The organism is Bradyrhizobium sp. SUTN9-2 (assembly GCF_003122645.1).
Classification (GTDB): domain Bacteria; phylum Pseudomonadota; class Alphaproteobacteria; order Rhizobiales; family Xanthobacteraceae; genus Bradyrhizobium; species Bradyrhizobium yuanmingense.
Window position 1 is genome coordinate 2,784,110 of record NZ_LAXE01000001.1, and the last position, 56,326, is coordinate 2,840,435.

A 56,326-nucleotide genomic window follows, 5' to 3' on the forward strand; every position below is an offset into this window, starting at 1 on the left:
ATCAACGATGGTCGTTCTCGTGCGTAGTGTCCTTAGCATAGTGGGAATATGGCTGCTGGTGAACGTTCTGTTCGTTGTAGCTGTCCTGCCCTCGCGCAGACCGGCACCTACTCGGCACGCAGCGATTCCATCTCCGGCGACGATCAACACGACGGCCGGTCGCTGGGATGGTCGCGAACCACCACTCCTGCAGCGCGGGATGACTCCAGTTGCAATCAGAGTTCTTTTCGTCGTCCTCCTCCTTCCAGCCCTTCGAGCGTGGAATGCGGTTAGGCGGCACTTCAGAGAGCATCACGACTAGAGTCGGGCCATCGTGCGCTTGAGTTCTCGTCGATGTCTTCACTGCGCCGCGGGCCCCCCGAGCGATTCAGCGAGACCGTCAGCCGGATCGCAAGTGCGGTCGCTACGGCCAATGGCTCCAACCATAGTCATGACCCGCGTTAAAACGATAATGTGAAAATCTCAGATCGGGAAACAGCCGGCGCCAGCATTCCCAACCCAAAATGCCGCAATCGGCGCTCAATTTGTCTGCCGCTTTTGAGCTGAAGCCTGATCGATCAGGAAATCGTCCAAGTCTCGGCCGCTTCGAAGCTGCGGCCGCAGCCATCGCGGCTGCCTGCCACGACCCGACCATGTCTCCGCTGGATTCTTCGGATTGCGATATTTGGGACGGACGGGCGGATATGGACGACGGCGCTTGTAATTGAGCCGTGTGACCTCGCTGGCCAGTCTATTCCTCCAAACGTGCTTTTTGCACCAACATTTTCTGAGTGAGTTTGGCGGCGACCTCTTGGTGAAGGGTCCAGAGCTCGTCAACGGAGAGCGAATTAAAATGCGCGGTGTTCATGGCTCCAATCCGAATCTTGGGCAGAAGGCCCGGGCACACAAGTCGGGAATCAGGGAGCAGGCAAGCCGCCAGTTAAATATTGATCGCGCAATCCACATTTAAATCCGCTAGGTGGCAGGGAGAAAGGCGCGACGATGGCAATATCGCGATGGAGTATTTAATTCGTAGCGGGGGTGTCCACGTATCGCGACATCCACGAACTCATCCCTCGGCAAGTTTTGCTTTGGTGTTCGGGAACGGGCGCAACTATCGCAATCGACCGGGCGGCTACGCCGCGGATCGAGGCCCGGCGCAACTCAGATGACCGATGAATCCATCGGCCTATCCTTGTTGCAGGCATCCCTGGAGTGCTGGACCGGCATATAAATTAGGTGGCCAAGAATACCATTAATTCATCGCGTTGCCCGATTTAAGCCGCATGGGGGCCGTTGTCGCCGCTAAGGCTCAAGCGGGGCGCACCCGGGAGTTTCCGATGTCCGGACATTTGCGATTGTACTTCGCCAGTTTGCTCCTTGTCGGAGGTTTTTCGGCGACGCCTGCGTCTTCCAATCCTCTAACCGACTTCTTCAATACTGCTACGTCCCAACCCACGGTAACCACCCCTCCGCCGCAAGCCGAATGCGCGCCGCGTCCCGGTACCTCGACCAGTGGCGGACAGCATTGGGTCTACCGAACGGACGGTCGTCGCAGATGCTGGTTCCTGGCCGAGGGCATCGCGACGGTGAAGAAACCCATTCGGGCTCCCGCGGCCAAAGACCGTAGCGCCAGTTTCGACGAGAACCGGACCACGCAGACCACGCGGAGCGTGATCGTTGATGCGCGTGCGGAGTTGCTGCGCTCTGCACCGCCCGAGCAATCCCAGACGCCTGTAACGGAAATGCAGGTAGCAGATGCCACTTCCGATCTCGGCACGGGTGCTACCCTGATGTCGGCGGCTCCCGTCGGAGATATTCCCCGCAACCAGCTCAAGCGCGAACACTCCGTGCCGGATCAAGTCAACGTTGGGCAGTTTCTCGCCGCCGCGCCTGCCGACCCATCTCAAGATATGCCGCTGGGCCCGCGCACTGCAGAGGGGCACGACGAAGCGCGCAGCTGGACGGGCTGGCTCGGTGGGCTGCTGATGACGCTTGGTGGCCTCTCGCTCTTAAGCTCGAGCCACACGCTTCGGCACGCAGTGAGACTACGCCACTGAGGTGGCGACATACGAGGTACTGCCGCCGCGCGACCGACGGATTGAACGAGCAGGTATCGCCGAACTGCCACGTACAATGGTTCCGTTGCATCGCACTTAGTTTGGCGCTGCCTTAACCGGACATTCGGGTACGATGATCGTCACCTTTTTGGATCGGACGGCATCATGCGGTATAAGGTTTTCGTGGTGGACGGCAGCCGGCAAGTGATCTGCACTGCAAAGCTCGACTGTATTGACGAGCAGGCGGCGAGACGCCGAGCCGAGCAAATGCATGACGAGCACGACGTTGAGCTTTGGGAAGGCGATCGGCTCGTTGCGGTGTTCCGAAGTGCAACGTCGAGTGAAAGTCGGAGCTAACGCCCGACCCTGAATGGGCGGCCGGTCTCGCCGCCGAGTTCGTTCAAGTGTTGTGAGGCACCCCGGCCTGGCTGGTTGGCGACGCGTCGTAGCGACGTCATCGCCGAGGCTCGCTAGGCGCAGATGAAAGCCGCCCAGTCCTCTTTCAAGGTAGAGGTGGACGCGAGGAACGCGGGCAATCCGTGCATCGAATCGCGCGAGTGAGCCGGGTCATCCTTCGGATCCGGCGGGTCTCTAAACGGCTCTAGCTCTGCCGCTCGCTTTGGTACGCCGCCTTCTGCCGATTGGTTTTGTTTCTAGATGTCGGAGCTTACTTCGAAGTTTCTCCACCTCTCTGAGCTCCTCCAGAAGCGCCTGGTGCCGTTCGCTCAGAACAGCACTAGAGGAAATTTGACGCATACTCATCACATGCCTCAGAAAAGGACTTAACTAGGAAGTCGACGAAAACGGAAGACAAAGAACGCCCGACTGAAGCTCAATGAGCTAAGGCCGCGGCGGCCAGATGCTCCCAGTACTCTGCCTCTGCAAGCAATTTCCAGCTTCGCGCAGGTTGGAGTACGGCAGTCTGACGGCAAAGCAAGGCCATTGCGCGAAAGCGGCGGGCAGCTTCCATTCCAACCTCCCATGTTTTCTTTTCCCCAACATATTTTTTAATTTTGTGATGGAGTCATCATGATTATATACGATAATAAAATAATCGGTTGTTTTGCTTTTCTCCGCACCCCAGGGCAGATGCGCCGGCTACCGAGCCCGTAACAATGATGACGGGTCCTGGCTGCGCGCTACGCTCTAGAGCGTACCACCATCCCGCGATGGTCCGCCTCGCAAGGTGGGGTCCAGGAGCCTCTATGATTGCGGCACACCGGTGCAACTGACGGGAATCATGCGGCTGCAAGGCAGCGATCAGTGCGATCGGAATCTTCGAACGGATCACCTCACCCGTCGTGACAGATGTGCTGCGTCGCGCCTTCGCACGTCGCGAAATTGCTCCATGTGCGCGGGCCAGGGGCGCAGCATCCGGTCGATTATATCGCCCTCACATGATTACCTATTAATCTTATTATAACGCTGCTCATCCGTAATAATCCGGTGATTGCTTACCGACTCCAGCCAGCGCTCTGCCCAGGATCCGATTGTTGGTTCGGCTATCGTATTTGATTTACGGCGCTTTTGTCGATTCTGAGATTGTTGTGACGGCTCGCTTCGCAGTGCGTCGATTTAAAATCGGAATTATATATTAAATGTTGACGCTAATAAGTATTTAATGAATAGTTTGTCGCTGGCGGGGCCGGAGATAAATCCGCAGCCGCTGAAGTTGCCAAGGTGTCTGAAAAATCCATCTTGAAAGAAGGGATTCCTCTATGTTGCATCATTTCATCGAGACCAAGGAAGCGTTGAAGCGTCTGCGGACGGACCAGGACGGCGTGGTGTCATTCGAGTACATCATCGTCGCGGTTTGCATCATCGGCGCAGTGTCAGCTGTGTTCGGCGTTGGGGCCGGCGGTGCGATCGGAACCGCGCTGACAGGCGGGATCACCGCGATCACCACCGCTTTTACTGCGGCAGTCTGATACGGCCGTCCGGCCAGAGGGGGGCATCGGAATGTGTCCCCCTCCGAATGTTATTTCTCTCCATTCTTATTGGTGCTGTGCCTTCCCACCACCCTGAGGCATGCATGAGCTGGGTTTCTTCCATCGTCTCGATACTGGAAATCTCGTTGTTGCTGTATGTCGCAACGCTCGACGTCGCGACCCGCACGATCCGAAATGACGTCTGTCTCTTGCTGGCGCTGCTCGGGATCGCCCGTCAGCTTGCCAGCCCAATGCAACTTGCCGAATCCCTCATCGCCGCGACGCTCCTGTTCCTGCTGCTGCTCGCGCTCTACCAGCGTGGCGGGATTGGCGGGGGCGACGTCAAGTTACTGGTAGCTTTGGCCATTGGCCTGCCGCCGACGGGCTTGATTGAGTTGCTGGCGGTAACCGCGCTGGCCGGGGGCGTTCTTGCCCTGGTGCATCTGGTGATGCGCGTCCTACCATATCCGAAATTGGCGCCGGTCGGTTCGTCGCTCGCACGGCGCGTCTACGCGATCGAGCGCTGGCGCCACGTGCGACACGCGCCCCTGCCTTACGGGGTGGCCATAGCGTGCGGTGGCATCTGGACCATCTCGAGCAGAGGATTTTGACATGTCATCCACGTTGCGCCTCTCGATCATCCTTGTGCTCTTGCTCGCAACCACCGCATTCGGGCTGATCGCCTACAACATGAACCTGCCGAAACAGGTTCCGGTAACGGTTACGGCGCAAGGGCCGGCGCCTCCTTCGACTGTCGGGTATTTTGTCGCGGCACGTCCGCTGTCGAAAGGTACATTGGCCCGCGAAGAAGATTTCGCCGTGCGCTCGGTGTCGCCTGAACGCCTTCCCGCAGGGGCGATCCTGGAAACACCGGACTCGAAGGCCGGACTTCCCGGCTCTCTGGTCCGCAAGTTCGTCGACGCTGGCAGTCCCATCACCTTGCAGGACGTATTGCGACCTCGGGATCGTGGCTTCCTGGCCAGCGTCCTGGCACCGGATAGCCGTGCAATCAGCATCAAGGTGGACGAGGAGTCTGGCGTGTCGGGGCTGATCAGGCCGGGTGATCATGTTGATGTCTTGTTGACCCAGGTGTTCGAGAAGGCAGATCCCGCGCGCCGGGCCCTGAGCGAGACAGTTCTAGGAAACGTTCGAGTCATCGCGATTGACCAGGAAATCATGCAGGGTGGCCGAACCGTAAGCTCGGTAGCCGGCTCGGTGGCCGGCAAGCAAGCGCAGACTGTATCGTTGGAGCTTGCCCCGGACCAGGTCAAGAAGATCACGGTCGCAAGGCAGCTCGGAACGCTTTCCCTGGCGGTGCGGGCCGCAGTCGAGCAGTGGGATACGGCGGACACTGGCGCCATGTCCAGCTGCGATGTGTCGCCGGAAATCGCCCGCCAAAATGCGATTGCCGGCCGGACAGCAGCGGTCGTTGTTCATTCCGGTGGTCAGATAAAACAATACTCCGTCAGGAAACAGGAATCTGCCGACGGCGACGTTCCGATCAACTGCGACGGGTCGGAAGTGTCCCGCCGCGGAGCGACGATGGTGGTTCAGGCAGGCAAGTTGCTGGAGAAACGTTGATGAGCGTTAACATAGCGGCCCTCAGCACTCCTGAAGAAGCGACCTCTGTTGTCGCCCGCAATCGAATCGTCTGCTTCGTCAATGACGAATTGAGTGCCGCGGCTCTGCGCAAGGGCCTTGAAGGCAGCAATATTTCGATCAAGCGGGGCACGATCCGCAATGCCATACGGATGCTCGAAACGGACACCGAACTATTCGCCCTGGTGACGGACATCAGTGGTATCGATGATCCATTTGCCGAACTGGAGCGGCTGGCCGGCGTCTGTCCGCCCGATGTCCGGGTGGCTCTGATCGGTGAAAGCAGGGAGATCACCTTCTATCGCGCGCTTATGGAGCTCGGCCTGACCGAGTACCTGCCGAGACCGATCACGCGGGACATGGTGCTGGACCAGCTGCGCCCAAAGCTGCTGGGCGATCGTGCGCCGGCGCCGACCGACCGAGGCGGGCATGTGATCTCGATCTGCGGCGCGCAGGGCGGTGCCGGCGCAACGAGCATCGCCATCAATCTCGCGCTGCAACTGGCGGAGACCACCAAGGCCAAGGTCGCGCTGCTCGATCTTCATCTTCAAGGCGGCGAAACAGCCGTGATGCTGGGTGTTCAGCCCGGACCAGGCCTGCGCATCGCCCTGGAGAATCCGATGCGGGCGGACACGTTGTTCCTCGAGCGCGCCGCAATCGCAGTCAACGAGCGAGTCAGCCTGATTTCCGCCGATGAGGAACTGGACGCTCAGCTCGACATCACCGAAGCGGGCGTGAGGCACGTCCTTGGCCTGCTCCGCCAACGATTCAACTACATCGTGGTCGATGTCCCGGTCCCGTTTCCGTCATCCATCCATCCGGTGATTTCTCTTTCCCGGCACGTGCTGGTGCTGCTGGAGGCGGAGGTGACCGGACTTCGCAATGCCCACGCACTGCGGGCCGCCGTCACCAACATTGCCGGCAGGGATCGGGTCTTCACCTTGCTGAACCGTGCCAATCGCCCGGGGGGCCTTCCCAGGGCCGCGGTGGTCAAGGCGTTGGGGACAGAGCCTGACATGGTCGTACCCGATCTCGGGAAGGGCATGACCCAGGCGGTCAATCTCGGAATTCCCGCGCTGAAGCACGTATCTGCACTGCGACGCCATCTCGCGCCGATCGTACGGGAGATCACGGGGCTTGGCGCCGAGCAGAAGGGACGGCTGCGGAGGCTGCTGGGGCTATGAGAAAGTTTGGTAGGCGCGACGAGGAAACGCCGGTTCGCTTGCCTGCATCGACGCCGAGCTTGGCTGCAACGACGCCAAGCGTGCCTGCATCAACCTCAAGGCGCGACGAGGCTTCGATTGACCGGCCGGTGATGCCAGCTTCACTGCGCGAACGCGTCATCGAGCAGATTGAGCCATCGGTGGCCGCAACTGTTTCGCGTGACGTCCTTCGGCGCCAGATCGAGGAAATCATCCATGGCATCGCCAATGAGGAACGGCTCGAACTGTCGGGTCGCGAGCAGCTTCAACTGGCGGACGAGATTGCCGACGACATGACCGGCTATGGGCCGCTGCGTCCGCTTCTGCTCGATCAATCGATCAACGACATCATGATTAACGGGCCGAGCAACGTTTATGTCGAACGAGCCGGCAAGCTGGAGCGGATCGCGGTGCGCTTCCGCGACAATGATCACATCGCATCGGTGGCCCAGAAAATTGCCGCGCAAGTTGGACGGCGCATCGACGAATCCAGTCCGATGGTGGATTGCCGCTTGTCCGACGGCAGCCGCGTCAACATCATCTTCCCGCCGCTGGCGATCCACAGCCCCTGCATCTCGATTAGAAAGTTTCCGAGCCGCCGCCTGGATATCGCCGCACTGATCGAAAACGGCTCGATGACCGCAGCCGTCGGACAATTGCTGGAGATTGCCGCCCGGTGTCGGCTCAATGTCCTGGTCTCCGGCGGCACCGGGTCCGGCAAGACGACGCTGCTCAACGCCATGAGCCAGTTCATCGATCACAGCGAACGCGTCGTCACCATCGAGGATGCGGCGGAGTTGCAGCTCCAGCAGCCGCACGTGATCAGCCTGGAGACCCGGCCTCCCAGCCTTGAAGGCACGGGGCAGGTGACACAGCGCGATCTGTTGTGGAATGCGCTGCGCATGCGTCCTGACCGGATCGTCGTGGGCGAGGTGCGCGGCGCCGAAGCGTTTGACATGCTGCAGGCGATGAACACCGGCCATGATGGTTCGATCTCCACGGTCCATGCCAATAGTGCTCGCGACGCCCTGACCCGCATCGAGAACATGGTGCAGATGGGGCAGGTGAATCTGCCGTCGCGAGCCATTCGAACTCAGATCGTCGCTGCACTGGATCTCATCGTGCAAGTCGAACGCATGCGCGATGGGCAACGTCGCATTATCCAGATCAGCGAGGTGATGGGGCTGGAATCGGATGTGATCACCACCAATGACATCGCAACATTCGAATACCAGGAGGAGGACGACAATGGGCGGATCTCGGGCACTTACCGGGCCACCCTTGCAGTCCCGAAATTCAAGAGCCGTCTCGTCTATTTCGGGCTCGATCGCGCCTGGGCCGAGGCAGTGAGGCAGATATGATACCTGAGGCCGTGATCGTCGCTGTTCTGGTGCTCGCGATGTGCGCAGCCGTCGGCTCGTTATGGCTCGACGGCCGGGAGCGACGCATGGACCGCCGGCTGGCGGTCGCTCTACCGGCCTCCCATCCGGCCAGCCTGCCATCCATTCGCCGGGCGGAAACCGGCTCCCGATATCTGCTTCTCCACCGTTTGGCCAATTACAGGCCCGAGATGGTTCACGCCTGGCATCCGGCGTATGTGCTGCTTGCTGCCGCTATCGCCGTAGCAGCGATCTTCTACGCTAATCGCCTGCTGGGATTTTCCGTTTTCTACGTGTCTGTCGCGGCTGCGGTTGCCGCCGTGGTAGTCGTGCGAGGTCTGTTTGGCTGGCAGCAACGTCGGTTCGCCAGTCAACTCTTCCGGCAGCTGCCTGACGCCATTCAGCTGGTGACGAGTACGGTTCGATCGGGTCTGCCTGTGCACGAAGCATTTCGCACCATCGCGCGCGAAATGCCGCAACCGACGTCTGGACAATTTGCAATCGTGTGCAGCGAAATGAATCTGGGAAGACCTCCGGAGGAAGCCGTCGAAGGCGTCTATCGGCGAACGCAAGTGGCAGAGTATGCGATGTTTGCGGTGACACTTGCGGTTCAATTGAAGTCCGGCGGCAGCTTGGCCGAGACCTTGCAGACGCTGGGCGACACGGTGAGTCAGCGTGTTGCGCTCGCTGCTCGCGCCAAGGCGCTGGCGGGAGAAGTGATCTTTTCCTCGCGAGCACTCACGATCTCGCCCCTGATTGCCGGAGCATTGCTATACGCGGCCAATCCGCAGAACGTCGATCTGCTGTTCACTGACCCGACCGGAAACAAGCTTCTGGCTTACGCGGTAGTCTCGGTGCTCATCGGGCATCTGGTGATAAGTTGGATGGTCAGGCGGGAAACAGAACTATGACTTTTGGTCTCGGGCTGGCGGCCCTCGCAGTCGTAGCTGGAACGGCGGCCTTCATGTTGATCATCCGCGAACTACACGTCCGTGCATTGGACACGCGGGTCTCAAACGCCGTGATGGGTATCCCTTACCGTTCAGCCCCCTTCAAAGACCTGACCGGTTGGTTCTCGTGGCTGGGCATGCGCTATCGGCGCTTCTACGCCGAGGAGAATCTGGAGGAGCTACGAACGGTCCTCCACTCATCTGGATTCAATCATCATAGAACCTTGCCGATCTGGATCGGCATCAAGATCGTCAGCATGTTCGCGCTGCCGGTCATTGCGCTGCTTCTGGCGCAACTTTCGGGAAGGAGACCTGCCGACGTGCTGGTCTTCACGCTGATGGGTGTGGTGATCGGAATCTTGGGTCCGCGATTGGCTCTGTCGGTGATGAAGCGGCGCTTTGATGCTGCCATTCGGCTGGGCACGCCGGATATGATCGATTTGCTGATCGTGTGCAGCGAGGCGGGAATGGGCCTGGAAAGCGGGCTGGGGCGTGTCGCCGAAGAAATGAAGTCGACCAATCCTGCCATGGCCTGGGTGCTGCACCGACTCCTTGATGATCTCCGGATACTGCCAAGCCGCGTCGAAGCATTCGAGAATTTGGCGGTCACTTCGGATGGTCTTCGCCGGTTCGGCACGATGATCAGCCAGAGCTTGCAGTACGGAACGCCGTTGGGCCAGGCGCTGCGCAGTATCGCGCTCGACCTGCGGCGGGAACGCATCACCAAGCTGGAAGAAAGGGCGCACAAGTTGGGCGCCAAGCTGACCATTCCGATGGTGCTGTTCCTGCTCCCAGCCATGTTCGTCATCATGGGGGGAAGTCCCGTTCTTCACCTCGTGCGTTCGTTCGCCAGCTTCGGAAAGTAGCCATGAGCACAATTGCCCTCTCCAAGAGCGGATCTTACGACCGGATCATGCGGCTGCTTGGCAGCTTGTGGTTCTTGTTGCTGGCTCTTTGCGTCGCCGTCAGGATTGGGGCGTCGCTGCACGATCCGTGGCCCTCGCTCTTGTCGAGCTTTTGCCTCGGCATCTTCTACATGCTCCTGGCGCTGTTGATCATGACGCGCTCACCGGCAAAGGCGCATGCCGATGGCCTGCTTCCAAGAATAGCTGCCTTCGTCGGCAGCTATCTGCCGTGGTCGATCAGCTTCCTCGGCAAAACCGACGACACGCTGCCCAACCTGGCATCGACGGCTTGCGTGCTGGTCGGCACGATCATGATGCTCGTCACCATCCGACATCTGGGTCGGTCGTTCAGCCTGGTGCCGCAGGCGCGCTCGGTGGTCCAGACCGGACCCTATCGATGGATCAAGCACCCGCTCTATGTCGCCGAAGAAATCGTGGTGCTGGGCGTCGTGCTGCAATACCTGACACCGGTCACGGTGATGGTCCTGGTTCTGCATATAGGCATTCAGGTCTGCCGAATCCTTTACGAAGAAGACCTGCTTCGGCGCAATTGCCCCGAGTATTCGAGTTACGAAGCATCACGTTGGCGAGTGATTCCTTACGTTTGGTGAGCGGCTATGCGTGGCCGGATTGTGGTGGACATGGTTCAGATCGCTGCGGCTCGGGTGACGCGATCGCACGTGGCAAGTCCCCGTGGAGGCAGGCGCGCGTATCGTAAAGGGTCCTTCGTCGCCGATCAGCGCGGCGCCGTCGCGTTTGAGACAGTCATCGTTTACATTTTCATGGTGTCGTTCCTGCTGATGCCGCTTGCCGACGTCGCTGCCGCGGGCTTCCGGTTTATCTCTGCGTGGTCGGCCTTGCGCTCATTCGGACAATACATTCAATACAAGAGTCCGCCCGACCCGGCGGACCCGGGGACTTGGGTGTCGGCGCTACAGACAACGGTCGCCGGGCATACCATCGGCAATATCCAGGTCATGTGCGGAAGCACTGTCTGCAGCTCCGGCACCCTTGGTTCGACTCCCAAGTACTTTACATTTTCGACGACTGTCACTTTGGCCCCGATTGTGTTGACGTCGGTGCTCTGTCCCAACAGTTGCACATACACACTGGCTTATTCAGAACGCTTCCAGTAGGTGTTTTCATGCGCAGTCTGCTCCGTTCCAGACGAGGCTCGGCCGCATTCGCAACAGTCATCGTGCTGATTCCGCTCATCGGCGTGGTCGCACTCGGGGCCGAGGCGGGATCGTGGTACGTCACCAGGCAGCACGCGCAGAATGCCGCCGATGCAGCGGCCTACTCGGGCGCCCTGCGACTTGCATGCGACAATGCTGGTGTGCTCTGCGATACATCAGTGGATTATCAAGCAAAGGAATTCGCGGCACAGAACGGGTTCTGCAACACCGGCGATACGGCCTATCCGGGCACCAACTGTGCGCCAAGCCTTCCAACGGGAATCTCGCGGGCGGTGCAGATCGACATCGGCAGCTATAGTGCGGGTGCGTTCACAACGCCGCCCGCAGGAGGCGGCGGTAACGCCGTTCGCGCCCTCGTCAGTCAGCAACAGCCGGCCTACTTGTCGGCAGTGCTGGGTTTGACGACCGTCAACATCCCCGCCCAAGCCATCGCTCTGGTCGAACTGCCGAGCAAGGTGTGCGCCTTGGCGCTCGGACCTGATCCGAACGGCGGCGGAGGGGCGCTTAAGATTGCCGGTAACGTCAGCAACAACGGCACGGGTTGCCCGATAATGTCGGATGCCAGTGTTCAGTTTGCCAGCACTGCCTCTTTCACCGGTTCGGGATGGGCCGTCTTGGGTGTAACCGGCTGTAGTCCAGCCAGCACCTGCGCCAATCCCGGCGTCACGTACAACTATTTCATGCCGTATGCCAACAATCCACTTAGCAAATTGGACAGCCAATCGTTCAATAGCTTGACCTCGAGCGGGAAGCCAAACGATTTGGCATGCAGTGGTACGTTGACGCCTAATACCCCGCCGAGCAGCACTAACCTGTACCGCAACCTAACGTGCACGACCGGGAACGCGGTAGATTTTAGTCCGGGCACGTACTTTTTCTACAATGGCACGATAAGATTCAATGGCGGAACCATCACTTGCAGTGCCTGCACACCCTGGCCACCGGCTGGCACAGGTTTAGGCGTCACTCTTGTATTACTCGGGGATTCCAGCATTTCCATCTCTGGCGGCGCTGTAGTTAATCTGTCCGCGCCTTACACCAACACTTTCTCTTCTGATCTGAACGGCGTTCTGATTGATGATCAAGCACCGAGCAAGAGCAGTAATCAGGTCACCATCAACGGTGGTTCGGTTAAGCTGGGTGGTGCGATGTATTTCCCGCACGTCGACGTGACCTGGAACGGAGCGACGCAAAGTACCAATACGACCTGTTCACAAGTGATCGCCAAAACTCTCACCATGGGCGGTGGCGGCTTCCTGAGCACGGATGGATGTAATCCGGTCACCGTCCCTTACACCCAAGTTGTCCGCTTGGTGCAGTGATGAGAAAGCTCGATCAGCGGGGCATCGCATCGTTCGAGTTCATCCTCGCCTTTGTGTCCCTTTTCATGTTGATCTTCGCCATCTTCGATCTCGGACGCTATGCGATCACGATGCAGTCCTTGCGGACGCTCGCGAGCGCGGGGGCCCGAGCGGTCATGATCAACTGCTACACGCCTGCCTTGCTTCAAAGCCCGCCTCAGTCGCCGTCAAGCTGCGCGGGCGATCCCATGTCCACAACCGCAAAGCAGACTGCCGCGCCGTTCCTGTATCGCGGCGGTCTCACGCCGACGCTGAGCGTGGCATCCAGCGGCACCAATTTGACAGTGACCGCTTCTCAAGCCGGCTTCACCATGCTGATGCCGATATGGGGTACGACGCTCAATGCACCGAGCGCGTCAACGCAAATTCCCTTCTAGGCAAAATATGGCAACGTGCCTTACCCATCTTGGCCGACATCGCCTCGGGTCGGCGCTCGAGCTGGACAAACCCCTCGGAATCGAACTGCGCCAAAGCAATCTGAGCCTGGCCAAGTGCCGTTTGGAGACGACGAGCCGACGCCGTTCGATCGTGAGCCACGACGGAATCGCGCAAACGTGGTCGTGCTGCAGCAGTTCTGAACGGAGCTGCAGAGAGAAATGATGCGCGCCCGCAACATTGGAAAGTTTTCTTTGCCACTTGAGGCTGTGCGGTAAGCGTCTCTTCTTGCACGCAGGCAGCATCAAGGACGATGATCTTGGAAACGCGAAGTAACGAATTGTAGTCGGACATCTTGTAAGCTCTGCGGCGTGGTGCGCAGAGGGGAACTATTGGGGATATCGAGCACGTAGATTTGCGGGGGAGCCGCGGATCGCAGCTGGGGGGACTCGAATGGGTGGCGGTCGCATTTCGGGTAAGATAAGGAGGCTTCTCGCCTTCAGCGTGATGGGTCTTGGGGCGGCGCTCGCCTCCTTTGCGTCCGCTGACCCCGCGACAGCGGCAGACCGGCGGGGCTCCTCCGGCGGCGGCGTCTTCGTCAGCGAAATGAACGACGTCCAGCGGGTCAAGGTGGTGGTCAACAAGTCACGCACCTTCAAGGTCGATACGGCTTTCGCAACTATCGTGGCCGGCTCGCCCGACATTGTGGACGTGAAGTCGCTCAGCGATCACCTGATCTACGTCCAGGGCAAGCAGACCGGCACCACCAACGTCATCCTGCTCGACTCCTCGATGAAGCAGATCGGCATCCTCGACGTCGAGGTCGTGATCGATACCACCAATCTCCAGCAGAACATCCGCAGCAGCACTGGCGGGCACGGGATCCGCGTCTCGGCTTCCGAGGGCCAGGTGGTGCTTAGCGGAACGGCGGCCGATGCGGTTACGGCCGAGCGGGCCATGGCGATCGCCACGAGCACCGTTGCGAAAGGCGGAGTCGTCGTCAACGCAATGAGTGTCGCGGCGCCGCAGCAGGTGATGCTGGAGGTGCGCTTTCTCGAGGTGAGTCGGGAGGCTGGCCGCAACCTAGGCGTCAATCTGTATGCGGCAAATGCCAATGGCACCAACGTCGGCAATACCGGCCTTGGTTCAACTACAGCCGTCGGGCGGGCGCCGATCGGCGGCATCAATAACATCACCAGAGTGCCCACCACCGGCAGCAACACTAGCGCCCTTACCACCAGCAGCACTCCTGTTGGCGCCAATCCTGCTGGCAGCCTTCCGATACTCGGAACTTTGGGGACGCTCGCCGGTACAGCGGGAGGTATTGCGCCGGCCCCGTTCGGAAGCTTGTTGACCAGCATTATCAGGACCACCAGCGGCGGCTCGGTGGACTTGTTGATCTCGGCGCTGGAAACCAAAGGATTGGCGCGCCGGCTGGCCGAGCCAAACTTGACCACGTTGTCCGGCGATGCCGCGCGCTTCCTCGCCGGCGGCGAGTTTCCGGTACCGATACCGACCCAGACCTCGAATGGCTTTCCCACGATCACGATCGACTACAAGAAGTTCGGTGTCGAACTGGCCTTCGTCCCCACCGTGCTCTCGCGCGGCGTGATCAACCTTCGGGTCGAGCCGTCGGTCAGTGAGCTTGATTTTGCCAATGCGGTGACGATCCAGGGGACGACTGTTCCTGCGCTGACCCGCCGCGACGCGCGCACCACGGTTGAGTTGCGCGATGGCCAGAGCTTTGCGATCGCCGGCCTGCTGCAGACCCGGAATCGCCAAGACGTTTCGCAACTGCCATGGATCGGCTCCGTGCCGGTGATCGGAAGCCTGTTCAGCAGCAAGTCGTACCAGCAGGAGGAAACCGATCTCGTCATCATCGTGACGCCGCGCCTAGTCGCGCCGGCCGCACCCGGTCAGCAATTGGCGTCGCCGCTCGACTCCCGCCTTCCGGCCAACGACGTCGATTTCTTCCTCAATGGCCAGATGGAAGTGCGCAAGCGTTACAATGACTACGTCAACTCCGGCGGCGACGTTAAAGGACCCTATGGTCACATCATCGCTCCCGAGGTCACTGCGACCATTCCGGCACCGGCCGTTGCGAACCAGCCGGTCGTAAAAACGCTCAACTGAGAAGGAAGCGGGAGATGACCATCAGGTATCTGGCTCTGTTCGCACCGCTGCTGCTCGGGGGATGTTACGGGGTGGCCGGTCATGACGAGGTGGACCGCTATTTCCAGCGTTCAGACACCATCACGATGAGTGCCGGCAATGCCAAGGAGGTCAACGCGGTCACCCACACAATCCATCCATGGCCGCGAAACGTCGGTGATCGCAGGATCACGTACGACGCCCGGCGCGTGGGCGCCGCCGTGACTCGCTATGGCAACACGAAACAGCCGGTGGATCAGCTTCCCGACATTGGCGATGCGACGAAACAAATGGGCGTGCGGACTGCCCCAACCCAGAACGTCAACATAGAAGGATTGGGGGCTGGATCGACTGCTGGAGTATCAGTGCCGGTTGGTGGAATAGGCGTAGGCGGCAGGTAACGATTTTTAGTGCGTGGTTTTGGCGATGTTGTTTGCGAACGGCGCAGTGAAGTTGCTGCGACGTGCGGGGGACCGAGGGGTTATGCGACGTATCATCTTCATGCTGACCTGTTGCTGGTTGGGGATCGGCCTTGCGGGGTGTGATCATACGCTGAGGCAGGCTGCCGTCGTCGCTCCCGTCGAGCCGCCTGGGGGGGACCCCGTGCAGGAGCCGACGGACGTCAAATATTATCCCTCGGACGAGCCGGTACGGCTGGGCTTGGAGCATTTCAACCGCGGCAGCTACGGGTTAGCCAATCGCTATTTCAGGGATGCGGTCGAGAAATCGCCGAAGGACGTGACGGCCTGGGTTGGACTCGCGGCGAGCTATGATCGGATACGTCGCTTTGATCTCGCCGATCAGGCCTATGCCCAAGCGATCCGGCTGGGCGGCGAAACCGTGCAGGTCCTGAACGACCAGGGATATTCGTACATGCTGCGCGGCAATCTGAGTGCGGCGCGCCGAAAGTTCGAGAAGGCCTATTCGCTCGATCCAGGCAACCCGGTTATCGCCAATAACCTCGAGCTTCTCAATGGCAGCCGGCGGTTCATTGAAAGACCACCGAACAACCAGCCTTAAGAGGGCGATCGACTACTGCGATCGCGGCCAGTTCTCGTCAATTGGGCCCAATTACAGCATCAGCGTGACGGCTGCCGCTGCGGACGATGACAACAACGCCATTGCGAACGGTAAATCTCGCGCCGAGCAGCTTCCGCACCTTGTCCGTGATCGGAGAGGAAAAGGGAACGGTTTCTCCCACGACGGGATCGCCGACCTTTGTCGTCTCAGTCGCGGGGCCAGCAACTGGTGCAGGCTTGATATAGTCTCGGACAAGCTGAATCTCTTCACGTGACAGGATGAGCGGAGCCTGGTCGCGTTGGATCTCCGACGGCGGTTTGGGTATTCCACGGCTTGCCTTTTCGCGCATCTCGTTCGTGCTTGCGATCTGATCGAGCCTGGCTACGCGTAGCTTGAGTGCGATGATATCACGTTGCAGTGTTGCGATCTCCAATTTGCGCGCGTTGACCTGCATGAAGACAATGATCGCGCAAACGCAACTCACGACGAAGCCGACGCTCAGCAGTGCGATCAACCAGCGCTCGAAGTTTCCCGTCGACCCCCCGGTCGTTCGGGGGAGTTGATCGCGCTGGAGATGGCGCCGCCAGATGCGACGTGCTCGGTCGATCCAATTGGTAGAGCCCGTTACACCGGTCCCTGCCCGGCCCGACCCAAAATGCGCGGGTGACGAGGCGGCTTTCTCTCGGGCCGGTTCAACGGATGACGACGTGTCGACTTGCTCAAGCCCAAGATTGTCGGCGACGCGATCCGCCGTCGTCAGATGCGCGGCAGGGTGGAACGGATCCATCTGCTTATCGAGCCGGCCCATCTCCGCTCTCCATGCAGCCATCTATCAACTTCGCCAGTTCCGCCGACGCGGCGGAATGAGGGTACCCGAGGATTCGATCAATCGGAACGGAAAAGGCTCCAATCCGCCGCGTGAGCCGCTCTAACGGTAGCTTGCAAGAGACACGGCGCCAACCAGGGTCTACCCCGCGGATGCTCCGACCGCGCGGATGTTAGCCGGTGAAATGCAGCACTTTGATCGTGCGACGAACGCCCACTTTCAGTCGGATAAGCCCGGTCGTGCGACCAGCAAGTCATTGATCGTTCTCAACCCAAGGCTGACTCTTAATCAGCGGGTCCCAGGTTCGAGCCCTGGTGCGCCCACCAAGTTCTTCAAGGACTTGCCCTCGCGAACCGTTTGAGACGACCGATTAAAACGGTTTTTCAATCGGTGATTTTGGCGACCAATCGGCGGGGCCACTCTCGGCATTGTGATCTACTTTACCCGCCGAGGCGGAGGCGAAGCCGACTCGAAGGCCGCCCGACAGAACCGCTTTCAACGTTCTGTCTGGATTAGAGCCGGCCGACATAGCCGGCATCTTCCCACTTCGTTTCTTGTCGTCGGCGACGCATGGGGGCAGCTGCGCCGCGCTGCGAGTATGTAGAGAGACCGGCGCATCCTGGCCACGGCAACCCCACCTCACAGTAGGATTGTCGCTGCGAGTGGCACCAGTCATGCCGTCAATGCCGCTCGCGCAACGATTCCTGTCCTCTCGTCAGGCTCGGCGCCGTCGAGAAAGACTTTCACCGCGGTGCGAGCGCGCAAATCGATGTCGGAAAGCGTTGGTACGTCGCCGAGCTGAAGCACGGCCTCCAGATGGACGTTTCCATGGAGCATCCCAAGAAACTGGCGGGCGCCGGCTTCGCAATGTGCTAGATCGATTTCTCCGGCCTGCTTCGCTTTTGCCAGAATTTTCGTAAGGACCGCGATGGCCGGCGTAGGTCCATGTTGCGCGTAGGCCCGTGTCGCATCGGGGTAGCGGTCCGCTTCAAGTATGGCTGTATAACAGACCTCCAGCAACGACGGCGTCATCATCGTTTCGAGGAGAGAGCGCCCAATGATGATGAGCAGTTCCCTGAGTGGCAAGGAAAGCTGGTCGGCACTGACACTCAGCGCGTTGGACGAGTAATGGCTGACGACTTTGGTGAACTGGTCGACGAGAAGTTGCTGCACGTTCTCGCGCCGCGTTGACCTTTCGCGCAGTAGCTGCCGGTAGAGACCGTGCGGCGTCCATGTCCAGCTCGGTCGGCCGAGCAAGAACGCCGAGAGAACCGCGCAGTTCGACCAACCGCGAAGCTGGCTCGCTGTGCCCGGGACCGCTTCGCGGACCCGCAGGATATCGCCCGTCGCACCCCACCGAAGAAATCTGACGGCATCGGCCGGTGGCAGGATCGTCACCATCATGCGCGTCCACCACGGCTCAACGAGCAGCCAACTCCCCGTGCTCGTGGGCCGCATGGCAAAGACATGCTTATGCCTGTGATGGACGAAGCGATGCCACCATTGCCGTCGAAGGCCGGGCACGAAACAGACGATCCAGTCGGCGGGGTCGACTGTCACCAGGGACCCATTATCGTCGATGCTGTTCGCCAGGTCCGCCGGGACGTCGCCGACGACCTTCAGTCTTGAAGGGCTCTCGCTCGGGCCAGACCACCTTGACCGGCCAATATCATTGGCTGCGCTCATCGCTTCATGCTCCTCGTGCTCCCACATCCATGAATGAAGCTTTCGATACTGGCTCTGACGCGGTCGGCGGCTGGGGCTTCCAGGCTCATTGCCGGAGTCAGCATCAGCGCCTGGTAGAGCGGTTCTCTCAATAGTCCCAGCAGTTGCTCGGCGTATAGCTGAGCGTCCGATATCGACAGGATCCCCCGCTCATCTGCTGCGGACAGAAACTCCCGTAGCTTGAGTGTGACAATCGCTTGTCCCGCCTCGTGCACCCGCTTCTTCAGCGCAGGATTGCGTGCACCCTCGGTCATCATCATCCGAACGAAGCCGACCAGGGTGGTCGAGTATTCCTTCCAGGCGACGCGTCCGAACGCGATGAGTGTTTCGCGTGCATCATCTACGGTGCCGGGGCGCGCTCTCCTCACCAATGGCTGCGATATGAGGAAGGCTTTGTGTTCGGCGATCGCGACAATGAGATCGTCGACGCTCTCGAATGCCGATAGAATGTCTTCCGTCGAGTATCCGCTTCGATCCAAGATATTGTCGAGGTCAGCGGGCGCGCCGCTCGGATGGGCGAGGGCCTCGCTGACCGCCAGCACGATCTCGGCGCGAGGGTCTGGCCTCGACACGGCATTGGCTTGGCGGGAGGGTTTCGACGCGGGGTATGTCATGTACGGCTCCTCGGTTCGGGCTAACTGCGCCGCGCGCTTCTTCGCGTGCAGGGCAAACGCGATCTTGATGGTGACCAGAACCGGCGCAGCGATGACGAAAAGAAGAGCGATGGCAGCGAACGCGGTGTCGAAAGCGATCACCGTGGATTGACCGGTGAGGGCTCGACCCAACAGACCCATCGCAGTCCGGCCGGCGGCCACGCTGTCCATTCCTCGTGCTGCGAGCATGGCACTCGTCGTTCCCAGCCGCTCGCTGACCGCGGGAAGGCCTGCGGTGACACTCGCGCCAAGCACCGTGGCATTGGTGGTGACATTGTGGTCGATCATGGTCTGGAGCCCGGCTACCCCCATGAGGCCACCGAGCTGGCGCCCGGCGTTGAAAAGACCGATGCCGGACGCTCGATTGTGGTTGTTGAGGTCGCTGAAAGCGATAAGGGTGATCGACAGGAAAAGGAAGCCAAGTCCAAAGCCGCGAAGCAGGATGGCGGCCATCATGTCGTCGGCGCCACTTTCGCTGGTCGAGCCGGACAGCATCCACATCGCGGCCATGATCATCAGGATTCCGAACGGCACCGTGGCGATAGGGGGAGCGCCCCTGACCTGCATGAGAAAGGCAGCAATGAGGAGCGCGCCGACGAAAAGCGCGCCGCTCGGCAATAGGAGCTGGCCGGCCTCACTTGGCGTGAACGCGAGTACGGACACGGCAAACGACGGGATCAGATACGCGCTGCCGAACAAGGCGGCACCGGCGACGAAACTGACGATGAAGGCGAAGGAGAAATCGCTCGACCGGAACAGGGTGAAATCGAACAGGCCTTGGCTTTTGGCCATCGCTTGTTGGCCGAGAAATGCCAGCAAGGCGGCTGCGCCGATCACGGTCAGCCACGCGATGCGAGGCTCCTCGAACCAGCGCCATCGGCTGCCTTGGTTCATAACATAGGTGAAGCAGAAGAATGTGACTGAGATCAGCAAGAAGCCGACCCAGTCGAACGGAAGGCGCGCAGCCGCAACGGGCCTGGGGCCGTCTGCGATCAGCAGAAGTCCGATAGCGGCGAGGGCTACCGGAACAACGCCGAAGAAGATCCATGCCCACGACTGGCTGTCGATCAACCATCCCTGGAGCGCCGGAGCGATGGTCGCAGGAGCGACCACAGACCCCATCGCAAACAGAGCCTGAAGGATCGGCTGGTAGGATCGCGGATAGGCGAGAAAAATGATCGACTGTCCCGCGACAAGCAAGGTGCCGCCGGAGAAGCCCTGTATGATGCGGAGTGCGACCAGCAGATCTAACCGATACGTGATGGCGGCGATGCCGCAGGCCGTGCCCATGACCAGCGTCGAACCGATGATCAGGCGGCGCGGACTGGTGCGTGTCATGAGCCAGGAGGCGGCCATGAACCCGACTAGCTTTGTTGCGGTGTATCCGATGTCCAGCCAGGCGAACTCGTCGGGAGTCGCATGGGTGTCGCCAATGATGTCGTTGCGTCCGAGCGACAGGACGGTGCTTGCGATTGCCTCCGTCAGAGTGGCGAGCACGATGCCTGCGACAAGAATGCTTCCTGCCGCGCGTCTGTCGTAGCCTGGCGTGGCGTCGGCGATCGCGGTCATGTGCCGCTTCCTCGATCTATTTCGACACGCGCCGACAGGCCAGGCACGACGCGGCCGGGCAATGGATTTCTGTCGAAGCGGATTTTCACAGGCACCCGTTGAACGACACGAATGAAGTTCCCCGTCGCATTGTCAGCGGGGAGCAGGGTGAACGTAGAACCGCTGCCGGGCGCAAAGCTGTCCACCACACCTTCAATCGTCTGGTTCGGATAGCCGTCCACCTTGATGCGGGCGCGCTGACCGGGCCGGATATGTTCGATCTGGCTTTCCTTGAAGTTCGCCACCACCCACACGTCCTTGACCGGAACGATATCGAGCAAGGAGGTGCCCGGCGTGACAAGCCGGCCGACGCGAACCTGGCGGTTGCCGACGACGCCGTCGACCGGCGCATGCACCACGGTGTGGTCGAGATCGATCTGGGCGAGATCGCGTGCGGCGTGCGCTTGCGCCACTGCAGCAAGTGCAGCTTCGCGCTGGCTGGCAAGGACGGCGATGCGTGCCCGCTGGGCCTCCACCGTTGCCGCCGCCGCCGACACCCCCGCCTCGGTTCTCGATAGCGCCGCGTCGCTTTCATCGACCTGCGCCTGGCTGACCGCGTTGGTGCGGATCAGTTCGCGGCGGCGATCGGAGGCCTTTCGCGCCAGATTCAGCTCGGCCACGCTCGCAAGTCTTTGAGCTTCGGCCTGCCGTATCAGGGCATGCTGGAGTTGGATCTCCGCATCGACATTGGTGAGGCGGGCTTGGGCGACTTCGACATTGGCCTCGGCTTGCGCCAGGCGTGCGCGGTAGTCGCGATCGTCGATCCGGAACAGGACGTCGCCTGCACGAACGGTCTGGTTATCCTGAACCTCCACGGCCGTGACGTAGCCTGCAGCCTTCGGCGCGAGCGAGGTCATTTCGCCGCGAATATAGGCGTTATCGGTGAATGTCTCGTTCGAATGGGCATACGCCCAGCCACCAGCCACAAGCACGACAGCGCCGAGGCACAGCACCAAGCCGACCGCCTTCTTGTTAGCATGCACCACAATACCCTCCTGCAACGGTTGTTGTCGCTGACAGCTCTGCCCACTCACTCGCGTTCCGGCCGCCATCGGCGGAGATCGCGGTTCACCGCAATTCGTCGCCAAACCTAGTTGCGCACCGTTATGGCCTTCTTGTATGTCGCGGGGTCATCGAGGATCTTGACCAAATACTCGGCCACGTCCGCGCGGGTGGCTGTTGAGGTGATGTTCCAGCGCAGATCGGTCCCGGCCTTCAGGTTTCCGCGAGCACGCTTGAATGTCAGCGTCGCCGGTCGAACGATCGTCCAATCGCAGTCACTCTCCCGGACAGCTGCCTCCTGCGCCTCCTTGTCTGCCATCACCTCCTTGAGTGCGAGCTTGACCATGAAGCCTGCGCCAAAACTCCCGGTGTGGTAGCTCTCACCGACACTCACCGAGCTCTCAACGATGAGTCGACTCTGGCCTGGAGGCATGGCGGCCAGAATGTTCTTGGTTCCCACCGAGCAAACCGGGACACCGGGCTGGCGTCGACCCAGATCCTCCTTCGCCTGAGGTACCATCCCCAACGTGCAGATCACCGCATCCGCGCCTTGGACCGCAGATGCCACCGAGGCTGCATCCATTGCATCGCCCTTGACGATTCTGAGATTCGGATGCGTCAAGGGCATGCGCTTTGGGTCACGGACAAAGGCGGTGACGACGTGACCCGCGGACAAGGCGGACTCAACGACGAGCCGTCCTGTCGACCCCGTTGAGCCAAAGACAACGACGTTCATCACACTCTCCCATCGCGCGGCTTCGAGGCGCGATCGCCGTGCGGAGGGTCCGTGAAGCCAGCAGCATCTTTGCGCGGACACTCAGGTTGCGCCGGGGTCATCAACGGGAGCGGGCACTCACCGTGGCGGGTGGCTTCCTTGATATACATGTGCATGCAGAAGGCGCAGCCGTTGACCTGCGAGGCGCGCACGGTCTCGTGTTTCATCGAGGTCGAGCTCCAAAAGGATTTTGAGTGAGCGGGCCGCGCTCCGGCGCCGGCAACGCGGCCCTTATCGAATGAAGCGCCTACGAGGCGCCTCTCGATCGAACTGTGCGATCAGTAGTCCCAGAAGACCGGGACCCAACGAAAGGCGTCGCCGTCGACTGCCACATGCCCGACGGACGGGAACGGCAGGTGAGTGGCCACCAGCAGTCCACCGGTCTCAGCCAGTTCCCGCAAAAGACTGATACGAACGCGGGCCGACTCCTCGGGATCGTGTTCGAAGCCGTTGTACCAGTCGGGGTGCTCGAACCCGACCGCGAACACGAGGTCGCCGGCGAACGTCAGCCGGTCGCCGCCGGACGCCACGCGGACCACGCTGTGCCCGGGGGTGTGGCCGCCGGTGCGAGTGACGATCACTCCCGGTGCCACCTCGTACTCCTCCTCGAACGGCCGTAGCTGGCTGCGGTACTCTTTCACGAACCGCTTGGCGGTCGATCGAAGCGCGTCCGGGAAACCCGGCGGCATGGCGACGTGGGAGAAATCGGGCGCCTCCCAGAACTTGACCTCGGCGGCCGCCACGTGGATCCGCAGGTCCGGACGTAGCCGTTCCTTGACCCCTTCGACGAGCAGCCCACCGATGTGGTCCATGTGCATGTGGGTCAGCACCACGTCGGTCACGGACGCAAGATCGATGCCGGCGGCCTCCAGTCGCTTGATCAATTGCCCGGCGCGCGGCAAGTGCAAGTCCGGGTCGAGCCCAAGCCCAGCATCGACGAGTATGGTCCGGTCGCCGCTGCGCACCACGACCACATTCAGCGCCCAATCGTAAGCGTCGGGCGGCAGGAACATGTCTTTCAGCCAGGTCGCCCGGACGGCCGGGTCGATGTTGTGTGCCAGCATCGCGGTTGGGAGCGGTAGCACGCCGTCGCTGACCACCAGCACGTCAATGTCGCCGACCTGAACCGCGTAGCGCGACGGAACCAGTTCGTTGGGCCCCGGTCCGCCGGAGTGTGAGGTGTTGGCTAAGCTCGTGTCGACGTCCATGCTCGATCTCCTGTTTCATGTTCAAGGTACTGGCTGATCTCGGTTGAGTTGGCCGCGCAGCCAGCGAGAGGCGCGGCCCATTTCGCGTGAAGCCTAGAAGAAGCCACTCACGTCAGTCACACGCTCCGGATCGGCAGAGGCCAGCGCGGCGGCACGCTCGGGCTGCGGCGGATAGATCCAGACGGTGTTGATCTCCTGCTTGGTCTTCTTGGCGACCTCGCCGACCATCGCCACCTTGCGTTCCCAGCCAACGGTGAACAGCGCACCGGCTTCGCCGAGGTCGAGGCAGGTGACATAGCCCTTCTGGTGATAGGGCTTGGTCGGAACGCCCAGCAGTTCGGCGGCGGCGTTGTTGCCGGCAAAAGCGCCCATTCGCGTGGCGTGCTGACACGACATCAGCGCGTAATTGCCGATATCGTCGCTTGCGGCCCTGGCGGCGTCACCGGTAGCGAAGACACCTGGCACTGATGGCACGCGCAAATCCCGGTCGACCAGTAGGCGGCCGAAATTGTCGCGCTCGGCCGGGATCTGCTGGGTCAACGGTGCCGCGCGAATACCTGCCGCCCAGATCACGGTCGCGGCCTCGATGTGTTCGCCGTCGGAAAGCGTGACGCCGGATTCGTCCAGCGATGTAATGCCGGCGCCAAGCCGGGTCTCCACGCCGAGCTTGCGCAGGGCCTCTTCGATGACAGGACGGGGGCCTTCGCCCATATCAGGCGCGATCGCCTTGTTGCGGTCGACGATGATGACGCGCGTCTTGGCGTCCTTGCCGAGGATTCCGCGCAGTCGCGACGGCATCTCGGTGGCCGCCTCGATGCCGGTGAAACCGCCGCCGGCAACGACAACCGTGTCACGCCCGTTCGCCGCCGGCCGTTTCGCCAGGCCGTGCAAATGCTTGTCGAGGGCGATTGCATCATCGAGCGAGTCGACGCTAAATCCGTGCTCGCTAAGGCCCGGAATGTTCGGACGGAATAGCCGGCTGCCGGTCGCCACCACCAGCCGGTCGTAGGAAAGGGTCTTCTTCGCACCCTTGGTGGCGACGATGCCCACCGTGCGGGATTTGGCGTCGATGGTTTCGGCGCTGCCTTGCACGTAAGTAACATCGACGGCCTTGAGCACCTCCAGCAGCGGCGCCGTCAGGGTCTCGGGCTTCGGTTCGTACAGCCGCGGCCGCACTACCAGCGTTGGCTCTGGCGCGACCAGCGCGATCTCGAGCTCCTCGGGCGAAACGCCCTGGATATCGCGCAGGCGGGCTGCGGAAAGTGCGGCGTACATGCCAGCGAAGCCGGCTCCTATGATAACAAGTCGCATGTGATCTACTCCTTGGTTTGATTTTCTCGGTAGTGCCCGCCGCTTCTCTTTGGCGGCAAGCATCCTCCGATCGACGTCGACGCGAACAGGCGGACCGAAGACCGGCGGGCCCTATGGTAGGCAGTTCGGTGCCGAAGACATCGGCGTGGGATTTTCACAAGCCGCGCGGCAGCCTCCGAAAGGGGATGCCCAGCCACGGTTAAGGGTCACGGGCAAAGCTGGGCTCGGGCCCCAGTTCTGGTAGGGGAGCTGGGCGCCTACTTTGGACATGATGGAAATCACGGGACTGGTCCGTTGCACGGCCTGCGCTGGAATTTCCACCTCCTCCCCCGCTGCTGAAGTGAAGCGAACTCCCAAAGAAAGTCCGTACACGAGTGCGGTCACGAAGCCTTTTCGGCGTGAAGTGATTGCAAGCCGGTCGACCAAGTTCTTCCTGAGCATGTTGTCTCCGTCTGCTGGGGCGTGGGGCACCCTCATGATCTAGCGGACCGAAGATGCGACTGCGCCAGAGCGATTGCTGTACCTGCAGAGCAATTGCTGCTAACGCACGCGGCGTTGCGCTAGGGCTTTCGCCCAGGCGATCGCTGAACGCCACGGCGAGGGCGTACGAGACCGCGTAGCCGAGCTCCGCCGCCATCGACAAAAAACCATGCGTCGGCGACTTGCAGCATGTTCATGGTGATCGAGCGGTACTGTGGCGCAGCCGAACGGGCGGCGAGATCCCGGTGCTTTCCTTGAAGGCTCGGCAGAAGTGGAAGCTCGACAGGCCCGCCTCGCGAGTGAGACATCGGTATCGATGTCCGCGCAAGTGTTCGCCGGTGCGGCGGCATTGCCATCGGCGACAACGCGTCAATGACCGGCTGGATCGCGGTCCAAGAGATCGCAGGGATGCCGTGCCGGACAACGCGCTCGACTGTTATCTGCGGATTACAACACTCACGTTTCAAGAACCCGGGAATACCCATCGCGAGGTCGAGACCGGTCGATGAGTGTCATCGTGCGAGAACGCGCCGCTCCAAACACCGCCGATTTCCCACTCACCGCTAGAACCGCAGTGATGCCGTGGGGGAAAGCCATGGACGTGGTCGGCCATAAGTGCGGGAAAAGCTTGTTACGGTAGAACGAATGCCGTCAACGCTTGTGACGTCTCCAGTCGCTTGGCGTTTCGCCGGTCAGTTTCTTGAATGCCGCGGCGAAGGCGGTCTGGGAGGAGTAGCCGAGGGCCGCCGCGATCGAGACGACGGATTCATCGCTATCGCGCAGCATGCTCATGGCCTGCTCGAGCCGGTACTGGCGCAGCCAGGCATGAGGCGAAAGCCCGGTGCTTTCCTTGAAGGCACGGCAGAAATGAAAGCGCGATAGACCGGCATCCGAAGCCAGCGCCGCGAGCGAGACGTCCGAATCGCTGTCCGAGCGCAAGCGGTCGGTGGCACGGAGCAGGACCTTCGGCGAAAGCCCGCCCATTGTTGGCTGGATCGTCGTTGGCGAGCCGGTGTGCGCAGCCAGAAGACGCGTGGCCAGGAGGTCTATCAATTGGTGCCTGAACAGCGTATCCAGCGCCTCATTGCTCTCCAGGACATCCGTCGCGCTCAAGATCAATCGGGACGTAATGGGGTCGTGATGCGCCGTTCGCTCCACGAGGTCGATCGGTGTGGCGGTGTTGGCTTCGTCAGCGACGCGCTTGAGCACTGCGTGAGGAAGATAGAGCTGAACGACATCAACAGGTTTCGGAATATCCCATCGTGAGCTTGATCCCTCCGGAATGATTATCAATACACCAGGCCGAAACGTTCCGATCGCAACCGATCTGCCTGTCCGACGCTCCATGCGCTGCATCGAGCCGTTGTAAGCCATGATGACGTGATGGCTCATAGGCTCGACGACGTCGTGCAATGGCTCATGTTTCCAGTGAGCGATCGCGCTCCCAGAGGGGTCCAAAGCCATGCTGAGTGGTTTGGTGTGAAGCACGCGTGCCATCTCAACATCGGCAGGACGGCGGTCGGCAACCTGCAAATAACGCTGCTGCGCGCCGGAAGCGTCTGACTGGTTTTGTTGGTGCGAATGATCGCGCAAGATTGGCTGGCTCATGAACCTGTCCTAGCTTCGAGGAGCATCGTTGAGCGTTCGGCGCGCGTTCTAAGCGGGTACAGGCCCAGCGTCTTTCTCAAAACTCCCGTGCTTTGCCTGATCCTGCTGTAAGCTGATGCTAGGCGCCCGCGCCGCGATTAAAGTCGCAATCAGCGCGGCGGACGGTGGCGGTTAACTGCTGTCGAAATAGGCAATCGACGCCGGGAGCCGTCGTAAGCGGCAGCGAATGGACAAAATCGCTGACGTTCTCGAGCAGACATTGAGCTTTGTGTCACGAAACTGCCACGACGAAACTGGACGACCGTGCGCTAGCGTCGGATAATGGTTCACGAAATCACGTGCGGGCGCTTGTCAGTCCAACTTCGCTGAGAGAGTTATCCTATGACCCAGGCGAGCGCCTTCGGCCGGAAGCTCGGGCGGTTTTTGCATCTGAAGGATGCGCCGCCCTCGCTGATAACGAGTTCGCTGCGCGGGGTGGAGCTCGCGGTCACCGAAACCCGGGATGACAATCCAGTGCCGGGTCTTTCCGGTTCCTTTACCGCGGAGGATGCTTTCGTCGTCAGCCTCAAACTTCACGATTATCCCGACTGCGAACTCTGGGAAAATGGCAAGTGCGTGATGAAAGCGGATGTTCCCGCGGGAGCGACCTATCTGTACGATCTCAAGCGCGATCCGCGCTACGTGATCGACAAGCCGTTCCACTCCCTGTTTTTCTATTTGCCGCGCTCGGCGCTCGACGCTCTCACTGAGCAGCCCCGCATGCCGCGCGTCGGTCAGCTTGCCTGTGAACTCGGCGTAGGCCATGACGACACGGTCGTCCGTCATATCGGCGCGTCATTGCAACAAGCGCTGCGTCGGCCAGACGAGACGAACCAGCTTTTCATCGATCACATGATGCTCGCGCTCACCGCACACGTCGCCCAGGCCTACGGCGGGCTACGTCCCTGCACTGAACCGAATCGCGGCGGTCTTGCGCCGTGGCAGGTCAAGCGCGTCTGCGAAAGGCTGGAATCCGATCTCGGCGGAAAGCTTTCGTTGCAGGAAATCGCGGCCGAGTTCGATCTTTCGATCAGCCACTTTTCGCGCGCGTTTCGTATCTCCACCGGCCTGCCGCCGCACCAGTGGCTGCTGCGCCAGCGTGTGAAGGCGGCCAAGCAACTGATGACGGTTCGCGACCTGTCGCTGTCGGAAATTGCAATATCGGCCGGGTTCGCCAATCAAAGCCACTTCACGAGGGTGTTTTCGTCTGTGGTCGGCGTCAGCCCGGGAACGTGGCGCCGCGAGGCGCAGGGTGCACCGGAAAGCGAGAAGTGATCGGAGCCCCGGCAGAAGCCTTTTCGCTCAGCGACGCGTTGCCTGCGAGATAGCGTAAGCGGCGCGACGCAGCGCAAACATCTCGTCCAACGGATGACCGATTCCTTCGGCCAGAGTTGCCGGATTGAACACGGGTTCGTCGCAGGCATCATTTTCTTCGACACCAGTGATCACGATCGTTCCCAGCCGTACCGCTTCGCGTCCGTCCTCATCGGGCCATCGGACGGTCACGTCCATGACCGGGTCGCCCGGACGGTCCAGCAGCGCCATCACACTGAACCTCATATCGCGAGCCGCGATCCGGGATTCGAGGTCGTGCAGCAGCTCGGTGGGTTTTGCGTTGGCTGCGGCCCTGCGCCTCGCCGCCTGTTCGCCGACTGGCGTGACCTTGAACTTGATGAACCTTGTCTCGCCTCTTGAATTGGTCGCGGGAAACGCGTGCACGCCCCAATAGGTTGTTGAGGCAAAGCTTGCGGCAGGCGGATGCGCGGCGATGTAGCTTGCCTGATGCAGCGTCTCGGGATTGGCAACTGAAAATGTCTCGACCATTTCCAGATCCGGCTTGCCGTCGGGTCCTGGAGTACGTGCTCGAAGGAAAGCCAGCATCTGGTCGGGGGTCCTCGCGAAATGAACCGGGGCACTCTGGGTTAAAATATCCGAGCGCTCGCCATCGCTGCCAAGCCGGAAGCTGAATCCGCGCAATAACAGGTAGTTGGTGTCTGGGCCTTCCGCCACCGAGAAGCGCGCCAGGAGGCGCGAAGGCTTGGTGAAGCTACAGGATTTCGTGATCTCCTTCGCCTGGTCCGATGGGGTATAGGTGCCGCGAACGCATCGGCCATTGGCAAAGCTCGCACGTGACTTTGGCGGAAGGCCGGCAACCGTCTTCATGGCGGCGACTATGGATGCGGAGCCGGCAAGGCCGCGGGGGAACTTGGGCAGGACGGGACCTCGTGATCTAGAGTTGGTAAATCTTGGGCAGGACAACTTGGGCGTCTTTCCCGAATCCTTCCCGCCTTGTCTGTTTCTGCGACAAAGCTTGCCGACGGCAGCATCCCCGATGCGTACCGTTCGCAGGACCTCAGTTCGCTTCTGGTCCGGCGAACTTTGGCCAAGGCTGATGCTTGGCCCGCCATTTCGGGCCAGGACCACGCATGTAGTGCAGCTCGGGCCGGTAGCTATCGCGTAGGTCCAAAAACAGGTTCTGAAGAATGCTGGCGATGTCGGACACGGTCACAGCCGCCTTCGAGAAAAAAACAGACTTTGCGGACCAGCGCGCAGAAGCCGGTGCGATCACACGAGGACTGACAATGTTTTTCCAGATCATCGTTTTTCTCCGTCCGCTTGGATGTCGGCCGATGATTTAGCGGATCGGGTCTGCTGCTGCGCCAGAGCGATTGCCGTACCTACAGAGCGATTGCTGCTAATGCATGCGCCCGGCCAATCGGTCGGGTCTCCGCAGGTTCCGCGAGACCTTCAGGCACACCGTGACCTCGGCCAAGCGGCTCCCGATGAATCTGCTCGATGCCTTGCGAGCGGTCGAACATTCAAGCGTGCTGCGGGATCATCTCGGGGAGTTCGTACCCGCCTATATCAAGCTGAAGCATGAGGAGTGGAACGACTACGCACGCCATCTGACCCAATGGGAGCGAGACAACACTCTGGACTGTTGAGTTGCAACAGGTGTTCAGCACTGGCGCGATGGGAAGCCGGCACGCGCCGTATCACACACAGACGATCTGGAGGACCAGGTACCAAACCATTTGCTCGTCAACGAACCATCATTGTCGGTCCAGGGGATCGGTGGCAATTGCGGCAGGTAGGATGCATATGGCATCACTTTCGCAAGCGTCACCCTGCCCGGGTACCGTGCGAGAAAAGCCTTGTTCATTCCGCCGTCGAATCCGCTGTAGATCGGGGCAACTGGCACGTTGTCTTCAAGCAATTGCGCGTACGCGCGCTCGTCGGCGCGCCGTTTTTCCAGCGCCCTTCGCGCGATTTCCGGATTGACGACAAAGGGAGGGCATTTCTCGATCGGATTGAACACGAGAGGGTGCGGCGAACTCGGGGAAGGTTGCGCATCGAACACATAGCGGCGGTTACACACATCCACTTTGGGTTCGAGTTGTGTCGTCCCGAAATGATCGTTGCCGACCTTGAGCATTTCCCAGAAGGGCAGGTTGGGATTGTTTCGATGGCGCGCCAGATTCACCGGTGTCAGGCGGAACGGATAGGCTTGGACCTGGAACGATGTTCGGCCGCCGCGGAATGAGTCACGCGCCAGCGAATAGATCTCGCTGATCTGTTCGTCCGTCATGGCATAGCAACCGCTCGACCAGCAGTCGCCGTGGATCATGAGGAAGCTGCCGTTTCGCTTGTTTGCCCTGTCGAAGCTGTTCGGATAGCCGAGGTTGATCGAGAGATAGAAATTGGAGTTGGGGTTCATCAACTCAGGCGTAACTGTATAAAAGCCTTCCGGAGCCTGTCGGTCGCCCTCGTACAATTTCGGCCCGAGATCGCCCGACCACCGGCAGATCGGATAGGTCTTCAGCAATTGGAAACGGCCGGCCGTGTCCTGCTTCCAGACTTCGAGCTCTGCCTCGTCCTTGAAAAGACGCACAAGGATGGGGGAATATTTCGGCATCTTCTTCTGTTCGAGCAGCGCGAGCAGCTCGGCCGGCAATTCCTGCGTCGCCTTGGCGGGCAACGGCTTGCTGCTTTCGCCAAAGCATGTGGCAGGTGCTAAGGCAGCGGCAAAAGCCGCCGCCAGCACAATTGCGTGTCGGACCATGGCGCGTATCACTGCTGTACCTCCGGCCCGCCGCGCGCCGCTATTTCTCAAATCCGACGAACATCGTAGCCTCCTCGACCGACTTCCGCTCCGACACCATCGCATTCGCCGGAAAAGTCTATCCATTCTACCCCCGATGTCGCCGAACCACCGGACGCTGTTTCAGCAGTTCGACGCCGCGCCGGCAAGCACGCGAAGGCGCAACACAAGTCGTTCGATTGCAATACTATGGATCAATCGGACGACATCGTCTACGGAGTGAACGACCTCGAGGCAAGGTGCTCTCCGCAAGCCGCGCCGGTTCGGCAGGCTCGGCTGAACTCGACGAGAGGTGATCGCGCTGGTGCACCGTGCCTCGCCGGTACCTCCGGCAGGCGCCAGGCGATCCATCACGGCGCCTGTGCGCTTCAGCACGCGATGACACATCATGGTTCTGCTGCAAGATGGTCCCCGCTCCGGGCGAACGCACGCGCTGGCGCGACCACCATTGCTACAAGATGGCTGTCTCAGCGCGGTTTTCATCTCGACGAACCGGCGTCGTCGCTAGCGACTAGCGCAGCACGACTTCTTGATCTGTCCAGCGAAGATAATGCCGCGGTGCAGCGCCTAGCTCGCGCTTAAACATGGCGGCGAATGCGCTCGGGCTGTCATAGCCCACGTCCAGCGCTACGCATGTGACGGGTTCGCCTGCGCCCAGGCGTGCCAAAGCTTCCAGGAGCCGCACGCGTTGTCGCCACATTGAAAAGCTCTGACCGGTCTCGCGGCGGAACAGCCTCGTCAGCGTTCGGCGGCTGAGGCTGTATTTGTCTGCCCAGTCGTCGAGCGTAAGGTCCGAGGAGGGGTCGCCAAGCACTGCCTTACAGATCGCCGCAAGGCGGGGGTCCGGTGGCACCTGCACGTGAAGCGTCACCTCCGGCATGTGTGAGATCTCGGCGAGCAGGAGTTCGAGAAGCTTGCCGTCGCGTCCGTCCTGGTCGTAGGTCTGCGGCATCCGCACCGCCTCGTCCATCAGGGCTTCGACGAGCGAGGATGCACGAATCAGGCGGCACGTCTCCGACGTTCCTCGTCGGCGATCAGGCGTGACATAGATCGTCTGGGCCTCGACTTCACCCCAGGCGCGCGACTGATGTACAACGCCAGCCGGAATCCATAAACCATGCCCGGGTGGAACCACGAAATGACCGCGCTCGGTCATCATCGCCGTGACGCCGGTGATCTGCAGGATGAACTGGTCGCGCCGATGCGCGTGCCGCGTGCTGGTGCTCTCGTTCGGATAAGTTGCGGTCATCGCGGCGACCGGCCGCGCGATCGTCTGAAGTTGTCCGGCATAGTTGGCGGCCGCTGCGGGGCCCTCCTGTTTGCTGCAGGTGCGCAATTCGCCAGTCACATCTCGCCGCGCTACGACTTTCACGTGTCGTGAACTCCCGATCCAAGTCCTTTTCTGCAAGGCTCTTATGCATCTTCCGGGCCAGATATGGCCCGATCGCGATGGTTCTTGTCCCCGATCAGGTAGCGCGGGACAGGGCGTTTGGCAACAATGCTCGCGCCGGCCAGATTCGTCAAAGCCGAATACGGCGTCTGGCGAGGTCCTTCTCACGCCGATATGCGACACGGAGAGCTCGATGAACAGACGCGAATTCACCCAGGCCATGCTGGCCGCCGGCGCCGCTATCCCCTTCGGCATCACGCGAGCGGCCGGCCAGACCCGCGGTGGAACACTCAACACCATCATCCAGCCCGAGCCGCCGCTGCTGGTCACCGCCTTCAACCAGCAACAGCCGACGCTGACGCTCGGCGGCAAGATCTACGAGAGTCTTCTCAAATATGGCGCTGACCTCAAGCCGATGCCGGGCATGGCGCAGTCCTGGGAGATTTCGCCTGACGGACTGACCTATACGTTCAAGCTGTTTCCCAACATCACCTTCCACGACGGCAAGCCGATGACGTCCGAGGACGTCGTGTTCAGCTGCATGAAGGTGTTGACGGAGACGCATCCGCGCGCGCGGCAGAATTTTGCGCGCGTCGCTTCGGCCGAGGCGCCCGATCCGCTCACCGTCGTGTTCAAGCTGAAGCAGCCCTTTGCGCCGTTCCTCGGCTGCTTTGACTGCACCTCGGCGCCGATCGTGCCAAAGCACATCTATGAAGGCACCGACTACCGCAAGAACCCGCTGAACGACAAGGCGATCGGCACCGGCCCATTCAAGCTGAAGGAATGGGTGCGCGGCTCGCATGTCCATCTGGTGCGCCATGAAGGATACTATCTGAAGGACCAGCCGTACCTGGATGAGATCATCTACCGCATCATCCCGGATTCGGCATCGCGCGCGCTGGCGCTGGAGAACGGCACGGTGCAACTCGCGCAATGGACCGACGTCGAGTTCTTCGACGTGCAGCGCTTCAAGGCGCAGAAGAACCTCGAAGTCACCACCAAGGGCTATGAGTATTTCGCGCCGCACCAGTGGCTCGAGATGAACAACCGTATCGCGCCGATGAACGACAAGCGCTTCCGGCAGGCGGTGATGCACCTGATCGACCGCGATGCGCTCGCTAAGCGGGTCTATTTCGGCAGCGCCAAGGTCGCGACCGGCCCGATCTCGTCCAAGACGAAATTCTACGACGGCAAGGTCAAGCGCTACGACTATTCGATCGACAAGGCCAAGGCGCTGCTCGACGAGATGGGGCTGAAGCCCGACACCAACGGCAAGCGCGCTGAGATCAAATACATCGTGCCGCCTTACGGCGAATCCTATCAGCGCGCCGGCGAGTTCTTCCGCCAGAGTTTTGCCCGCGTCGGCATCGATCTCGTCCTCGTCGGCACCGACATGGCCGGCTGGGCCGAGAAGGTCGGCAACTGGGACTATGAGATGACCCAAAACCTGCTCTACCAGCTCGGCGATCCCGCGCTCGGGGTCTCCCGCACTTACGTGTCGTCGAACATCAAGAAAGGCATCCTGTTCTCGAATACCGAAGGCTATTCCAACCCTGAGGTCGACAGACTGTTCGACGAGGCCGCCGTCACGCTCGACGAGGCCAAGCGACAGGAGCTTTATTCCAAGGTGCAGCAGATCCTGGTCGAGGACGTGCCGGTCGCCTGGACGCTGGAGCTCGAATATCCCATCATCTACGACAAGGCGTTCAAGAACATCGTGTCGACCGGCATCGGCTCGCACGAAACCTTCGGGTCGGTCTACAAATCGTGATCCGTCTCGGCAGCGCGGCGACGATCGGGCTGATGGCACTGAGCCGGATTGCCCAGCTCGTCGCCGTCATCCTCGTCATCGCCACTTTCAACTTCGTGCTGGTGCGGGCCGCCCCTGGCGATCCCGCCCAGGTCTTGGCCGGCCAATCCGGCGCGTCCGATCCGAAGCTGCTGGAAGATCTGCGCAAGGAATATGGGCTCGACAAGCCCTACGCCGTGCAGCTCGCAAGCTATCTCGGCCGCGTCGTCAGGCTCGACCTCGGCTATTCCTACCGCCAGCGCCGCGCGGTGGTCGATCTCATCCTGGAACGGCTGCCGGCGACGCTGCTGTTGACGGTGACGGCCTTCTGCCTCGCGCTGTTGATCGGCACGACCCTCGGCGCGCTCGCGGGGCTGGCGGCGGGCAGCGTGCTCGATACGGTTTTCACCGTGCTGTCGCTGGTGCTTTATGCGACGCCGGTGTTCTGGCTGGGGCTGATGCTGGTGCTGGTCTTCTCCGTGACACTCGGCTGGCTGCCGCCGTTCGGTTACGAGACCATCAACGTCAAGCTCTCGCCGCTGGAGCATGCGCTCGACATCGCCAAGCACATGATCATGCCGGTGACCTCGCTGGCGGCGATCTATCTCGCGATCTATGCCCGGCTGATGCGATCCTCGATCATCGAGGTCGCCCAGCAGGACTTCATCAAGACCGCGCGCGCCAAGGGCCTCTCCGGGCCCAGCATTGTGGTCGGCCACATGCTGCGCAACGCGCTGGTGCCCGTCGTCACCGTGGCCGGCATGCAGGCCGGCGCGCTGGTCGGCGGCGCCGTGGTCATCGAGACGGTGTTCGCCTGGCCGGGCCTCGGCCGGCTGACCTTCGATGCGCTGCTCCAGCGTGATTATCCCGTGCTGCTCGGCATTTTTCTCATTCTGTCGATCGTGGTCATCGTGCTCAATCTGCTGACCGACCTGATCTACAGGCTGATCGATCCCCGCATGACGACAGGAGCTGCGTGATGGATGCGGTTCGCGCCTTCCTGCGTCATCCTAGCGGCATGGTCGGCCTCGTCGTGCTGCTTGTCGTGGTCGTCATCGCGCTCATCGCGCCCATCGTCTTTCCGGTCTCGCCCTGGGAAATGGTCAGCGCGCCGTTCACGCCGCCCGGCGAGGACGGCCTGCTGCTCGGCGGCGACACGCTCGGCCGCGACGTTGCGGCCGGCGTCGCCTATGGTGCCCGCGTGTCGCTCGTCATCGGCATCGCCTCGGCCATGGCGGCTATGGTGATCGGCGTCACGATCGGCGCAATTTCCGGCTATTTCGGCGGCAAGGTCGATCTCGTGCTGATGCGGGTGACCGAGCTGTTCCAGACCATCCCCGCTTTCGTGCTCGCGATCCTCTTGGTCGCGACCTTCAACCCGTCGCTGCTGACGATCATCCTGACCATCGGCGCCGTGAGCTGGCCGCCGCTGGCGCGCCTCACCCGCGCCGAGTTCCTGCGCCTGCGCAATCGTGAGTTCGTCGAAGCCGCGCTGTGCCAGGGCGAGAGCACCTTGCAGATCGTGCTCGGCCATATCCTGCCCAATGCGATCTCGCCGATCCTGGTCGTGACCTCCTTGACGGTCGCCACCGCCATCCTGCTCGAAAGCGCGTTGTCCTTCATGGGCCTTGGCGATCCCAATCTGATGTCCTGGGGTTTCATGATCGGAGCCGGCCGCACCGTCATCCGTAATGCCTGGTGGATGAGCGTGTTTCCGGGGCTCGCGATCCTCATCACCGTGCTTGCCATCAACCTGTTCGGCGAAGGTCTCTCCGATGTGCTCAATCCGCGTGTATCGAGGCGTCGGTCATGAGCGACGCCGTGCAAGCCAAGGCACCCGTTCTGTCGGTCGAGGGGCTCTCGATCGCGCTGCCCGAAGGCGGCGATCGCCCGTTCGCGGTCGAGAACGTCTCCTTCGAGGTCAAGCCCAACGAGGTCGTCTGTCTCGTCGGCGAGTCCGGCTCGGGCAAGTCGATGATCGCCCATGCGGTGCTGTCGCTGCTGCCGAAGAGCGTCAATATTGCCGCGGGCGCCGTGACTGTCGCAGGACAAGATCCGGCAAAGCTCGACCGGCAGGCGCTGCGCCGCCTGCGCGGCGGCGAAGCCGCGATGATCTTTCAGGAGCCGTTATCCTCGCTGAACCCGCTCAAGCGGGTTGGCAGGCAGATCGAGGAGATGATCCTCACCCATCAGAAGCCGATGCCGTCGGCAATTGAGGTGCACGAACGCGTGCAGCAGCTCCTGACGCAGGTCGGGCTGCCAAATCCAAAGCTGCTTGAGAAGAGCTATCCGTTCGAGCTGTCCGGCGGCCAGCGCCAGCGCGTCATGATCGCGATGGCGATGGCCAACCGTCCGGCACTCCTGGTCGCTGACGAGCCGACCACAGCGCTCGACGTCACCACCCAGCGTCAGATCCTGCGCCTGATCGACGATCTCCGACGCGACCGCGGCATGGGCGTGCTGTTGATCACCCATGATTTTGGCGTCGTTGCCGATGTCGCCGACCGCGTCGTGGTGCTTCGTCACGGCAAGGTGGTGGAGCAGGGGACGGTCGAGGAAGTCCTGCGCAGTCCTAAGGCTGACTACACCCGCGAGTTGATCGATGCCGTTCCGAAGGCGCGGCTCGACGAGATCCGCCGCACCGCGGTCCATCCTACACCGCTGCTCGAAGTCATCGGTCTTGAGAAGACATTCCGGGTCAAGCGCGGCCTGTTGCAGCCGCCGCGCGAGGTCGTCGCGGCCGACGGCATCTCGCTGACCTTGTACGAGGGCGAGACGCTCGCCGTCGTCGGCGAATCCGGGTCCGGCAAGTCGACGCTCGGGCGCATGATCATGCGTCTGACCGAGCCGGATGGTGGTGCCATCCGCTTCAACGGCCAGGATCTGCGCCAGCTTCGCGGCGAGGCGCTCCGCCAGGCGCGAAAACAGCTCCAGATCGTGTTCCAGGATCCGTTTGCGAGCCTCGATCCGCGCCAGAAGATCGGCGATGCCATTGCGCGCGGACCAATGGCCTTTGGCACGTCGCGCACGGAAGCGATGGAGCAGGCGAGGAAGCTGCTGGTGCGAGTTGGCCTCAACGCCGTCGCCGCCGATCGTTACCCCCACGAATTCTCTGGGGGCCAGCGCCAGCGCATCTGTATTGCGCGCGCACTGGCACTCAAGCCGCGCGTGCTCATCGCCGACGAAGCCGTGTCGGCGCTCGACGTTTCCGTCCAGGCTCAGGTGCTGGCGCTGCTTGCCGAGCTCCGGCAGGAGATGAAGCTCGCCATGATCTTCATCACCCACGACCTGCGGATCGCCGCCGAGATCGCCGACCGCGTCATCGTGCTCCAGAAGGGGCGCATCGTTGAAGAGGGCGCGACCGCGGACGTTTTCACGGCCCCTCAAGCCGCCTACACACGCGAGCTGCTCGATGCGATCCCGGGCCGCGATTTCTTCGACCAGCCGGGCTTTGCCAGCGTGACCGGCGCACTACCGACAGCGAGGATGAGTTCATGACCGACAGCCGTCCCCTTCCAGCCGGCGCGCGCGAGCGCATCGAGGCCGCTGTGGATGCCGCCTTCGACGAGCAGATCGACACCACGATCGCGTTCACGGCGATCCCGAGCACGCGCGCGGCGGAGGCGCCCTGTCAGGACATGTTCGCAAAGCTGTTGCGCGATCGCGGCTACGAGGTCGATGACTGGGTCATCAACCAGGACGATCTGAAGGCGCTGCCGGGCTACGGGCCGGTCGAGACCGACTTTTCGCGTGCCCGCTCCGTTGTCGGCACCTTCCGGCCGGCCAGGGAAGAGGGCCGCTCACTGATCCTTCAGGGCCATTGCGACGTCGTGCCGGCAGGTCCGCTCGACATGTGGGAGCGGCCACCGTTTCAGCCGGTGGTCGAGAACGGTTGGCTCTATGGTCGCGGCGCCGGCGACATGAAGTCCGGTACAATCTCGGCGCTCTACGCGCTCGATGCGATCAAGGCCGCTGGCTACAGGCCCAAGGGCCGCATCCACCTGCAATCGGTGATCGAGGAGGAGAGCACCGGACTCGGCGCGCTCTCCACACTTCAGCGCGGCTATCGTGCCGATGTCTGCATCCTGCCCGAACCGACCGACGAGAAGCTGATGCGTGCCCAGGTCGGCGTGATCTGGTTCCGCCTGAAAGTGCGCGGGATACCAGTCCATGTCGCACGCGCCGGCACCGGCTCAAATGCGATCAAGGCTGCAATCCACCTGATCCAGAAGCTCGAAGGTCTCGAGGCCGAATGGAACGAGCGCGCGAAGACGCACCCCTCGTTCAAATCGGTCGAGCATCCGCTCAACTTCAATCCTGGAATCATCAAGGGCGGTGACTGGGCCTCCAGTGTGCCCGCCTGGTGCGATGTCGATTGCCGCATTGGTGTGCTGCCCGGCTGGAAGATCGCCGACGCCCAGGCCGAGATCGTGGATTTCGTCGCCAAGGCGGCGCGCTCGCATCCATTCCTCGCCAACAATCCGCCGGAGATCGTCTGGTCCGGCTTCCTGTCGCCGGGCTACGAGGCGACGGAGATTCAGGAAAGCGAGGCGGTTCTCGCTCCGGTCTACGAGCATGTGTTCGGCCGCAAGCTGACCAGCTTCTCGTCAACCGCACTGACCGATGCGCGCTTCTATGGTCTCGATTTCGGCGTGCCTGCGTTTTGCTTCGGCGCCACGATGGAAGGCGCGCACGGCTTCAACGAGCGCGTCGATCTCGCCTCGGTCAAGCGCGTCACCAAGGCGCTTGCGCTGTTCACCGCGAGCTGGTGCGGCATCGAGGCCAATTAGCCGAAAGAAGGAAACTCACCGCAAAAAGGGAGGTTCGCGAATGGACAGCCAGGGTGCAGGCGGCAAGCCGCCGGTCAAGACGCAAGAGGATCTGCGCGCGCATTTCGGGCAGCTCAGCCCGCTCGCCGAGAAGAAGGTTCTCAGCCATCTCGACAGGTTCTGTCGCGACTTCATCGCGCTTTCCCCGTTCCTCGTCCTTGCCACCAGCGACGGCAACGGTCATGCCGATGCAAGCCCGCGCGGCGACGCGCCGGGCTTCGTCGCCGTGCTCGACGACAAGACGCTGTTGATCCCGGACCGGCGCGGCAACAACCGCGTCGACACCTTCGGCAATATCATCGCTTCCCCCGGCATCGGCCTGATCTTCCTGGTGCCGGGGATCAACGAGACCCTGCGCGTCAATGGCCGCGCCGAGATTTCGCAAGATGCCGAGCTGTTGACGCCGCTCGCGGTGCAGAACGTGGTCCCAATCATCGGGCTGAAGATCCATGTCGAGGAGACCTATTTTCATTGTGGCAAGGCGCTGATGCGCTCGAAGCTCTGGAATCCGGCTGCTCAGGTCGAGCGCAACAGTTTCCCGACGCTCGGCCGGATCATCGCCGAGCAGACTGTCGCCATCGCGGTCGAAGAGGCCGAGAAGACGATGGAAGAAGGATACCGTACGAGGCTCTACTGAGAATGACCAATCTGATCTAGCGGTCCGCCCTGCAGAAAGTTTCGACGATACGCTACATGCTCGCAGCCTGGCGCCCGTGAAATGTCTGCGAGGTTGGTAGCGAGCGGCAGCACTGAGCGCACAGACGCGACGAATCCGAACGGAAGCGGCATCGTCACGCTGCGAGGAAGAACCCGATGGCCGATGCCACGCTGTTGCCGCCGGCGCGCATGCCCGGAATGGCAACGAGCACTGCGCCGACGAGCAGAATGAGAACTGCAATGAGTTGCCGCTGGGACGGCACGCGCCGTGCGACAAGCAATCCTAGCAGAATGGTGAAGATCGGCAGCGAGCCGTTGGCGAACGCTCCCCCGTATGCCGCCGACGCCCCCTTCAACCCAAAGTACATCAGAATGCTCTATAGCGCGCCGGGACCACAAATTGACATCGACAGGATTGCGTGCAGCGGCAGGTGGCGCGGCCACCAGGCCTTGGCGAACGGAAGAACCAGGGCGCCGGTGACCAGGAACCGAAGTGCGGTCAAATCGAAGGGTGTCAGGCCGGATTGCATGCCGGCCCTCGAGAAGACCAGAAAGCCGGACCAGATGCAGAACACGCCAGCTGCGCTCAGGAGTCCGAAAATCCGCTCGTTCGATTTGGCTACAGGTGTCAAGTCCGTGTCCGATTGCTTGGTATATCTTAGCGCACTTTAAAACACCTGCGAGTTTCAAGATGCTCTCCGCAACATGGCCCTCCAAGGTGCCGCCATGGTGAGCGATCCTTGGGAGTTTTTCTAGCCGAGAGTTCCGCAAGCCGCTGTAATCGGATCTCTGGGTGCAGCCACGCTGTGCGATGACGGAATCAACGCCAGGAACACTTCCGGCGGCGCTCCGTTAGCGCAGCAAACGCCGGGAGTTGTCCATGACCAATTATCCAAAGCCGCCTTATCCTGCGCAGCAGCAGCCGATGCCGGGCTCGACGCGGGCCATGCAGCCGCGCCCGGATCATGGCGAGGAGAGTTACAAGGGCTCCGGCCGTCTTGCCGGAAAGAAGGCCATCATCACGGGCGGCGACAGCGGCATCGGCCGCGCGGTGGCGATCGCCTATGCGCGTGAAGGCGCGGATATCGTCATCTCCTATTTGAACGAGGACGAGGATGCGGCCGAGGTCAAGGCGCTGGTCGAGCGGGAGGGACGCAAGGCCGTCCTGATCCCGGGCGATATCAGCAATCCCGAACATTGCAGCGCCATCGTGCGTCGCACCGTCGAGGAGCTCGGCGGCATCGACATCCTCGTCAACAACGCTGCCCATCAGGCGACGTTCAAGGACATCGCGGATATCAGCGACGACGAATGGCGGCGGACATTCGAGATCAACATCCACGCCATGTTCTATCTGGCCAAAGCCGCCGTCCCCCACATGCGGCCGGGCTCCGCGATCATCAACACGGCCTCGGTGAACTCCGACATGCCGAATCCGAGCCTGCTGGCCTACGCCACGACCAAGGGTGCGATCCAGAATTTCACTGGCGGGCTTGCGCAGATGCTGGCCGAGAAGGGCATTCGGGTCAATGCGGTGGCCCCGGGGCCGATCTGGACGCCGCTGATTCCCTCGACCATGTCGGAGGAAAGGGTCAAGAACTTCGGCAAGCAGGTGCCGATGCAGCGCGCCGGCCAGCCGGCCGAGCTCGCGACGGCCTATGTCATGCTGGCCGATCCGCTTTCGAGCTACACGTCGGGGGCGACGTTGCCCGTCACCGGCGGCAAGCCGTTCATCTGATCCAGGCGAGCACCGTGGCGGCACCGCACTACCGGCGCCGCCACTCTCAATCAGTCGCTTTCAATCACGCAGCGCTGGACGCCTTGGCGTTGACGCCTTTGCGCAGGGCCACGGTGTTCAGCTTCGTGTTGGCGGCCTTCTCTTCGTTCAGATTGGTGGTGAGGAAGCGCACGATGTCGTCGTGGCCAAGCTCTTCCGCCCAGGCGATCAGCGTGCCGTACCGGCACATTTCATAATGCTCCACCGCCTGTGCGTTGGCGACGATCGCGGCGTCCAGCACGGCCTTGTCCTCGATCTCGCCGGCGGTCTCGTCGGCTTCCTTGATCAGGCCGTCGATGGCCGGGCAATGCGTGCCGCTCGGCTCCTTGCCGAGCTTGGCGAAGACCTTGTCGAGGCGCTCGACCTGCTTGTTGGTCTCTTCCAGATGCGCCTTCAGCCCAGCGACGAGATCCCTGTTGGTGGCCTTGTCGATCATTTTCGGCAGCGCCTTCAGGATCTGCTGTTCCGCGTAATAGATGTCCTGGAGCCCGTGCAGCAGCAGGTCTTCCATCGACTGGATGTCCTTGGTGAAGAATCCCATAAAAGACGTCTCCTTTTCACAATGATGGCAGTGGAACGCGGAGCGGCCGCCGCTGTTCCATTCCCGTGTGCAGATCGGGAGAGCCGAATGAGCGATGGAGTGGATCATTTTGTGGGCCTGCTCGGACGTGCGGCGATGGACGTATGGGGCGACATGCCTCGCGACATCCAGGAGGCACTGTTCGAGACCGCGATGAAGGGCCGCGACACCGAGCGTGAGGAGCTGGCGCGATTGCTGCACGAGCGGCATCCGCGCACGCTGCATCCGGCCCGGCCGGGCTGACGCCGGCGGGCTGGGAACGAACATGCGATCTCCTGATTGGTGAATCGGGTGGCGCCACACGGGCTCCAACGAGGACCGCGCGGGGCGCATCGCCCGAGCCTGTCAACCTGTGAGTCGACCGACGTGACTGAGAATATCGGCAAATGGTACGACCCGATTTCGGAGCGGTGGATCGTGCCTCGCCAACCCCACACCATCGCCGCGTTCGATCGGTCGAGCGCGGAGAACGTGCCGGAGGCGAATAAGAGAGAAGAGACGCAGCGGATCTGGAATCTGCTGGTCGATTGCTGCGCACGTGGATGATGCAGCGTCGGCGCCAAAACGAGCGACATGACGCGCTCGACGACGCTCGGGAGTGTCAACGGCCTTGAGGCTGGCTTTGCGCGGGGCAGGTCAGCGTTCCCGTCAACCCTGATCTCGACGACGTCCGGAGCGGATCGGTATATTACCACCCCTGCCGACGCCGCCGGAACAAGGATCAGAGATGGACGATACGATTGGCTTCCCCGACCCCGGTCTTGACCTGTCGGACGGCTTCAAGCCGCACACCTCCCATTGGGGCGTGTTCTCCGCGCGTCAGGGCGCGGCCGGGCTGGAGGTCAGGGCCTATGCGGGCGATCCCGATCCGAACGGCATCATCGACAATTTTCCCGGCGCGCTCCGCCACCAGGCGCGCATCGCCCAGCCGGCAATCCGCCGCGGCTGGCTCGAGCGCGGGCCGGGCCCGGACGATCGCCGCGGCCGTGACGAGTTCGTCTCCGTCAGCTGGGAGAAGGCACTGGATCTCCTCGGCGACGAGCTTGGCCGCATTCGCGACAACCGCGGACCCGGCGCCGTGTTCGGCGGCTCCTATGGCTGGTCGAGTGCCGGGCGCTTCCATCACGCCCAGAGCCAGGTGCATCGCTTCCTCAATATCGCGTTGGGCGGCTATGTGCGCTCGGTCAACACCTATTCGTCCGGTGCGTCCTCGATGCTGCTGCCGCAGATCCTGGCCGGCTACGAGGACATCACCAAGCGCAACGTCACCTGGGAGCAGATCGCGGCCGAGACCGACATCGTGCTGGCGTTCGGCGGCATGGCGCTGAAGAACTCCATGGTGGCCGGCGGCTCGATCAGCAAGCATGTCGAGCGCGGCGCCATGGCGGCGGCGCGGGCGCGCGGCTGCGAGTTCATCCTGGTCAGCCCGCTGCGCGACGATCTGCCGGTCGAGGCCGGCGCCGAATGGATGAGTTGCGTGCCCGGCACCGACACCGCGCTGATGCTCGGCATCGTCCATACGCTGGTCAGTGAGAAGCTGCACGACCAGGCCTTCCTCGATCGCTACACCGAGGGCTGGGCAATCTTCCTGCGATATCTCAACGGTGAGAGCGACGGGCAAGCCAAGCACGCCGAATGGGCCGCCGCGATCTCAGGCGTCAGTGCGGATGCGATCCGCAAGCTGGCGCGGCGTCTCGCCGGAAAGCGCGCGCTCGTCACCGTCTCCCATTCGCTGCAGCGCGCCGAGCATGGCGAGCAGCCGGTGTGGATGGGCATGGTGCTGGCGGCGGCCCTCGGCCAGATCGGCCTTCCCGGCGGCGGCTATGCCTATTCGCTGGGTGCGATCGGCTATTACGGCCGCCGCGTCAACGACGTGCCGGGACCGACGCTGGGGCAGGGCCGCAACGGCGTTGCCGATTTCATTCCGGTGGCGCGCATCGCCGACATGCTGCTCAATCCCGGCACCACATATCGCTATAACGGCGAGACGCGCACCTATCCGGATATTCGTCTGGTCTACTGGGCGGGCGGCAATCCGTTCCATCACCATCAGGACATCAACCGCCTGCGCAAGGCCTTCGCGAAGGTGGACACGCTGGTCGTGCACGAGCTCGCCTGGACCGCCACCGCCCGCCACGCCGATATCGTGCTGCCCGCGACGATGACGCTGGAGCGCGAGGACATCGGCTATTCCATCAACGATCCCCTGATGGTCGCGATGCACCGGATCGCCGAGCCGTTTGGGCTCGCGCGTGACGATTACGATATCTTCGCCGATCTCGCCGAGCGTCTTGGGGCGCGCGAGCCGTTCACCGAAGGGCGCACGTCGCGGCAATGGCTGGAGCATCTCTACGAGCCGACCCGCGCATCGCTTGCCAAGCGCGGCCTCGAAGCGCCGAGCTTCGAAGAATTCTGGGCGCGCGGCAGCCTGGTCGTGCCGCAGCAGCCCGATGACGGCGGCCGGCTACGCCGCTTTCGCGAGGATCCCATCAATCACGCTTTGCCGACGCCGAGCGGACGCATCGAGATCTACTCGGCCAAGATCGCAGGGCACGGTGATGCGGATTGTCCCGGACATCCGGTCTGGCTCGACAAGAGCGATGTTCCCAAGCCGGGGGCACCGTGCTTCCTCGTCGCCAACCAGCCCGTGACGCGCCTGCACAGCCAGCTCGATTTCGGCGGACATTCGCTGGGCTCGAAGCATCGCGGCCGCGAGGTCGCGCGCATGAACCCGGTCGATGCACAGGCGCGCGGCATCAAGGACGGCGACATCATCCGCCTGTTCAACGAGCGCGGTGCCTGCCTCGCCGCGGTCCGCGTTACCGACGGCATCGTATCAGGCGTGGTTCAGCTGCCGACCGGCGCGTGGTACGATCCGATGGATCCGGAAGACGAGGCGCCGCTCTGCGTTCACGGCAATCCGAACGTGCTGACCCGCGACGTCGGCACCTCGTCCCTGGCGCAGGGCTGCACCGGCCAGTTGACGACCGTCGAGGTGGAGAAGTTCACCGGCAATCTACCGCCGATCCGCGCGTTCGATCCGGTTTAGGCAAACAAGGAGACCTTTAGATGATCCGCAAGGCAACAGCAGTCTGGAAGGGCACTGGTCGCGATGGCACGGGCCATCTGTCGAGCGAATCCGGCGTGCTTGCCGGGACGCCCTATTCGTTCAAGACCCGCTTCGAGAACGAGAAGGGCACCAATCCCGAAGAGTTGATCGCCGCGGCCCATGCCGGCTGTTTCACCATGGCACTCGCCTTCGGCCTGCAGATGGCGGGTTTCACGCCCGACGAGCTCTCGACCGAAGCCGCCGTCACGCTCGAGCCCGAAGGCAAGGGCTTCAAGATCAGCAAATCCGCGCTAACCCTGCGGGCGAAGGTGCCTAATCTCGACGAGGCCGGCTTCGCCCGGCTCGCCGGCGAGGCCGAGAAGAACTGCCCGGTGTCCAAGGTGCTCAACGCCGCCATCACGCTCGACGCCAAGCTGGTCTAGGGCGATGGACTGAGGCTAATCGCTGCAAAGGCGGAGGTGCGCTCCCTCTCCCGCTTGCGGGAGAGGGTTGGGGAGATGGTGTTTCCGCAATGGGATAGTCTCCTGGAGGAGAAAGCCCTCACCCCGCCTACGGCGCGACCTCTCCCGTAAGCGGGAGAGGCTGCACCGAGCCCTAGCGACCGGGTGGGCGTCAACGCGCGGCTTTCGGCCGGGCGGCCGAAAGCCTATATGATGGACAAGCTTTTGAGCGATCATTGGGAGCACATCACATGACGACGGAACGCGCAGTTTTGGCCGGCGGCTGCTTCTGGGGCATGCAGGATCTGATCCGCAAGCAGCCGGGCGTGATCTCCACCCGCGTCGGTTACACCGGTGGGCACGTCAAGAACGCCACCTACCGCAATCACGAAGGCCATGCCGAAGCGATCGAGATCGTGTTCGATCCGGCCAGGACCAGCTTCCGGACCATGCTGGAGTTCTTCTTCCAGATCCATGATCCGACCACGCTCAACCGTCAGGGCAACGATATCGGCACGAGCTACCGGTCGGCGATCTTCTACACCAGCGAGGAGCAGAAGCGGATTGCCGAAGACACCATCGCCGACGTCGAGGCGTCCGGCCTGTGGCCCGGCAAGGTGGTGACCGAGGTCGCGCCCGCGCGCGAGTTCTGGGAGGCCGAGCCCGAGCATCAGGATTATCTCGAACGTTATCCTGACGGCTACACCTGCCACTTCATCCGGCCGGGCTGGAAGCTGCCGCGACGCGCTGCGGCAGTCGGAGGCTAGAGCCTGAAGAAGGTGGCTCGCCGGCTGTGGCGGTCCACCTCCTCATCGGTCAAAGCCGACGCGAGTCCGCTCACGCATCGACATGCAAGGTCCGGCGCTGCTCCGCGGTGACGATCCCCGCCGTCAACGTGACGAGACCCATCAAGGCGGCGAGCAGCCAGAATGCCAGCGGCAGTCCGCCGAGCTGTGCGACGAAGCCGACGCCGGCAGGGCCCAGCAGGACGCCTGCATAGCCGGCCGTCGTGATCGCCGCGACCGCAAGTCCCGTGGGCATCACCTTTTGTTGCGCCGCCCGGCGGAATAGCACGGGCACGAGGTTCGAGGCGCCGAGCCCGATCAGCAGGAATCCGGCGATGGCGACCGCCGCCACGGGCGCGGTGAGCAGCACCACGAAGCCGGCGATCGCGATGAGGCTGCCCCACAGCAATGTCGTGCGGTCTCCGATGCGCGCAACGATGGCGTCGCCGCTAAGCCGGCCGATCGTCATCGCGATCGAGAACACGATGTAGCCGATGCCGCCTTGGGCCTCGCTGACGAGCCCGGCGCCGATCACGAGCAGCGCGCCCCAATCGAGCATCGCGCCTTCGACCAGGAAGGTGATGGCGCCGAGCAGCGCCAGCAGCAGCACCGATCCATGCGGCAGCACGAACAATGGGCCTTCCTGCACCTGCACCGATCGAAGCAGGCGCGGCCAGGTCACGAGCATCGCGATCAGCATCAGCACGGAGCAGATCAACGTCGAGGCGAGCGCGCCGAGCTGCAGAGAGAGCAGCGCCGTCATCAGCGCGGAACCGGCGAAGCCGCCGATGCTGAACAGGGCGTGGAAGCCGGACATCAGCGGGCGTCGCGCGGCGCGCTCCACTTCCACGGCGTGGATATTCATGGCGACGTCGATCGAGCCTAGCGCGGCGCCGAACGCAAGCAGCGCCAGCGCCAGCGACAGCGGCGAGCTTGCGACCGCCAGCAGCGGCAGCACCAGCGTCAGACCGATCCCGCCCGCGACGATGATCGGCCGGCTGCCATAGCGCGCGCTGAGCACGCCGGTCAGCAGCATCGCCACGACCGAGCCGATGCCGAGGCTGAGCAGGAGCAGGCCGAGAACTCCGTCGTCGACGGCGAGCCGCGCCTTCGCGAACGGCACCAGGGGTGCCCAGCACGCGATGCCGAAGCCCGCAACGAGGAAGGCAAGCCGGGTGGCAAGGCGGGTTGCCGGCCGGTCGGCAGAAGACATGGGAACTCCGGGAAGCAGGGGAGGAGACGGTCGACAGGCCCGAGGATTGCCGCGGCTTTATGGCAGAGCCCTGCTCGAATGGTCGTGGCAGGCGCTCAACGGCTGCATGCCTCGACCTAGCCCCCGAGGATCCGCCGGCACGCCTCGACGAACACCTCTGCGCCCGTCACGATATCGGCATCCGCCGTGTTCTCGGTCCAGTGATGGCTGATGCCGCCGATCGACGGCACGAACAGCATGCCGGCGGGCATGACGGTCGCCAGCATCTGCGCATCGTGGCCGGCCCCGCTCGGCATGCGGATGGAACGGCCGCCGGCGACGGCCTTGCTCGCGGCCTCGATCGCGTCCTGAAAGCCCGCGTTCATCATCGCGGGTGCGCCGGTGCGCAGCTTCGTCACGCTGACGGTGCAGGGGCCGTTGGCACTGGCCTCGTCCGCCATGGTCCGCAGCAATTGCTCCAGCCGCGCGATGACAAACGGGTCGTCGTCGCGGATCTGGAACAACATCTCCGCGCCACCGGGAATGATGCTCGGTGCGCCCGGATCGAGCGTGATGCGGCCGGTGGTCCAGACCGTGCGCGGGCCGCAGGCGGCGGGGAAACGTTCGTCGATCGCCACGCAGAACTTGGCCAGCGCCAGGCCCGCATCCTTGCGCACCGCCATGCGCGTGGTGCCGGCATGGTTCTGCTCGCCGACAAAGTTGATCTGGTACTGCCAGATGCCGACGATGGAGGTCACGACGCCGATCGCCAGGCGCCCGCCTTCGAGCGTGTCGCCCTGCTCGATATGCGCCTCGAGATAACCGACGTGCCGTCCCGGCTCGGCGGTGATGCGCGGACGCCCCGCCAGCCCCATGTCGGCAAGGGCATCGCGCATGGTGCGGCCGCTGGTGCGGTCGCGCGCGGCATCGATGTCGGCCTCCGTCACCTGTCCGACATAGGAGCGCGAGCCGAGGAAATGACCAAAATGTCCCTCCTCGTCGCACCAGGCGGCAACTTCCACCGCGCCGTTCACCGAAGCGTCGGCATTGAGCACGCGCGCCGCCTCGAGCGCATAGACGACGCCGAGCGGGCCGTCGAGCCAGCCGGCATAGTTCTGGCTTTCCAGGTGCGAGCCCGCCAGCAGTTTCGGTCCGGACTTCGAGCTCGTCCCGAACACATTGCCGATGCCGTCAATCGTCGCGGAGAGCTCGGCCTCGGGCAGCTTCTGGACGAGCCACTCCAGTGACAGCTTGTGCGGCTCGGAGAAGGTCGGCTTGTGCACGCCGGTCTTGTAGGCGCCAAAGGCGCGCAGTGCGTGGAGGTCGGCAAGAACGCGATGGCCGTCGGCGCGGGGCTGGGTGTCAGGCATGTTCGGCAACCTTGAGCGCCTCGGTCCGGATCTCCTCGACCAGCCGTTCCTTCAACTGGACGAATTCCGGCGTGGTCTTGATCTTGTAGGAGCGCGGATGCGGCAGGTCCACATTGATTTCGGCCTTGATGCGGCCGGGGCGCGCGCTCATGACGATGACGCGGCTGCCGAGGAAGATGGCTTCCTCGATATCGTGGGTCACGAACAGCACGGTCTTCTGGTCGCGTTCCCAGATCCCGAGCAGCATCTCCTGCATCAAGGCGCGGGTCTGGTTGTCGAGCGCGCCGAACGGTTCGTCGAGCAGCAGGATCTTCGGATCGTTGGCGAGCGCGCGTGCGATCGCGGTGCGCTGCTGCATGCCGCCGGAGAGCTGCTTGGGCCAATGGTTTTCGAAGCCGGACAGCCCGACCTGGCGGATGAAGGCATCGGCGATCTTGTGTCGCTCCGCCTCGGACACGCCGCGCTCGCGCAGGCCGAAGGCGATGTTCTCGCGCACCGTCAGCCAGGGAAACAGCGTGTAGGACTGGAACACCATGCCGCGATCGGCGCCCGGGCCGGTCACTTCGCGTCCGTCGAGCGTGACGCGGCCGCCGGTCGGACGGTCGAGGCCGGCGACGATGCGCAGCAGCGTGGACTTGCCGCAGCCGGAGGGACCGAGGATGGTGACGAAGTCGTTGTTGCCGATCGTGAGATCGGTCGGCTCCAGCGCCCTGGTCGGCGCGTTGCCGTGGCGCGCGGGGAAGGTGCGCGAGACCTGTTCAACCTTAAGAATGGTCATGCCAGCTTCCAGGGAAACAGCCAGGCGTTGAACGCCTTGAACAGGAAGTCCGAGATCAGGCCGATCAAGCCGATCACGATGATGCCGAAGATGATCTGGCCGGTGTTGAGCAGCGCCTGGCTGTCGGTGATCATATGACCGATGCCCGAGGACGAGCCGATCAGCTCGGCGACGATGACGTAGGTCCAGGCCCAGCCCAGCACCAGCCGCAGGATCTCTGCGATCTCCGGCGCGGAGGAAGGCAGCAGCACGCGGCGGATGATGCCGCGGTCGCTGGCGCCAAGCGTATAGGCGGCCTCGACCAGATCGCGCCGCGTCGCGCCGACCGTCACCGCGACCATCAGGATGACCTGGAACACCGAGCCGATGAAGATGACGAGCAGCTTTTGCAATTCGCCAATGCCGGCCCACAGGATCAGCAGCGGAATGAAGGCCGAGGCGGGCAAATAGCGTGCAAATGAGACGAAGGGTTCGAGGAAGGCTTCGACCGGCTTGTAGGCGCCCATCAGCACGCCGAGCGGCACCGCAATGACCGCCGCGAGCGCAAAGCCGCCAACGACGCGCCAGATTGTCATGCCGATGTCGAACAGGAAACCGTGCTTGGTGAGCAGCTCGAGGCCTTCCTGCACCATGGTGAGCGGATTGGCGAGGAAAGTCTTCGACACATGCCCGCCAAACGTCGCCCATGACCAGAGGGCGACGAACAGCACGAAGAACGCCAGGCCATATGCCGCACGTTGCTTCGATGTCACGGGATCCAGAGGACGCATCAAACTGTATCCGAATGGTGCGCCGGCTCCGCCTGAGGCGGAACCGGCAGCTTGGAGAACGTTACTTGATGAAGCTCGCGTCGTAGAGGTCCTCGACCTTCGGCACGGCCTTGATGATGCCGATCTCGAGCAGGAGCTCGGCGGCCTCCTTGTTGAAGGTCAGGAACTCGCCCGCGAAGAACTTCTGGTTCGCGGCCTTGTCCTGCCAGCGCAGATATTTCGCCGAGTTGCCGAACTGCTCGGCGGTCTGCTTCACGTCGGCGCCCATGATCTCGTAGGACTTGGCCTGGTCCTTGGCGATCATCTCGATCGCCTCGAAATAGCTGTCAGCGAGAGCCTTGGCGGCCTTCGGATTGTCGGTGAGGAACTTCGGCGTGCAGCCGAACGTGTCCATGACCATCGGATAGTCCAGCGTGGTGGCGATGATCTTGCCCTTGTCCGGCGCGGCACGCACCGTCGACAAGTATGGCTCATAGGTCATCGCCGCATCGTTCTGGCCGGAGACAAAGGCCTGCGCCGCAGCCGCCGGCTCGAGGTTCACCACCGTCACGTCCTTCGTGGTGAGGCCGTTCTTCTTCAGCATCCAGGCCAGCGCGAAGTAGGGCGAGGTGCCCGGCGCGGAGGCGGCGACGGTCTTGCCCTTCAGGTCCTTGATCGCGGCGATGTCGTTGCGCACGGCCATGCCGTCGGCGCCGTAGCTCTTGTCGAGCTGGAAGATCTGCTTGGTGGCGACGCCGTTGGCGTTCCAGGAGATCCAGGTCTCAACGGTGGTCGCCGCACACTGGATGTCGCCGGAGGCGATGGCGAGATGGCGGTCCTTCTGCGGGATCTTCTTGATGGTGACGTCGAGGCCGTTCTTCTTGAAGATGCCGGCCTCCTTCGCCAGCGTCAGCGGCGCGAAGCCGGTCCACCCGGAAATGCCGATGCCGACCTTGACGTCCTGGGCGAGCGCCGGAGTGGAGGCCGCGAGAGCAATGATTGTCGCAAATACTGTCGAACTACGCATGATTATCGTCCTCTTGCCGATCGATGGTTTGACGTCCTGTTGATCTCTGCCGGCCCATATGGGCGGTTCCGCGAAGCGTTGCACGATTTGTGCCGACATATCCTCTCAGCCTCCCTTGAATCGCGCGACAAGGCGGTGAGAGTCACCGGGATAGAGCAGGCGCACGGCGGTGATCGTGCGTGCGCTGCGCCAGGTATAGCGGTCGATCACGAGACAGGGGGCGCCGACGGCGATCGCGAGCGCTTCCGCCGCACGTTCGTCCGCAACGATGGCGCTGATCGTGTGCTCGGCCTCGGTCCATGGGACATGGTGAAGCAGCCAGGAGCCGGGCGGCTCGCGCGAGAAATCCGCGGTCGCGGCGTCAGGAACGGACGAGAGATCGATCAGCCTGTCCTCGACCGCGAACGGGACCTTGTCGGCGCTGTGCCGGCAGGTGATCGCGACCACCTTGTTGGCCTTCTTCACGCCGAGCCGGTCGCGGTCGGCGGCCGTCGCCGCGCGCAGCTTGCGGCCGATCAGCTCGTAGCCGTAAGAGCGCCCGAGCGCCGTGATCTCGGCGCGGATGTCAGCGATCTTGAGCACCGCCGACTGGTGCTGCGGCCGTCGCACGAACGAGCCGGCGCGCCGGCGCCGCTCGATCAGATCGGCCTGCGCCAGCTCAGACAGCGCCTTGTTCACGGTCATGCGCGAGCAGCCGTAGCGCGCGACCAGCTCGTGCTCGAAGGGAATGCGATGGCCGGGCGGCCATTCGCCGGTCAGGATGCGCTGCTCGATGTCGGCGCGGATGCGCTTGTAGAGCGTCGGCCTGTCGGCATCGGTGACGAGGCTCATGCCACGAGCCTCCGGATCGATGCGTTGAAGCGTTCGCGTGCGGCTTGGCGCAATCCATGCTGACCGCGCTCGACCACCTTGTTGCCCCCGGCCCAGACGCAATCGATGGCGGCGCCGCCGGCAGAAAAAATCCAGCCGTCGATGGCCGCATCCTGCGCGCGTCCCGCCAGCGATGGATACGCCGTGTCGAGCGTGACGATATCGGCGCGCGCGCCGGGTGTGAGGCCGACCGTCGGCTGCGCCAGCGCCCGCGCGCCGCCGGCGAGCGCCCCGTCGAACAGCGAGCGTCCCGTAGATCGACCTGCGCCGCCGGAGAGGACGTTGCGCTGGCGGTGCTTGAGCCGCTGGCCGTATTCGAGCTGGCGCAACTCGTCTGCGGCGCCGATCAACACGTTGGAATCGGTACCGACGCCGAAAAGGCCACCGGCGTCGACAAACTCCCGCGCCGAGAAAGTGCCGTCGCCGAGGCTCGCCTCCGTGATCGGGCAAAGGCCGGCGACCGCGCCCGTCTTGGCGAAAGCCGTCACTTCCTCACTCGTCATGTGGGTCGCGTGAATGAGGCACCAGCGCCGATCGACAGGCGCGTGCTCCAGCAGCCATTGCACCGGACGCCGGCCCGACCAGGCGAGGCAATCCTCGACCTCCTTCACCTGCTCGGCGGCATGGATGTGCACCGGCCCGCCCTCGGCGAGCGGAAGGATCGCGGCGAGCTCGTCCGGCGTGACCGCGCGCAAACTGTGCGGAGCGATGCCGATATTGGCGCCGGGCAAGGCGCTGATCGCCTGGCGCGAGGCCGTCATCAATGCGGCGAACTGATCGACCGAGCAGATGAAGCGGCGCTGCCCGGCATGCGGCGCTGCGCCTCCAAACGAGCCATGCGCATAGAAAGTCGGCAACAACGTCAGCGCAATGCCCGAGGCTTCGGCCGCCTGTGCAATCCGCGTGGCCATCTCGGCGGGGTCAGCGTAGGGCGAGCCGTCGCGGTCGTGGTGCAGATAGTGGAATTCGCCGACGCGGGTAAAACCCTGCTCGAGCATCTCGACATAGAGCAGCGTCGCCACAGCCGCGACGTCGTCGGGCGTCATCGCCAGCGCAAAGCGATACATCGTCTCGCGCCAGGTCCAGAACGTGTCGGTGGAATCGCCGCGCAATTCGGCAAGGCCTGCCATGCCGCGCTGGAAGGCGTGGCTGTGCAGGCTCGCAAGTCCGGGAAGCGCGATAGCATGGCGCTCGTCGCCGGCGGACGGCGCCACGCCCGGCGTCACCGCGGCGATCGCGCCGGCGGCGATCACCACCTGCACGTCATTGGCCCAGCCGGAAGGCAGGAGCGCGGAAGCGAAATGCAGTCGGGTCATGATCTACACGCCGGCTGGACAGAACCGTCTTACGATTATATGTCTAGACATATAAGTCAAGCATCCCCAGGGCGAAGGGATACCCGCATGGCAGAGCGCTTCGACCGGATCTGGCACAATGCCCGCCTCGCGACGATGCGGGTCGATCGTGCCGATCTTGGCCAGATCGAGCATGGTGTCATCGCCGCACGCGGCGGTCGCATCGCCTATGCCGGCGCGAAAGCGGATTTTCCCGCCGATGCAGACGCGATCGAGCGGATCGATTGCGAGGGGCGCTGGATTACGCCCGGTCTCGTCGACTGCCATACTCATCTTGTCTATGGCGGCAATCGTGCGCACGAATTCGAGCTGCGCCTGAAGGGGGCAAGCTATGAGGAGATCGCGCGCGCCGGCGGTGGCATCGTCTCGACTGTGGCGGCAACGCGCCAGGCGAGCGAAGCCGAGCTCGTCGCAGGCGCGCTGCCGCGGCTCGACGCGCTGACGGCTGAGGGCGCCACCACGATCGAGATCAAGTCCGGCTACGGCCTCGACACAGAAACCGAGATGCGCCAGCTCGCGGCTGCGCGCAGCCTCGGCCGTGAGCGGCCGGTTACGATCCGCACGTCGTTCTTGGGCGCGCATGCGCTGCCGGTCGAGGCGGGGGGCGACAAGGATGGTTACATCGATCTCGTCTGCAAGGAGATGCTGCCGGCGATCGCAAACGCGGGCCTCGCCGATGCCGTCGATGCCTTCATGGAGGGCATCGCATTCTCCGCCGAACAGACTGCGCGGGTGTTCGAAGCGGCGAGGGGACTTGGACTGCCGATCAAGCTCCATGCCGACCAGCTCTCGAATCTCGGCGGCGCTGCGCTTGCCGCGAAATTCTCGGCACTCTCGGCCGATCATCTCGAGCACACCGACGAAGCCGGTGCCGCCGCCATGGCGAGGGCCGGCACTGTCGCCGTGCTGCTGCCCGGCGCGTTCTACTTCATTCGCGAGACGCAGAAGCCGCCGGTCGAGACGTTCCGCAAGCACAACGTTCCCATGGCGCTGGCGACCGACTGCAATCCCGGCAGCTCGCCACTGACCTCGCTGCTGCTCGCGATGAACATGGGCGCGACATTGTTCCGGATGAATGTGGCCGAGTGCCTCGCCGGCGTTACCCGTGAAGGCGCGCGGGCGCTCGGCCTGCTGAACGAGACCGGCACACTGGAAACCGGCAAATGGTGCGACCTCGCGATCTGGGAGATCGAGCGGCCGGCCGAGCTGGTCTACCGCATCGGCTTCAATCCGCTGCACCAGCGGGTATGGAGGGGGCAGTGACGGAGCAGGAGACAGCGATCGTCGTCAAGCCGGGAACAGTGAGCCTCGACGATCTCTCACGCGTGCTCGAAGGCGCCCCCGTCGTGCTCGATCCTTCGTTCTGGCCACGTGTCGATGCGGCTGCGCTGATCGTTGCGCAGGCCGCGCAGGCCGACGTCCCCGTCTACGGCATCAACACCGGCTTCGGGAAGCTCGCGTCGAAGCGCATTCCGCCGGACCAGACCGCGCTGCTTCAGCGCAACCTGATCGTCTCGCATTGCTGCGGCGTCGGCCAGCCGACGCCGGAGCTCATCGTCCGCCTGATGATGGCGCTGAAGATCGTCTCGCTCGGCCGCGGCGCTTCCGGCGTGCGCCGCGCGGTGATCGAGCAGTTGCAGGACATGCTGGCCCGTGGCGTCTATCCGCTGGTGCCGCAGCAAGGCTCGGTCGGCGCCTCCGGCGATCTGGCACCGCTCGCGCATATGACGGCCGTGATGATTGGCGAAGGGCAGGCGATTGTCGATGGCAAGATCGTGTCCGGCAGCGAGGCACTCGCCGCCGCCGGCCTCAAGCCGCTGACCCTTGGGCCCAAGGAAGGCCTCGCGCTGATCAACGGCACGCAATTCTCGACCGCCTACGCCCTCTCGGGCGTGTTGCGCGCATTTCGCCTCGCCCGCGCCGCGCTCGTGACCGGTGCGCTGTCGGTGGACGCGGCGATGGCGTCGACGGCACCGTTCCGGCCCGAAATCCAGGCGCTGCGTGGCCATGCCGGCCAGATCGCGGCGGCTGCGACGCTGAATGCGTTGCTCGACGGCAGCGACATCCGTATGTCGCATCTCGAGGGTGATGAGCGCGTGCAGGATCCCTATTGCCTGCGCTGCCAGCCACAGGTTGCCGGTGCCGCGCTCGATCTGATCACGCAGGCCGCGCGCACGCTGATCGTGGAGGCCAATGCCGTCACCGATAACCCGCTGGTGCTGGTCG

The 56,326-nt window shown here is 62.7% G+C and carries 54 protein-coding genes and 2 pseudogenes (1 of these 56 only partly in view); 31 read left to right on the forward strand and 25 right to left on the reverse strand.

The window, feature by feature from the left end:
* Positions 1-519: 519 nt before the first annotated feature.
* Positions 520-729 carry an H-NS histone family protein gene (locus tag XF30_RS39940; RefSeq protein WP_349644202.1) on the reverse strand — a complete coding sequence of 70 codons (210 nt, stop codon included), beginning with the start codon at positions 727-729 and terminating at the stop codon, positions 520-522.
* Positions 730-1,319: 590 nt separating this feature from the next.
* Here XF30_RS39940 and XF30_RS12630 point away from each other — a divergent pair.
* From XF30_RS12630 to XF30_RS12690, 12 genes are all read left to right on the forward strand, one after another.
* Positions 1,320-2,039, forward strand: a complete 720-nt coding sequence (locus XF30_RS12630; RefSeq protein WP_109145688.1) for a hypothetical protein — start codon at positions 1,320-1,322, stop codon at positions 2,037-2,039.
* 1,718 nt (positions 2,040-3,757) lie between these two features.
* Positions 3,758-3,967, forward strand: coding sequence for a hypothetical protein (locus tag XF30_RS12640; protein WP_036008144.1), 210 nt, complete (start codon positions 3,758-3,760; stop codon positions 3,965-3,967).
* Between the two features lie 104 nt (positions 3,968-4,071).
* Entirely contained in the window at positions 4,072-4,578 is a 507-nt protein-coding gene (locus XF30_RS12645) for an A24 family peptidase (protein WP_050996277.1), read from the forward strand.
* Position 4,579: 1 nt separating this feature from the next.
* The gene (cpaB, locus tag XF30_RS12650) at positions 4,580-5,548 is read left to right on the forward strand and encodes a Flp pilus assembly protein CpaB (RefSeq protein WP_192893116.1); all 969 of its coding nucleotides are present in this window, start codon (positions 4,580-4,582) and stop codon (positions 5,546-5,548) included.
* Complete coding sequence (locus XF30_RS12655; RefSeq protein ID WP_036031703.1) at positions 5,548-6,750, forward strand: CpaE/TadZ family protein; 1,203 nt, start codon at positions 5,548-5,550, stop codon at positions 6,748-6,750. The genes cpaB and XF30_RS12655 overlap by 1 nt, the downstream gene beginning before the upstream one ends.
* On the forward strand, positions 6,747-8,129 hold the full coding sequence (locus XF30_RS12660) for a TadA family conjugal transfer-associated ATPase (RefSeq protein WP_036008135.1): 1,383 nt from the start codon (positions 6,747-6,749) through the stop codon (positions 8,127-8,129). Before XF30_RS12655 ends, XF30_RS12660 begins: the two co-directional genes overlap by 4 nt.
* Positions 8,126-9,058, forward strand: coding sequence for a type II secretion system F family protein (locus tag XF30_RS12665; RefSeq protein ID WP_192893117.1), 933 nt, complete (start codon positions 8,126-8,128; stop codon positions 9,056-9,058). Before XF30_RS12660 ends, XF30_RS12665 begins: the two co-directional genes overlap by 4 nt.
* Positions 9,055-9,963, forward strand: a complete 909-nt coding sequence (locus tag XF30_RS12670) for a type II secretion system F family protein (RefSeq protein WP_036008129.1) — start codon at positions 9,055-9,057, stop codon at positions 9,961-9,963. Before XF30_RS12665 ends, XF30_RS12670 begins: the two co-directional genes overlap by 4 nt.
* Positions 9,964-9,965: 2 nt before the next feature.
* Positions 9,966-10,613 (forward strand): methyltransferase family protein, encoded by a 648-nt coding sequence (locus XF30_RS12675; protein WP_057026672.1) that lies wholly within the window; start codon positions 9,966-9,968, stop codon positions 10,611-10,613.
* A gap of 30 nt (positions 10,614-10,643) precedes the next feature.
* Positions 10,644-11,138, forward strand: a complete 495-nt coding sequence (locus XF30_RS12680) for a hypothetical protein (protein ID WP_244608941.1) — start codon at positions 10,644-10,646, stop codon at positions 11,136-11,138.
* Between the two features lie 8 nt (positions 11,139-11,146).
* Positions 11,147-12,520 carry a pilus assembly protein TadG-related protein gene (locus XF30_RS12685; RefSeq protein WP_036031695.1) on the forward strand — a complete coding sequence of 458 codons (1,374 nt, stop codon included), beginning with the start codon at positions 11,147-11,149 and terminating at the stop codon, positions 12,518-12,520.
* Positions 12,520-12,936: a TadE family protein gene (locus XF30_RS12690; RefSeq protein WP_225150331.1), complete on the forward strand. Its 417-nt coding sequence runs from the start codon at positions 12,520-12,522 to the stop codon at positions 12,934-12,936. Before XF30_RS12685 ends, XF30_RS12690 begins: the two co-directional genes overlap by 1 nt.
* Here the strand turns inward: XF30_RS12690 and XF30_RS37740 are convergent.
* Entirely contained in the window at positions 12,899-13,288 is a 390-nt protein-coding gene (locus XF30_RS37740) for a hypothetical protein (protein ID WP_146207697.1), read from the reverse strand. The two genes, XF30_RS12690 and XF30_RS37740, sit on opposite strands and share 38 nt — an antisense overlap.
* Positions 13,289-13,387: 99 nt before the next feature.
* Between XF30_RS37740 and XF30_RS12695 the strand changes: the two genes are divergently transcribed.
* From XF30_RS12695 to XF30_RS12705, 3 genes are all read left to right on the forward strand, one after another.
* Entirely contained in the window at positions 13,388-15,067 is a 1,680-nt protein-coding gene (locus XF30_RS12695) for a type II and III secretion system protein family protein (RefSeq protein ID WP_036031691.1), read from the forward strand.
* 14 nt (positions 15,068-15,081) lie between these two features.
* Positions 15,082-15,486, forward strand: coding sequence for a hypothetical protein (locus XF30_RS12700; RefSeq protein ID WP_109142901.1), 405 nt, complete (start codon positions 15,082-15,084; stop codon positions 15,484-15,486).
* 82 nt (positions 15,487-15,568) lie between these two features.
* A complete protein-coding gene (locus XF30_RS12705) occupies positions 15,569-16,105 on the forward strand; it encodes a tetratricopeptide repeat protein (RefSeq protein ID WP_085969012.1) in 537 nt (178 codons plus the stop codon).
* Between the two features lie 37 nt (positions 16,106-16,142).
* Here the strand turns inward: XF30_RS12705 and XF30_RS12710 are convergent, their stop codons facing one another.
* The 9 genes and pseudogenes from XF30_RS12710 to XF30_RS12755 all read right to left on the reverse strand — a co-directional run bounded on the left by XF30_RS12710 (position 16,143) and on the right by XF30_RS12755 (position 27,301).
* Complete coding sequence (locus XF30_RS12710; RefSeq protein ID WP_109145690.1) at positions 16,143-16,913, reverse strand: hypothetical protein; 771 nt, start codon at positions 16,911-16,913, stop codon at positions 16,143-16,145.
* Between the two features lie 690 nt (positions 16,914-17,603).
* Positions 17,604-18,617: a TetR/AcrR family transcriptional regulator C-terminal domain-containing protein gene (locus tag XF30_RS12715; protein WP_109145691.1), complete on the reverse strand. Its 1,014-nt coding sequence runs from the start codon at positions 18,615-18,617 to the stop codon at positions 17,604-17,606.
* On the reverse strand, positions 18,614-19,270 hold the full coding sequence (locus tag XF30_RS39805; protein WP_283811213.1) for a TetR/AcrR family transcriptional regulator C-terminal domain-containing protein: 657 nt from the start codon (positions 19,268-19,270) through the stop codon (positions 18,614-18,616). Before XF30_RS39805 ends, XF30_RS12715 begins: the two co-directional genes overlap by 4 nt.
* A 30-nt stretch (positions 19,271-19,300) precedes the next feature.
* Positions 19,301-20,878: pseudogene (locus XF30_RS12720) on the reverse strand (DHA2 family efflux MFS transporter permease subunit); the annotation flags it as partial.
* A complete protein-coding gene (locus XF30_RS12725) occupies positions 20,875-21,918 on the reverse strand; it encodes an HlyD family secretion protein (RefSeq protein ID WP_244608942.1) in 1,044 nt (347 codons plus the stop codon). The gene XF30_RS12725 and the pseudogene XF30_RS12720, both read right to left, overlap by 4 nt.
* An 89-nt stretch (positions 21,919-22,007) precedes the next feature.
* Positions 22,008-22,655: an NAD(P)-dependent oxidoreductase gene (locus XF30_RS12730; protein ID WP_109142903.1), complete on the reverse strand. Its 648-nt coding sequence runs from the start codon at positions 22,653-22,655 to the stop codon at positions 22,008-22,010.
* Between the two features lie 317 nt (positions 22,656-22,972).
* The gene (locus tag XF30_RS12740; protein ID WP_109142904.1) at positions 22,973-23,902 is read right to left on the reverse strand and encodes an MBL fold metallo-hydrolase; all 930 of its coding nucleotides are present in this window, start codon (positions 23,900-23,902) and stop codon (positions 22,973-22,975) included.
* A 93-nt stretch (positions 23,903-23,995) separates the two neighbouring features.
* Entirely contained in the window at positions 23,996-25,213 is a 1,218-nt protein-coding gene (locus tag XF30_RS12745) for an NAD(P)/FAD-dependent oxidoreductase (protein WP_109142905.1), read from the reverse strand.
* Positions 25,214-26,344: 1,131 nt separating this feature from the next.
* A complete protein-coding gene (locus tag XF30_RS12755) occupies positions 26,345-27,301 on the reverse strand; it encodes a helix-turn-helix transcriptional regulator (RefSeq protein ID WP_057026662.1) in 957 nt (318 codons plus the stop codon).
* Between the two features lie 381 nt (positions 27,302-27,682).
* On the opposite strand from XF30_RS12755, the gene XF30_RS12760 reads away from it, so the two are divergent.
* Positions 27,683-28,615 (forward strand): helix-turn-helix domain-containing protein, encoded by a 933-nt coding sequence (locus tag XF30_RS12760; RefSeq protein ID WP_109142906.1) that lies wholly within the window; start codon positions 27,683-27,685, stop codon positions 28,613-28,615.
* Between the two features lie 27 nt (positions 28,616-28,642).
* On the opposite strand, the gene XF30_RS12765 is transcribed toward XF30_RS12760, so the two are convergent.
* A complete protein-coding gene (locus XF30_RS12765) occupies positions 28,643-29,554 on the reverse strand; it encodes a catalase (protein ID WP_502696165.1) in 912 nt (303 codons plus the stop codon).
* A gap of 139 nt (positions 29,555-29,693) precedes the next feature.
* A complete protein-coding gene (locus XF30_RS12770) occupies positions 29,694-29,939 on the reverse strand; it encodes a hypothetical protein (RefSeq protein WP_109142908.1) in 246 nt (81 codons plus the stop codon).
* Positions 29,940-30,093: 154 nt separating this feature from the next.
* Here XF30_RS12770 and XF30_RS12775 point away from each other — a divergent pair.
* A pseudogene (locus XF30_RS12775) lies at positions 30,094-30,285 on the forward strand (type III glutamate--ammonia ligase); the annotation flags it as partial.
* 14 nt (positions 30,286-30,299) lie between these two features.
* Here XF30_RS12775 and XF30_RS12780 read toward each other — a convergent pair.
* The gene (locus XF30_RS12780; RefSeq protein WP_244608943.1) at positions 30,300-31,415 is read right to left on the reverse strand and encodes a L,D-transpeptidase family protein; all 1,116 of its coding nucleotides are present in this window, start codon (positions 31,413-31,415) and stop codon (positions 30,300-30,302) included.
* A 538-nt stretch (positions 31,416-31,953) separates the two neighbouring features.
* Entirely contained in the window at positions 31,954-32,814 is an 861-nt protein-coding gene (locus XF30_RS12790; RefSeq protein ID WP_109142911.1) for an AraC family transcriptional regulator, read from the reverse strand.
* 211 nt (positions 32,815-33,025) lie between these two features.
* Here XF30_RS12790 and XF30_RS12795 point away from each other — a divergent pair, with 211 nt between their 5' ends.
* Genes XF30_RS12795 through XF30_RS12820 form a run of 6 tightly spaced genes read left to right on the forward strand, consistent with a single transcriptional unit; the run spans position 33,026 to position 40,087 of the window.
* The gene (locus XF30_RS12795) at positions 33,026-34,603 is read left to right on the forward strand and encodes an ABC transporter substrate-binding protein (RefSeq protein WP_109142912.1); all 1,578 of its coding nucleotides are present in this window, start codon (positions 33,026-33,028) and stop codon (positions 34,601-34,603) included.
* Positions 34,600-35,601, forward strand: coding sequence for an ABC transporter permease (locus tag XF30_RS12800; RefSeq protein ID WP_109142913.1), 1,002 nt, complete (start codon positions 34,600-34,602; stop codon positions 35,599-35,601). Before XF30_RS12795 ends, XF30_RS12800 begins: the two co-directional genes overlap by 4 nt.
* Entirely contained in the window at positions 35,601-36,434 is an 834-nt protein-coding gene (locus XF30_RS12805; RefSeq protein ID WP_109142914.1) for an ABC transporter permease, read from the forward strand. Before XF30_RS12800 ends, XF30_RS12805 begins: the two co-directional genes overlap by 1 nt.
* Positions 36,431-38,119, forward strand: coding sequence for a dipeptide ABC transporter ATP-binding protein (locus XF30_RS12810; protein ID WP_109142915.1), 1,689 nt, complete (start codon positions 36,431-36,433; stop codon positions 38,117-38,119). The genes XF30_RS12805 and XF30_RS12810 overlap by 4 nt, the downstream gene beginning before the upstream one ends.
* Positions 38,116-39,411, forward strand: a complete 1,296-nt coding sequence (locus tag XF30_RS12815; RefSeq protein WP_109142916.1) for an ArgE/DapE family deacylase — start codon at positions 38,116-38,118, stop codon at positions 39,409-39,411. Before XF30_RS12810 ends, XF30_RS12815 begins: the two co-directional genes overlap by 4 nt.
* A 40-nt stretch (positions 39,412-39,451) precedes the next feature.
* The gene (locus XF30_RS12820) at positions 39,452-40,087 is read left to right on the forward strand and encodes a pyridoxamine 5'-phosphate oxidase family protein (RefSeq protein ID WP_109142917.1); all 636 of its coding nucleotides are present in this window, start codon (positions 39,452-39,454) and stop codon (positions 40,085-40,087) included.
* A 154-nt stretch (positions 40,088-40,241) separates the two neighbouring features.
* On the opposite strand, the gene XF30_RS12825 is transcribed toward XF30_RS12820, so the two are convergent.
* Together XF30_RS12825 and XF30_RS12830 are read right to left on the reverse strand one after the other, a co-directional pair.
* Positions 40,242-40,475 (reverse strand): hypothetical protein, encoded by a 234-nt coding sequence (locus XF30_RS12825; RefSeq protein ID WP_036008072.1) that lies wholly within the window; start codon positions 40,473-40,475, stop codon positions 40,242-40,244.
* 9 nt (positions 40,476-40,484) lie between these two features.
* Entirely contained in the window at positions 40,485-40,739 is a 255-nt protein-coding gene (locus tag XF30_RS12830) for an EamA family transporter (RefSeq protein ID WP_146207698.1), read from the reverse strand.
* A gap of 248 nt (positions 40,740-40,987) precedes the next feature.
* Between XF30_RS12830 and XF30_RS12835 the strand changes: the two genes are divergently transcribed.
* Entirely contained in the window at positions 40,988-41,845 is an 858-nt protein-coding gene (locus tag XF30_RS12835) for an SDR family oxidoreductase (protein ID WP_036029308.1), read from the forward strand.
* Between the two features lie 64 nt (positions 41,846-41,909).
* On the opposite strand, the gene XF30_RS12840 is transcribed toward XF30_RS12835, so the two are convergent.
* Positions 41,910-42,425, reverse strand: coding sequence for a YciE/YciF ferroxidase family protein (locus XF30_RS12840; RefSeq protein WP_109142919.1), 516 nt, complete (start codon positions 42,423-42,425; stop codon positions 41,910-41,912).
* Positions 42,426-42,512: 87 nt separating this feature from the next.
* Between XF30_RS12840 and XF30_RS12845 the strand changes: the two genes are divergently transcribed.
* From XF30_RS12845 to msrA, 5 genes are all read left to right on the forward strand, one after another.
* On the forward strand, positions 42,513-42,707 hold the full coding sequence (locus XF30_RS12845; protein ID WP_036029310.1) for a hypothetical protein: 195 nt from the start codon (positions 42,513-42,515) through the stop codon (positions 42,705-42,707).
* Between the two features lie 123 nt (positions 42,708-42,830).
* Complete coding sequence (locus XF30_RS12850) at positions 42,831-43,010, forward strand: hypothetical protein (protein ID WP_036008060.1); 180 nt, start codon at positions 42,831-42,833, stop codon at positions 43,008-43,010.
* A 181-nt stretch (positions 43,011-43,191) separates the two neighbouring features.
* Positions 43,192-45,513, forward strand: coding sequence for a molybdopterin guanine dinucleotide-containing S/N-oxide reductase (locus tag XF30_RS12855; protein WP_109142920.1), 2,322 nt, complete (start codon positions 43,192-43,194; stop codon positions 45,511-45,513).
* Between the two features lie 20 nt (positions 45,514-45,533).
* Positions 45,534-45,956, forward strand: coding sequence for an OsmC family protein (locus XF30_RS12860; RefSeq protein WP_109142921.1), 423 nt, complete (start codon positions 45,534-45,536; stop codon positions 45,954-45,956).
* Positions 45,957-46,225: 269 nt separating this feature from the next.
* Positions 46,226-46,741 carry a peptide-methionine (S)-S-oxide reductase MsrA gene (gene msrA, locus XF30_RS12870; RefSeq protein WP_036008049.1) on the forward strand — a complete coding sequence of 172 codons (516 nt, stop codon included), beginning with the start codon at positions 46,226-46,228 and terminating at the stop codon, positions 46,739-46,741.
* 70 nt (positions 46,742-46,811) lie between these two features.
* Here the strand turns inward: msrA and XF30_RS12875 are convergent, their stop codons facing one another.
* The 7 genes from XF30_RS12875 to XF30_RS12905 all read right to left on the reverse strand — a co-directional run bounded on the left by XF30_RS12875 (position 46,812) and on the right by XF30_RS12905 (position 54,061).
* Entirely contained in the window at positions 46,812-47,972 is a 1,161-nt protein-coding gene (locus tag XF30_RS12875; RefSeq protein WP_109142922.1) for an MFS transporter, read from the reverse strand.
* A gap of 116 nt (positions 47,973-48,088) precedes the next feature.
* Complete coding sequence (locus tag XF30_RS12880; RefSeq protein ID WP_109142923.1) at positions 48,089-49,321, reverse strand: Zn-dependent hydrolase; 1,233 nt, start codon at positions 49,319-49,321, stop codon at positions 48,089-48,091.
* Positions 49,314-50,099 (reverse strand): ABC transporter ATP-binding protein, encoded by a 786-nt coding sequence (locus XF30_RS12885; RefSeq protein ID WP_192893118.1) that lies wholly within the window; start codon positions 50,097-50,099, stop codon positions 49,314-49,316. Before XF30_RS12885 ends, XF30_RS12880 begins: the two co-directional genes overlap by 8 nt.
* Complete coding sequence (locus tag XF30_RS12890) at positions 50,096-50,869, reverse strand: ABC transporter permease (protein WP_036008029.1); 774 nt, start codon at positions 50,867-50,869, stop codon at positions 50,096-50,098. The genes XF30_RS12885 and XF30_RS12890 overlap by 4 nt, the downstream gene beginning before the upstream one ends.
* A 61-nt stretch (positions 50,870-50,930) precedes the next feature.
* Entirely contained in the window at positions 50,931-51,875 is a 945-nt protein-coding gene (locus XF30_RS12895; RefSeq protein ID WP_109142924.1) for an ABC transporter substrate-binding protein, read from the reverse strand.
* 105 nt (positions 51,876-51,980) lie between these two features.
* Entirely contained in the window at positions 51,981-52,706 is a 726-nt protein-coding gene (hutC, locus tag XF30_RS12900) for a histidine utilization transcriptional repressor HutC (protein WP_109142925.1), read from the reverse strand.
* The gene (locus XF30_RS12905; protein WP_109142926.1) at positions 52,703-54,061 is read right to left on the reverse strand and encodes a formimidoylglutamate deiminase; all 1,359 of its coding nucleotides are present in this window, start codon (positions 54,059-54,061) and stop codon (positions 52,703-52,705) included. Before XF30_RS12905 ends, hutC begins: the two co-directional genes overlap by 4 nt.
* Before the next feature lie 87 nt (positions 54,062-54,148).
* Between XF30_RS12905 and hutI the strand changes: the two genes are divergently transcribed.
* Both hutI and hutH read left to right on the forward strand, forming a co-directional pair.
* Positions 54,149-55,363, forward strand: coding sequence for an imidazolonepropionase (gene hutI, locus XF30_RS12910; RefSeq protein ID WP_109142927.1), 1,215 nt, complete (start codon positions 54,149-54,151; stop codon positions 55,361-55,363).
* Positions 55,360-56,326, forward strand: partial view of a histidine ammonia-lyase gene (gene hutH, locus XF30_RS12915; protein ID WP_109145694.1) — the 5' portion only. It continues 593 nt past the right edge of the window; only the first 967 of its 1,560 coding nucleotides appear in the window; its start codon is at positions 55,360-55,362; its stop codon lies beyond the right edge, outside the window. The genes hutI and hutH overlap by 4 nt, the downstream gene beginning before the upstream one ends.

What these genes read in the sequence shown, in the direction of transcription:
- XF30_RS12660 (WP_036008135.1), top strand. Translation starts at nt 6,747, where the DNA reads ATGAGAAAGTTTGGTAGGCGCGACGAGGAAACGCCGGTTCGCTTGCCT.
- XF30_RS12670 (WP_036008129.1), top strand. Translation starts at nt 9,055, where the DNA reads ATGACTTTTGGTCTCGGGCTGGCGGCCCTCGCAGTCGTAGCTGGAACG.
- XF30_RS12890 (WP_036008029.1), bottom strand. Translation starts at nt 50,869, where the DNA reads ATGCGTCCTCTGGATCCCGTGACATCGAAGCAACGTGCGGCATATGGC.
- XF30_RS12675 (WP_057026672.1), top strand. Translation starts at nt 9,966, where the DNA reads ATGAGCACAATTGCCCTCTCCAAGAGCGGATCTTACGACCGGATCATG.
- XF30_RS12860 (WP_109142921.1), top strand. Translation starts at nt 45,534, where the DNA reads ATGATCCGCAAGGCAACAGCAGTCTGGAAGGGCACTGGTCGCGATGGC.
- XF30_RS12770 (WP_109142908.1), bottom strand. Translation starts at nt 29,939, where the DNA reads ATGATCTGGAAAAACATTGTCAGTCCTCGTGTGATCGCACCGGCTTCT.
- XF30_RS12760 (WP_109142906.1), top strand. Translation starts at nt 27,683, where the DNA reads ATGACCCAGGCGAGCGCCTTCGGCCGGAAGCTCGGGCGGTTTTTGCAT.
- XF30_RS12805 (WP_109142914.1), top strand. Translation starts at nt 35,601, where the DNA reads ATGGATGCGGTTCGCGCCTTCCTGCGTCATCCTAGCGGCATGGTCGGC.
- XF30_RS12810 (WP_109142915.1), top strand. Translation starts at nt 36,431, where the DNA reads ATGAGCGACGCCGTGCAAGCCAAGGCACCCGTTCTGTCGGTCGAGGGG.
- XF30_RS12845 (WP_036029310.1), top strand. Translation starts at nt 42,513, where the DNA reads ATGAGCGATGGAGTGGATCATTTTGTGGGCCTGCTCGGACGTGCGGCG.
- XF30_RS39805 (WP_283811213.1), bottom strand. Translation starts at nt 19,270, where the DNA reads ATGACATACCCCGCGTCGAAACCCTCCCGCCAAGCCAATGCCGTGTCG.
- XF30_RS12700 (WP_109142901.1), top strand. Translation starts at nt 15,082, where the DNA reads ATGACCATCAGGTATCTGGCTCTGTTCGCACCGCTGCTGCTCGGGGGA.
- XF30_RS12640 (WP_036008144.1), top strand. Translation starts at nt 3,758, where the DNA reads ATGTTGCATCATTTCATCGAGACCAAGGAAGCGTTGAAGCGTCTGCGG.
- XF30_RS12690 (WP_225150331.1), top strand. Translation starts at nt 12,520, where the DNA reads ATGAGAAAGCTCGATCAGCGGGGCATCGCATCGTTCGAGTTCATCCTC.
- XF30_RS12825 (WP_036008072.1), bottom strand. Translation starts at nt 40,475, where the DNA reads ATGTACTTTGGGTTGAAGGGGGCGTCGGCGGCATACGGGGGAGCGTTC.
- XF30_RS12835 (WP_036029308.1), top strand. Translation starts at nt 40,988, where the DNA reads ATGACCAATTATCCAAAGCCGCCTTATCCTGCGCAGCAGCAGCCGATG.
- XF30_RS12880 (WP_109142923.1), bottom strand. Translation starts at nt 49,321, where the DNA reads ATGCCTGACACCCAGCCCCGCGCCGACGGCCATCGCGTTCTTGCCGAC.
- XF30_RS12895 (WP_109142924.1), bottom strand. Translation starts at nt 51,875, where the DNA reads ATGCGTAGTTCGACAGTATTTGCGACAATCATTGCTCTCGCGGCCTCC.
- XF30_RS12645 (WP_050996277.1), top strand. Translation starts at nt 4,072, where the DNA reads ATGAGCTGGGTTTCTTCCATCGTCTCGATACTGGAAATCTCGTTGTTG.
- XF30_RS12680 (WP_244608941.1), top strand. Translation starts at nt 10,644, where the DNA reads ATGGTTCAGATCGCTGCGGCTCGGGTGACGCGATCGCACGTGGCAAGT.
- cpaB (WP_192893116.1), top strand. Translation starts at nt 4,580, where the DNA reads ATGTCATCCACGTTGCGCCTCTCGATCATCCTTGTGCTCTTGCTCGCA.
- XF30_RS12715 (WP_109145691.1), bottom strand. Translation starts at nt 18,617, where the DNA reads ATGAGCGCAGCCAATGATATTGGCCGGTCAAGGTGGTCTGGCCCGAGC.
- XF30_RS12710 (WP_109145690.1), bottom strand. Translation starts at nt 16,913, where the DNA reads ATGGGCCGGCTCGATAAGCAGATGGATCCGTTCCACCCTGCCGCGCAT.
- XF30_RS12885 (WP_192893118.1), bottom strand. Translation starts at nt 50,099, where the DNA reads ATGACCATTCTTAAGGTTGAACAGGTCTCGCGCACCTTCCCCGCGCGC.
- XF30_RS37740 (WP_146207697.1), bottom strand. Translation starts at nt 13,288, where the DNA reads ATGTCCGACTACAATTCGTTACTTCGCGTTTCCAAGATCATCGTCCTT.
- XF30_RS12755 (WP_057026662.1), bottom strand. Translation starts at nt 27,301, where the DNA reads ATGAGCCAGCCAATCTTGCGCGATCATTCGCACCAACAAAACCAGTCA.
- msrA (WP_036008049.1), top strand. Translation starts at nt 46,226, where the DNA reads ATGACGACGGAACGCGCAGTTTTGGCCGGCGGCTGCTTCTGGGGCATG.
- XF30_RS12745 (WP_109142905.1), bottom strand. Translation starts at nt 25,213, where the DNA reads ATGCGACTTGTTATCATAGGAGCCGGCTTCGCTGGCATGTACGCCGCA.
- XF30_RS12820 (WP_109142917.1), top strand. Translation starts at nt 39,452, where the DNA reads ATGGACAGCCAGGGTGCAGGCGGCAAGCCGCCGGTCAAGACGCAAGAG.
- XF30_RS12905 (WP_109142926.1), bottom strand. Translation starts at nt 54,061, where the DNA reads ATGACCCGACTGCATTTCGCTTCCGCGCTCCTGCCTTCCGGCTGGGCC.
- XF30_RS12630 (WP_109145688.1), top strand. Translation starts at nt 1,320, where the DNA reads ATGTCCGGACATTTGCGATTGTACTTCGCCAGTTTGCTCCTTGTCGGA.
- XF30_RS12840 (WP_109142919.1), bottom strand. Translation starts at nt 42,425, where the DNA reads ATGGGATTCTTCACCAAGGACATCCAGTCGATGGAAGACCTGCTGCTG.
- hutC (WP_109142925.1), bottom strand. Translation starts at nt 52,706, where the DNA reads ATGAGCCTCGTCACCGATGCCGACAGGCCGACGCTCTACAAGCGCATC.
- XF30_RS12665 (WP_192893117.1), top strand. Translation starts at nt 8,126, where the DNA reads ATGATACCTGAGGCCGTGATCGTCGCTGTTCTGGTGCTCGCGATGTGC.
- XF30_RS12695 (WP_036031691.1), top strand. Translation starts at nt 13,388, where the DNA reads ATGGGTGGCGGTCGCATTTCGGGTAAGATAAGGAGGCTTCTCGCCTTC.
- XF30_RS12795 (WP_109142912.1), top strand. Translation starts at nt 33,026, where the DNA reads ATGAACAGACGCGAATTCACCCAGGCCATGCTGGCCGCCGGCGCCGCT.
- XF30_RS12655 (WP_036031703.1), top strand. Translation starts at nt 5,548, where the DNA reads ATGAGCGTTAACATAGCGGCCCTCAGCACTCCTGAAGAAGCGACCTCT.
- XF30_RS12815 (WP_109142916.1), top strand. Translation starts at nt 38,116, where the DNA reads ATGACCGACAGCCGTCCCCTTCCAGCCGGCGCGCGCGAGCGCATCGAG.
- hutI (WP_109142927.1), top strand. Translation starts at nt 54,149, where the DNA reads ATGGCAGAGCGCTTCGACCGGATCTGGCACAATGCCCGCCTCGCGACG.
- XF30_RS12730 (WP_109142903.1), bottom strand. Translation starts at nt 22,655, where the DNA reads ATGAACGTCGTTGTCTTTGGCTCAACGGGGTCGACAGGACGGCTCGTC.
- XF30_RS12740 (WP_109142904.1), bottom strand. Translation starts at nt 23,902, where the DNA reads ATGGACGTCGACACGAGCTTAGCCAACACCTCACACTCCGGCGGACCG.
- XF30_RS12685 (WP_036031695.1), top strand. Translation starts at nt 11,147, where the DNA reads ATGCGCAGTCTGCTCCGTTCCAGACGAGGCTCGGCCGCATTCGCAACA.
- XF30_RS12855 (WP_109142920.1), top strand. Translation starts at nt 43,192, where the DNA reads ATGGACGATACGATTGGCTTCCCCGACCCCGGTCTTGACCTGTCGGAC.
- XF30_RS12705 (WP_085969012.1), top strand. Translation starts at nt 15,569, where the DNA reads ATGCGACGTATCATCTTCATGCTGACCTGTTGCTGGTTGGGGATCGGC.
- XF30_RS12875 (WP_109142922.1), bottom strand. Translation starts at nt 47,972, where the DNA reads ATGTCTTCTGCCGACCGGCCGGCAACCCGCCTTGCCACCCGGCTTGCC.